Origin of the sequence: Arthrobacter sp. S2(2024) (assembly GCF_036662515.1) — a bacterium.
In the GTDB taxonomy this organism is placed as follows: Bacteria; Actinomycetota; Actinomycetes; order Actinomycetales; family Micrococcaceae; genus Arthrobacter.
In genome coordinates, this window is sequence record NZ_JAYKZI010000007.1 from 112,962 (window position 1) to 168,671 (window position 55,710).

Annotated in this window: 56 protein-coding genes (2 of these 56 running past the window's edge); 30 read left to right on the forward strand and 26 right to left on the reverse strand. The window is 63.6% G+C overall.

The window, feature by feature from the left end:
• From VLA65_RS15075 to VLA65_RS15120, 10 genes are all read right to left on the reverse strand, one after another.
• Positions 1–627, reverse strand: partial view of a glycoside hydrolase family 130 protein gene (locus VLA65_RS15075; protein WP_059389407.1) — the 5' portion only. 456 nt of this gene lie to the left of the window's left edge; only the first 627 of its 1,083 coding nucleotides appear in the window; it begins with the start codon at positions 625–627; its stop codon lies beyond the left edge, outside the window.
• Between the two features lie 5 nt (positions 628–632).
• Positions 633–1,388, reverse strand: coding sequence for a carbohydrate ABC transporter permease (locus VLA65_RS15080; RefSeq protein WP_332603017.1), 756 nt, complete (start codon positions 1,386–1,388; stop codon positions 633–635).
• Positions 1,389–1,617: 229 nt separating this feature from the next.
• Complete coding sequence (locus tag VLA65_RS15085; protein ID WP_059389408.1) at positions 1,618–2,580, reverse strand: carbohydrate ABC transporter permease; 963 nt, start codon at positions 2,578–2,580, stop codon at positions 1,618–1,620.
• Between the two features lie 13 nt (positions 2,581–2,593).
• Complete coding sequence (locus VLA65_RS15090; protein ID WP_059389409.1) at positions 2,594–3,904, reverse strand: extracellular solute-binding protein; 1,311 nt, start codon at positions 3,902–3,904, stop codon at positions 2,594–2,596.
• Between the two features lie 108 nt (positions 3,905–4,012).
• Positions 4,013–5,038: a LacI family DNA-binding transcriptional regulator gene (locus VLA65_RS15095; RefSeq protein ID WP_284989900.1), complete on the reverse strand. Its 1,026-nt coding sequence runs from the start codon at positions 5,036–5,038 to the stop codon at positions 4,013–4,015.
• 213 nt (positions 5,039–5,251) lie between these two features.
• The gene (locus tag VLA65_RS15100; RefSeq protein ID WP_332602978.1) at positions 5,252–6,031 is read right to left on the reverse strand and encodes a type 1 glutamine amidotransferase domain-containing protein; all 780 of its coding nucleotides are present in this window, start codon (positions 6,029–6,031) and stop codon (positions 5,252–5,254) included.
• 151 nt (positions 6,032–6,182) lie between these two features.
• A complete protein-coding gene (locus VLA65_RS15105; RefSeq protein ID WP_332602979.1) occupies positions 6,183–6,662 on the reverse strand; it encodes an RpiB/LacA/LacB family sugar-phosphate isomerase in 480 nt (159 codons plus the stop codon).
• Entirely contained in the window at positions 6,659–8,389 is a 1,731-nt protein-coding gene (locus tag VLA65_RS15110) for a dihydroxyacetone kinase family protein (RefSeq protein ID WP_332602980.1), read from the reverse strand. The genes VLA65_RS15105 and VLA65_RS15110 overlap by 4 nt, the downstream gene beginning before the upstream one ends.
• 33 nt (positions 8,390–8,422) lie before the next feature.
• On the reverse strand, positions 8,423–9,199 hold the full coding sequence (locus VLA65_RS15115; RefSeq protein WP_284989908.1) for an SDR family NAD(P)-dependent oxidoreductase: 777 nt from the start codon (positions 9,197–9,199) through the stop codon (positions 8,423–8,425).
• 29 nt (positions 9,200–9,228) lie between these two features.
• On the reverse strand, positions 9,229–10,053 hold the full coding sequence (locus VLA65_RS15120) for a sugar phosphate isomerase/epimerase family protein (protein ID WP_332602981.1): 825 nt from the start codon (positions 10,051–10,053) through the stop codon (positions 9,229–9,231).
• A 193-nt stretch (positions 10,054–10,246) separates the two neighbouring features.
• Between VLA65_RS15120 and VLA65_RS15125 the strand changes: the two genes are divergently transcribed.
• The 7 genes from VLA65_RS15125 (at position 10,247) to VLA65_RS15155 (ending at position 16,390) form a co-directional block, all read left to right on the forward strand.
• The gene (locus VLA65_RS15125; RefSeq protein WP_059389415.1) at positions 10,247–11,584 is read left to right on the forward strand and encodes an MFS transporter; all 1,338 of its coding nucleotides are present in this window, start codon (positions 10,247–10,249) and stop codon (positions 11,582–11,584) included.
• Between the two features lie 50 nt (positions 11,585–11,634).
• Positions 11,635–12,498, forward strand: coding sequence for a transketolase (locus tag VLA65_RS15130; RefSeq protein WP_332602982.1), 864 nt, complete (start codon positions 11,635–11,637; stop codon positions 12,496–12,498).
• Positions 12,495–13,502 (forward strand): transketolase family protein, encoded by a 1,008-nt coding sequence (locus VLA65_RS15135; protein ID WP_332602983.1) that lies wholly within the window; start codon positions 12,495–12,497, stop codon positions 13,500–13,502. The genes VLA65_RS15130 and VLA65_RS15135 overlap by 4 nt, the downstream gene beginning before the upstream one ends.
• Positions 13,503–13,626: 124 nt before the next feature.
• Positions 13,627–14,286, forward strand: a complete 660-nt coding sequence (locus tag VLA65_RS15140; protein WP_284989965.1) for a GntR family transcriptional regulator — start codon at positions 13,627–13,629, stop codon at positions 14,284–14,286.
• Positions 14,287–14,362: 76 nt separating this feature from the next.
• Positions 14,363–14,569 (forward strand): antitoxin MazE family protein, encoded by a 207-nt coding sequence (locus VLA65_RS15145; RefSeq protein ID WP_059389418.1) that lies wholly within the window; start codon positions 14,363–14,365, stop codon positions 14,567–14,569.
• Positions 14,566–14,892 (forward strand): type II toxin-antitoxin system PemK/MazF family toxin, encoded by a 327-nt coding sequence (locus tag VLA65_RS15150; protein WP_284989914.1) that lies wholly within the window; start codon positions 14,566–14,568, stop codon positions 14,890–14,892. The genes VLA65_RS15145 and VLA65_RS15150 overlap by 4 nt, the downstream gene beginning before the upstream one ends.
• A 97-nt stretch (positions 14,893–14,989) precedes the next feature.
• The gene (locus tag VLA65_RS15155; RefSeq protein ID WP_284989916.1) at positions 14,990–16,390 is read left to right on the forward strand and encodes an MFS transporter; all 1,401 of its coding nucleotides are present in this window, start codon (positions 14,990–14,992) and stop codon (positions 16,388–16,390) included.
• 19 nt (positions 16,391–16,409) lie between these two features.
• Here VLA65_RS15155 and VLA65_RS15160 read toward each other — a convergent pair whose 3' ends face one another.
• Together VLA65_RS15160 and VLA65_RS15165 are read right to left on the reverse strand one after the other, a co-directional pair.
• A complete protein-coding gene (locus tag VLA65_RS15160; protein ID WP_332602984.1) occupies positions 16,410–18,800 on the reverse strand; it encodes an excinuclease ABC subunit UvrA in 2,391 nt (796 codons plus the stop codon).
• A gap of 55 nt (positions 18,801–18,855) precedes the next feature.
• Positions 18,856–19,215 (reverse strand): VOC family protein, encoded by a 360-nt coding sequence (locus VLA65_RS15165; RefSeq protein WP_059389423.1) that lies wholly within the window; start codon positions 19,213–19,215, stop codon positions 18,856–18,858.
• Positions 19,216–19,429: 214 nt separating this feature from the next.
• Here VLA65_RS15165 and VLA65_RS15170 point away from each other — a divergent pair, with 214 nt between their 5' ends.
• Positions 19,430–19,861, forward strand: a complete 432-nt coding sequence (locus tag VLA65_RS15170; RefSeq protein ID WP_059389424.1) for a YybH family protein — start codon at positions 19,430–19,432, stop codon at positions 19,859–19,861.
• Here VLA65_RS15170 and VLA65_RS15175 read toward each other — a convergent pair.
• Positions 19,858–20,328: an NUDIX domain-containing protein gene (locus VLA65_RS15175; protein WP_059389425.1), complete on the reverse strand. Its 471-nt coding sequence runs from the start codon at positions 20,326–20,328 to the stop codon at positions 19,858–19,860. The genes VLA65_RS15170 and VLA65_RS15175 overlap by 4 nt on opposite strands.
• A 19-nt stretch (positions 20,329–20,347) precedes the next feature.
• The gene (locus VLA65_RS15180; protein ID WP_307053911.1) at positions 20,348–20,980 is read right to left on the reverse strand and encodes a TetR family transcriptional regulator; all 633 of its coding nucleotides are present in this window, start codon (positions 20,978–20,980) and stop codon (positions 20,348–20,350) included.
• An 82-nt stretch (positions 20,981–21,062) separates the two neighbouring features.
• On the opposite strand from VLA65_RS15180, the gene VLA65_RS15185 reads away from it, so the two are divergent.
• A complete protein-coding gene (locus VLA65_RS15185; RefSeq protein ID WP_306961905.1) occupies positions 21,063–21,842 on the forward strand; it encodes an SDR family NAD(P)-dependent oxidoreductase in 780 nt (259 codons plus the stop codon).
• Between the two features lie 69 nt (positions 21,843–21,911).
• Here VLA65_RS15185 and VLA65_RS15190 read toward each other — a convergent pair whose 3' ends face one another.
• Positions 21,912–22,163 (reverse strand): DUF2630 family protein, encoded by a 252-nt coding sequence (locus VLA65_RS15190; RefSeq protein WP_059389430.1) that lies wholly within the window; start codon positions 22,161–22,163, stop codon positions 21,912–21,914.
• A gap of 158 nt (positions 22,164–22,321) precedes the next feature.
• On the opposite strand from VLA65_RS15190, the gene VLA65_RS15195 reads away from it, so the two are divergent.
• Positions 22,322–22,933: a J-domain-containing protein gene (locus tag VLA65_RS15195; protein ID WP_284989927.1), complete on the forward strand. Its 612-nt coding sequence runs from the start codon at positions 22,322–22,324 to the stop codon at positions 22,931–22,933.
• Positions 22,934–22,942: 9 nt separating this feature from the next.
• Here VLA65_RS15195 and VLA65_RS15200 read toward each other — a convergent pair whose 3' ends face one another.
• Together VLA65_RS15200 and VLA65_RS15205 are read right to left on the reverse strand one after the other, a co-directional pair.
• Positions 22,943–23,749, reverse strand: a complete 807-nt coding sequence (locus VLA65_RS15200) for an SDR family NAD(P)-dependent oxidoreductase (protein WP_332602985.1) — start codon at positions 23,747–23,749, stop codon at positions 22,943–22,945.
• Complete coding sequence (locus VLA65_RS15205) at positions 23,746–24,492, reverse strand: hypothetical protein (protein ID WP_332602986.1); 747 nt, start codon at positions 24,490–24,492, stop codon at positions 23,746–23,748. The genes VLA65_RS15200 and VLA65_RS15205 overlap by 4 nt, the downstream gene beginning before the upstream one ends.
• A gap of 79 nt (positions 24,493–24,571) precedes the next feature.
• Between VLA65_RS15205 and VLA65_RS15210 the strand changes: the two genes are divergently transcribed.
• The gene (locus VLA65_RS15210; protein ID WP_059389432.1) at positions 24,572–25,081 is read left to right on the forward strand and encodes a MarR family winged helix-turn-helix transcriptional regulator; all 510 of its coding nucleotides are present in this window, start codon (positions 24,572–24,574) and stop codon (positions 25,079–25,081) included.
• A 141-nt stretch (positions 25,082–25,222) separates the two neighbouring features.
• Positions 25,223–25,525 carry a DUF4193 domain-containing protein gene (locus tag VLA65_RS15215; RefSeq protein WP_059389433.1) on the forward strand — a complete coding sequence of 101 codons (303 nt, stop codon included), beginning with the start codon at positions 25,223–25,225 and terminating at the stop codon, positions 25,523–25,525.
• Positions 25,526–25,579: 54 nt separating this feature from the next.
• On the opposite strand, the gene VLA65_RS15220 is transcribed toward VLA65_RS15215, so the two are convergent.
• Entirely contained in the window at positions 25,580–27,082 is a 1,503-nt protein-coding gene (locus VLA65_RS15220) for a CYTH and CHAD domain-containing protein (RefSeq protein ID WP_307053904.1), read from the reverse strand.
• Between the two features lie 190 nt (positions 27,083–27,272).
• Between VLA65_RS15220 and VLA65_RS15225 the strand changes: the two genes are divergently transcribed.
• The 3 genes from VLA65_RS15225 (at position 27,273) to VLA65_RS15235 (ending at position 28,950) form a co-directional block, all read left to right on the forward strand.
• The gene (locus VLA65_RS15225; RefSeq protein ID WP_332602987.1) at positions 27,273–27,941 is read left to right on the forward strand and encodes an alpha/beta fold hydrolase; all 669 of its coding nucleotides are present in this window, start codon (positions 27,273–27,275) and stop codon (positions 27,939–27,941) included.
• Between the two features lie 205 nt (positions 27,942–28,146).
• Positions 28,147–28,416, forward strand: a complete 270-nt coding sequence (locus VLA65_RS15230; protein ID WP_332602988.1) for a nuclear transport factor 2 family protein — start codon at positions 28,147–28,149, stop codon at positions 28,414–28,416.
• A 234-nt stretch (positions 28,417–28,650) separates the two neighbouring features.
• On the forward strand, positions 28,651–28,950 hold the full coding sequence (locus VLA65_RS15235) for a hypothetical protein (protein ID WP_172465630.1): 300 nt from the start codon (positions 28,651–28,653) through the stop codon (positions 28,948–28,950).
• Between the two features lie 147 nt (positions 28,951–29,097).
• On the opposite strand, the gene VLA65_RS15240 is transcribed toward VLA65_RS15235, so the two are convergent.
• A complete protein-coding gene (locus VLA65_RS15240) occupies positions 29,098–29,439 on the reverse strand; it encodes a hypothetical protein (protein ID WP_059389438.1) in 342 nt (113 codons plus the stop codon).
• 173 nt (positions 29,440–29,612) lie between these two features.
• Entirely contained in the window at positions 29,613–31,322 is a 1,710-nt protein-coding gene (locus VLA65_RS15245) for an alkaline phosphatase family protein (protein ID WP_332602989.1), read from the reverse strand.
• Positions 31,323–31,954: 632 nt separating this feature from the next.
• Between VLA65_RS15245 and VLA65_RS15250 the strand changes: the two genes are divergently transcribed.
• From VLA65_RS15250 to VLA65_RS15290, 9 genes are all read left to right on the forward strand, one after another.
• The gene (locus tag VLA65_RS15250) at positions 31,955–32,572 is read left to right on the forward strand and encodes a hypothetical protein (RefSeq protein ID WP_332602990.1); all 618 of its coding nucleotides are present in this window, start codon (positions 31,955–31,957) and stop codon (positions 32,570–32,572) included.
• Between the two features lie 96 nt (positions 32,573–32,668).
• Positions 32,669–33,286, forward strand: a complete 618-nt coding sequence (locus tag VLA65_RS15255; RefSeq protein WP_148667643.1) for a hypothetical protein — start codon at positions 32,669–32,671, stop codon at positions 33,284–33,286.
• Positions 33,283–33,882, forward strand: a complete 600-nt coding sequence (locus VLA65_RS15260) for a hypothetical protein (RefSeq protein ID WP_332602991.1) — start codon at positions 33,283–33,285, stop codon at positions 33,880–33,882. The genes VLA65_RS15255 and VLA65_RS15260 overlap by 4 nt, the downstream gene beginning before the upstream one ends.
• A gap of 164 nt (positions 33,883–34,046) precedes the next feature.
• Positions 34,047–34,502, forward strand: coding sequence for a hypothetical protein (locus VLA65_RS15265; RefSeq protein WP_332602992.1), 456 nt, complete (start codon positions 34,047–34,049; stop codon positions 34,500–34,502).
• Entirely contained in the window at positions 34,495–35,787 is a 1,293-nt protein-coding gene (locus tag VLA65_RS15270) for a hypothetical protein (RefSeq protein ID WP_332602993.1), read from the forward strand. The genes VLA65_RS15265 and VLA65_RS15270 overlap by 8 nt, the downstream gene beginning before the upstream one ends.
• 11 nt (positions 35,788–35,798) lie before the next feature.
• Entirely contained in the window at positions 35,799–36,458 is a 660-nt protein-coding gene (locus VLA65_RS15275; protein WP_307053897.1) for a hypothetical protein, read from the forward strand.
• The gene (locus VLA65_RS15280; protein WP_332602994.1) at positions 36,455–37,198 is read left to right on the forward strand and encodes a signal peptidase I; all 744 of its coding nucleotides are present in this window, start codon (positions 36,455–36,457) and stop codon (positions 37,196–37,198) included. Before VLA65_RS15275 ends, VLA65_RS15280 begins: the two co-directional genes overlap by 4 nt.
• Before the next feature lie 116 nt (positions 37,199–37,314).
• Positions 37,315–37,734, forward strand: coding sequence for a hypothetical protein (locus VLA65_RS15285; RefSeq protein ID WP_059389446.1), 420 nt, complete (start codon positions 37,315–37,317; stop codon positions 37,732–37,734).
• Between the two features lie 225 nt (positions 37,735–37,959).
• Entirely contained in the window at positions 37,960–40,473 is a 2,514-nt protein-coding gene (locus tag VLA65_RS15290; RefSeq protein WP_332602995.1) for a LuxR C-terminal-related transcriptional regulator, read from the forward strand.
• Here the strand turns inward: VLA65_RS15290 and VLA65_RS15295 are convergent.
• Complete coding sequence (locus tag VLA65_RS15295; protein WP_332602996.1) at positions 40,367–42,712, reverse strand: transglycosylase domain-containing protein; 2,346 nt, start codon at positions 42,710–42,712, stop codon at positions 40,367–40,369. The two genes, VLA65_RS15290 and VLA65_RS15295, sit on opposite strands and share 107 nt — an antisense overlap.
• A 205-nt stretch (positions 42,713–42,917) precedes the next feature.
• On the opposite strand from VLA65_RS15295, the gene VLA65_RS15300 reads away from it, so the two are divergent.
• From VLA65_RS15300 to VLA65_RS15315, 4 genes are all read left to right on the forward strand, one after another.
• Entirely contained in the window at positions 42,918–43,190 is a 273-nt protein-coding gene (locus tag VLA65_RS15300; RefSeq protein ID WP_253257435.1) for a hypothetical protein, read from the forward strand.
• Between the two features lie 73 nt (positions 43,191–43,263).
• Positions 43,264–44,196: a threonine/serine dehydratase gene (locus VLA65_RS15305; RefSeq protein WP_284989942.1), complete on the forward strand. Its 933-nt coding sequence runs from the start codon at positions 43,264–43,266 to the stop codon at positions 44,194–44,196.
• A gap of 97 nt (positions 44,197–44,293) precedes the next feature.
• Complete coding sequence (locus VLA65_RS15310) at positions 44,294–44,878, forward strand: adenylate kinase (protein ID WP_332602997.1); 585 nt, start codon at positions 44,294–44,296, stop codon at positions 44,876–44,878.
• Between the two features lie 41 nt (positions 44,879–44,919).
• Positions 44,920–46,752, forward strand: a complete 1,833-nt coding sequence (locus tag VLA65_RS15315) for a glycoside hydrolase family 15 protein (RefSeq protein WP_332603018.1) — start codon at positions 44,920–44,922, stop codon at positions 46,750–46,752.
• On the opposite strand, the gene VLA65_RS15320 is transcribed toward VLA65_RS15315, so the two are convergent.
• Positions 46,732–49,341, reverse strand: coding sequence for a bifunctional lysylphosphatidylglycerol flippase/synthetase MprF (locus VLA65_RS15320; RefSeq protein WP_332602998.1), 2,610 nt, complete (start codon positions 49,339–49,341; stop codon positions 46,732–46,734). The two genes, VLA65_RS15315 and VLA65_RS15320, sit on opposite strands and share 21 nt — an antisense overlap.
• A 439-nt stretch (positions 49,342–49,780) precedes the next feature.
• On the opposite strand from VLA65_RS15320, the gene VLA65_RS15325 reads away from it, so the two are divergent.
• Positions 49,781–50,419: an SGNH/GDSL hydrolase family protein gene (locus VLA65_RS15325; RefSeq protein ID WP_332602999.1), complete on the forward strand. Its 639-nt coding sequence runs from the start codon at positions 49,781–49,783 to the stop codon at positions 50,417–50,419.
• A gap of 99 nt (positions 50,420–50,518) precedes the next feature.
• Positions 50,519–50,764, forward strand: a complete 246-nt coding sequence (locus tag VLA65_RS15330) for a hypothetical protein (protein ID WP_059389455.1) — start codon at positions 50,519–50,521, stop codon at positions 50,762–50,764.
• 61 nt (positions 50,765–50,825) lie between these two features.
• Here VLA65_RS15330 and VLA65_RS15335 read toward each other — a convergent pair whose 3' ends face one another.
• From VLA65_RS15335 to VLA65_RS15350, 4 genes are all read right to left on the reverse strand, one after another.
• Complete coding sequence (locus tag VLA65_RS15335) at positions 50,826–52,211, reverse strand: ATP-binding protein (RefSeq protein ID WP_332603000.1); 1,386 nt, start codon at positions 52,209–52,211, stop codon at positions 50,826–50,828.
• A gap of 29 nt (positions 52,212–52,240) precedes the next feature.
• A complete protein-coding gene (locus VLA65_RS15340; protein WP_332603001.1) occupies positions 52,241–53,395 on the reverse strand; it encodes a serine hydrolase domain-containing protein in 1,155 nt (384 codons plus the stop codon).
• Positions 53,396–53,649: 254 nt separating this feature from the next.
• A complete protein-coding gene (locus VLA65_RS15345) occupies positions 53,650–54,462 on the reverse strand; it encodes a bifunctional allantoicase/(S)-ureidoglycine aminohydrolase (RefSeq protein ID WP_332603002.1) in 813 nt (270 codons plus the stop codon).
• A 10-nt stretch (positions 54,463–54,472) separates the two neighbouring features.
• Positions 54,473–55,710: the 3' portion of a DUF6986 family protein gene (locus tag VLA65_RS15350; protein WP_332603003.1), read on the reverse strand. 31 nt of this gene lie beyond the right edge of the window; only the last 1,238 of its 1,269 coding nucleotides appear in the window; its start codon lies beyond the right edge, outside the window — the gene reads right to left on this strand; the stop codon is at positions 54,473–54,475.

Sequence of the window (55,710 nt, forward strand, 5' to 3'; positions counted from 1 at the left end):
GTCATCGAGGCCCGCGGGCAGGTGCTCGCCTTCGCCCTCGCGGATCCAGCCGAGGTCCCACATGGGGCGGTGCAGCAAAGCGTAGGAGGGAACGCCGTCCGGATCGTTGACCGGTTCCGGGAAGAACACGGCGTCCTTGTTCGCGAACAGGTTCAAGTCCATGGACAAGTCCGCCTGGTACTCGAAATGGCAGGGACCCAGGCGGTCCCAGGTGCGCAGGTCCTCGGAATGGGCGAAGGCCAGGCGGGGACCAAGCGGTCCGTAGGCAACATAGGTCATGAGGTGGCGGCCGAGGGACGGTACCCAGGTGATGCGGGGATCTTCCGTTCCCGCATTGTTGAGGCCCCGTTCCCACCCTTCGTCCGGTGCCAGGACAACGCCCTGGCGCTCGACGCCGGATGGCACGCCGTCGTCGCCGATGATCACTTTGGCGAGCCCGACGCGGGAGACGTTGCCCTTCGCCACGAGGCGCGGCAGGAGGTACAGCTCACCGTCGGGTCCGCGGCCGCTGGCCGGGTTGAGGACGCCTTCGGCTTCGAACTCGTTCCCGTCCTCCGGGGTCATGATGACGCCGGCGCGGGTGAGGGTGAACGGGACGGTGGGGAGTGCTGAAGTTGAGGAAGTCATAGAGCTTAGCCCTTTACGCTTGAACCGATATTGGTGGAAATGAATTGGCGCTGGAAGAAGATGAACAACGCGACGGCGGGCGCCGCGAGGACGCAGGCACCGGCAAGGATGGCGCCGAACGGGTTGGATGCCGTGGCGGCGATGTTCGAGATGTAGTTCGCCAGGGAGACGGCGAGGGGCTGGATGGCCTGGTCCTTGGTGACGAGGAACGGCCACAGGAACTCATTCCACGGACCGATGAAGGTCAGCAGGATTGCGGTGACAATGGCGGGCCGGACCATGGGGATCGCGATCTGCCAAAGGATCCTCAGCTCGCTGGCTCCATCGATGCGGGCGGCCTCGAACAAGGTGGAGGGGAGTTGCATGAAGTACTGACGGAACACGAACACTGCGGTGGAATTGATCGCGAACGGCAGGATCATGCCCAGGTACGTGTCGGCGAGTCCGTAGTCCCGCACGATCATGACGTACAGCGGAATGAGCAGGAGCTGGAACGGGATCATCTGCACCAGCAGCATCATTCCGAAGACAACCCCCTTGCCGCGGAATTGCATCTGGGCGAGTGCGTAGCCCACAAGGAGCCCGAAGACCACCGTGAAGAAGATGACGCCACCGGTGAAGATACCCGAGTTGACCAGGCCTTTCAGCAGGTCGATTGAGTTGTTGATGTTGCTGTAGTTCTCGCCGGTGATGTTCGCCGGGCTAGGGAAAGCTCCGCCCACCGAAGTGTCCGGGGAAGTCTGCAGCGAGCCGATGAACATGTAGTAGAACGGGAACAGGAAGACGAAAGCTCCCAGGGCCAGCAGCAAGAAGCTGCCCACGCCGAGGTTCTTGCGCTTCGCCACGGAACTGCCTTTGCGGGAGGCCGTGGATACAGGTGCCTCAGCACTGGAATCGGCTTCGGACGTCGCTCCTTCGGAGGCGCCGGCACGTGGCCTGCGGGCGTCGTCGTCGTCGTTCCTGAGAGGCGCTTTATTGAAAATCGACACGTCAGTCCTCCTTCCCGCCAACGAGGCGTTTCTGGATCAAGGCGATCAGCAGCACGCCGATCACGAGCACCACACCGAGGGCTGCGGCCACATCGGGATTCCCCTGCAGGATTCCCTTCTGGTACATCAGGAACACGGGCGAGGTCGAGGCTCCGTCCGGTCCGCCTCCGCCGGTGAGCAGATAGGGCTCGGTGAACAGGTTGGCTCCGGTAATGGTGGCGAGCAGGGTCACCAGCACGCTGGCCGAGCGCACTCCCGGAACGGTGATGTTCCAGAACTGGACCCATTTGTTCCCGCCGTCCACCGAGGCGGATTCGTAGAGCTCGTCCGGGATGTTCTGTAGGGCCGCCAGGTACAGCAGGATGAAGAATCCCAATTGCTTCCACGTCACGTACAGGGCCACTGTTGGCATTGCCAGCCAGGAGTTCGTCAACCACGAGGGGTTCGGGGCCAGCGGGCCCAGAATGGCGTTGACCAGCCCGTCCTGCTGGAACAGGAACAGCCAGACTCCGACGACGGCGACGCTCGCCGTGACGTACGGGACGTAGTAGCTGACGCGGAAGAAGGTCTTGAGCCGCGTCACGCGGTTCAAGGCGTTGGCCAGGACCAAGGATAGCCCCACGGTCAGCGGCACGTTGATGATCAGGAAGATGCCGATGTTGGCGAAGGAACGTTGCACTTCGGGGTCGGACAGGACAGTGATGTAGTTGTCCAACCCCACGAAGGGACGGTCAACCTGGACGCCCGGAGCGGTGAAGAAGAACTGGTGGAAGGAGATGTAGACGGCATACCCGAGCGGGTAGGCCAGCACCGCAAGGACGAAGATGACGTAGGGGGCGCTGAACAGCAGTCCCAGTGGCTGGCGGCCCAGGAAGTTCTTGCGTTTCCTGGGCGCCGGCCGCTGGTCCACAGCCCGCCCCGCAGAGTCTCCCGTAGCGGGAACCCCAGCTGAGCGAAGTGACATGGGGATTCGCCTGCTACTTCTGGGCTGCCAGTTGGTTGATCTTGTCGGATGCACCCTTGAAGGCGTCATCGATGCTCTGGTTGCCGAAGATCACGGACTTGCTCCAGGCATCCCGGAAGGTCTGCCAGATCTGCACCGAGTTGGTCACGTTGGGAACTTCCACCGTGCGTGCGGCTTCGTCGGCGAAGGTCTTGTAGGCCGGGTTCTGGCTGAAGTAGTCCGCGTACGTGGTGGCCAAGTCCTTGCGCATCGGCATCTGGCCCGTTCCGGAGAGGAGCTTGCCGTCCTGTTCCTTGCTGGTGGCGAACTTCATGACCTCCCAGGCGGTTCCTTGGTTTTTGCACGAGGAGTACATGGCGATGTTCTTGGCGTCGGAGAAGGTGGAGCCGTCGGTCTGGGCTTGCGCACCCGGGACCGGGACCGTGCCCCAGTTCACCTTGCCCTTGTAAGCGGCGACGGCCCAGGGGCCTGCGAGGGACATGCCGGCCTTGCCGTCGGCGAAGGAGTCACCCTTGTACGCTTCCTTGGATGCCAGGTTCTCCTTATAGAGGGTCTGGAACATGGTGGCGACCTGCTTGCCTTGATCGCTGTTGAAGGTGGACTTGCCATCCTTGAGCAGGGTCGTCCCACCCGAATTGGCTGCATAGAACGGGTAGAAATCGAACCAGGGCTGGTAGAAGTCGCTCGTGGGCGAAGGCCACACGGCATTGGCGACGGCGCCGGACTTCACGAGGGTGCGGGCAGTGTCCAGGAACTCGGACTGCGTGGCAAGCTTGGGCTTTTCCGGGTCCAGGCCGGCCTTCGCGAAGACGTCCTTGTTGTAGAAGAGGACCACCGGGTTGGACTTCCACGGAAGCTGGTACGTCTTGCCGTCGGAGGACTTGTACTGGTTGGCGAGATCGCCGGTGCGGTCCTTGATGTACTGTGCGCCGTCCGGGAAGGAATCCAGCGGGACCAAGCCACCCTGCTTCTGGAACTGCGGAACAGCTACCGGGGCCGTGTTGAAGACCAGGCAGGGGGCGTTGCCGGCGGTAATTGCCGCCCCGATGACCTCTTCGGAGCTCTTGCCTGCCGGGATTTCCTGGGCATCGACTTGCTGGTCGGGGTGGGCGGCGTTCCAGGAGGCCACCATGTCCTTGCCCCACTTCACCTCGAACTCGTTGTTGGAGTACCAGATCTTGATGGGACCCTTGGCCGTGGTGGCGGAGTTCGCTCCAGAAGCCGTGCTGCTGGAGGCGCCTCCACCGCATGCGGCCAGGCCGGCTCCGATAACGGCAATAGCGGTAAGGGAGAGGACTCTCGAACTAATTTTTCCGTGCTTCATTGCAACTCCTTTTGCGGGTAAAAACTGAAAATGCGGTGGCGACATTGCCGTCAAACGGGAATGGCAAATAACCCCACCCAATTGCGGGTAGATCGGTATTAGTAAGGACTATTTATTCGGCATGCTGGGGACCGGCCCAGTGGATGCGCGGACTACCAGTTTTGGAGATGGCAGATAGACGTCTTCCGCAGGGGCTCCGCCGAGGAGGCTAAGCAGCTGCTGGGCGGCAACCCGCCCCCAGAGCAGCGGATCGGCGGGGACAGTCGTCAACGGAGGATTGAGGTACCTGGCGAGCTCGGTGTCGTCGTAGCCGGTGATGGATAGATCATCGGGAACCGCCAGTCCGAGGGACTGGGCGTAGGACTGTCCGGCAGTGGCCATCAGGTCGTTCGCGTAGATGATCGCAGTTGGCCGTTGGGCCGAGCGAAGCAATTCCGCGGTAGCCGCCAATCCGCCCGCTGCGGTGAAGTCCGCCTCGATGAAGGAACCGGCCCCGAGCCCGGCTTTCGCCATGGCGTTTTGCCACGCCAAGCGCCGGCTTCGGCCGTGGATGTAACTCTGCGGTCCGCCCACGTGGCCGATTTTGGTGTGTCCCAGGGAAACGAGGTGCTCGACGGCGGCCGCAATGCCTTCGGTATCGTCCATGCAGACAGCAGGGAACGGCGAGGGGGTTTCGGGCCGGTTAAGGGTGACGGCCGGAATCTTGAGGCTCGTCAACAAAGCGATCCGGGAGTCGTCAACCCTCATGTCCGTGAGGATGACGCCGTCCACGCGGCTGTCGGCAGCCAGCTTCCGATAGCCCAGCTCCTCGGCGTCGGCGCTTGCGGCCACCGTCAGGACCAGGACGTATTCGTGCTCGACCAAGGTGGTCTCGATCCCGGCGATGAATGCGGGGAAGAAGGGATCAGTTCCCAGAAGCCGGGGGTCCCTTGCCACCACGAGTCCGACGGCGAAGGCTTTGGCAGAAGACAGGCTCTTGGCTCGAAGATTCGGCTTCCACCCTAGTTCCCGGGCTACCCTGAGAATGCGCTCCCGGGTGTCATCACTGACGCCGGGCTGCCCATTCAACGCGTACGAGACGGCACCCTTGCTCACGCCGGCTGCCTGCGCAACGTCGTTGATGGTCACTGTCATGTTTGCCTCATTGCCACTTGGTGATTGGGGTCACTGAACCGGTTTTGTTATCTCTACTGAACCGGTTCAGGGAACTCTTGTCAAGGGCAAACGGGAAATTGATCGGTATGTGCGGGTCGTTTCCAGGCCGTCGACGACACTGGGGATCGCTCCGACGACCCTGGCGGCCGCCCCGTCGTCGGAGCGGCCGCCAGTGTCAAAACGCTGCCGGTGTTAGTGCTCTGTGCCTGCTGCGGCAGCTTTCTTGGCTTCTTTCTTGGCGTCCTTTTCTGCGCGCAAGGCTTCCGATTCCTGCTGTTCTTCGGCCTTTTCCTGATGGATGACCTCCGCGAGGAGTTTCTCCATCTCTTTCGCTACGCCCGCGGCGGAGGCAGGGTTCTGCCCGGTCACCAAGCGGTCGGAGACTACAACCTTCTCTGCAAAGACGTCGGCGAAGACGTGGATCGCACCCTGTTCCTTGAGCCGATCGGCCAAGAAGAACGGGATGACCTTGTCCATTCCTGCGGCAACTTCTTCGTCGTTGGTGAAGGCGGCCACCTCCCGGCCCCCGACGAGCCTGAAGCCGTCGGCCAGGTCCACGTTCACCAGGCCCGCGGGTCCGTGGCAGACCGCGCCCACCACACCGCCGGCGTCGTAGACGCTCGCCACAAGTTTCTGGAGTCCTTCGCTGTCCGGGAAGTCCCACATGGTGCCGTGGCCTCCCACGAGGAAGACTGCGTCGTACTGGCCCGGATCAACAACGTCCACGCGGGCAGTGTTGTAGAGGCCGGCCCGTGTGGCCTCGTCTTCCGTGAAGGCAACCTGGATGGGATCTTTCGAGTCCACCTCGTCGCGCGGGGGCTGACCGCCCTGGATGGATGCGAAGTCGACGAAGTGTCCGGAATCCTTGAAGACCTTCCAAGGATGTGCAGCCTCGGCCACGTTGTAGCCGGTCTTCTTTCCCGTCTCGCCAAGCTCGGAAACGCTGGTTAGTACCATGAGGATTTTCTTCATGAAATGCTCCTATCGTCCACATTCCACCCTACGCCTAGCCCAAATTCAGGCCCACCCCGGCGCTGCAGGACCCAACTAGCTCGCAGTTGTTGTCGTTATGAGGGCTCAAAGCGACAACAACTGTCAGTTAGTTGGGAGGGGGCAGGACGACTCAGCAGCTTTCGAAATCGGTGAGCACCTTGACCTTGTCCGCCGACGCCGACGTTGGGTCGAAGGCGTAGCCGAGCCATTCCCGTGCGAGCCTGCTGGCCAGTTCCACCCCGACGACGCGCTGGCCCATGGTGAGCACCTGGCAATCGTTGGACAGGATGGACCGCTCCACGGAGAAGGAATCGTGGGCCGTGGTGGCGCGGATGCCGTCCACTTTGTTCGCGGCGATGGCCACGCCGATTCCGGTACCACAGAACAGGATGGCACGGTCTGCATGGCCGTCTCGAATGAGTTCGCCGGCCTTGATCCCTACGTAGGGGTAGGGCGTGGTGAATTCTTCGGTGGAGTCGCTGCGGTTGACGCCGATGTCGATGATTTCGCTGACCCGCGGATCGTCCCGCAAGTCCGCCATAATCCGGTCTTTGTAGTCCACGCCTGCTTCGTCGGCGCCCAGGATGAGTCGGAAACGTTTCGTGGTCATGCCGTGACCTTCCCGGCACTCACAACATGCGGGCCCAGGACGGTGAAGATCATCGCCAGTGACGTGGCTCCGGGGTCTGCTGTGCCCAGGCTTTTCTCGGCGAGCGGCCGGGCCCGTCCTTTGAGGGGACGGAGCGCGGCCGTAGCTTGCGCAGCCGAGGTGGCCGCCGAGGCAGCTTCAGCCCAGGCACGCTCCGGAAGGACACCCTCGGAGACGCGCTCGCTGAAGGTTTCGGCGAAGGGGAGCAGGGCATCCACCATGGTCTTGTCGCCTATCTCGGCCTTGCCCAGTTCGGTGATCCGAGCGGCGAACGCTGTCACGGCTGCGGCGAGTCCAGCCGGTTCCGGCGCCTCGTCGTTGCCAAGGGATTCGCCGAAGGCGCGGAGTCCTGCGCCCCACAGAACGCCCGAGGTTCCCCCCGCTTTGTCCGCCCAGGCATCGCCTGCGGCACCCAACATATCGCCGGCTCCCGCGCCACCGGCCAATGCAGCAACCGCTGCCGCGGTTGCGGCGTCAATTCCGCGTACCATTCCGCGGCCGTGGTCGCCGTCGCCCGCTACCGCGTCCATGTCGCCGAGGCGCGATTCGGCGTCGTGCAGTGCTTTCCGCGCCGCCTCGAGCGCGTCCGCGCAGCTCGCGGCGTAGTTGCGCGAGTCCAGGGTGGCCGCGAAAGCGATAGCCTCAGCGCCGCCGTCGTACGCCTCCTCCGAAAGCAAACCGCCAGCAAGGGTGGCGTTGCCGCGCCGGTAAGCCGGTGTTTCAGCGGGTGCCGTCCACAGCGGTTCGAGTTCTTCGTCGAGCCACGTGATGGTGAGGGAGACGCCGGACATGTCCAGGCTCGTGACCAGTTCGCCGACCTCCGGCATGACCAAGGTGTAGCCGGCTGAGCGCAGCAACGGGGCCACGGTCAGCCACAGGACGAAGAGTTCTTCGTGCTTGGTGGAGCCAAGTCCGTTGAGGATGACGGCGAGGCGGTTGCCCGCTCCGTGCGGGGTTTCCGCCAGCAGCCGAGCGACGAGTTCCTGGCCGAGTTCCTTGGCCGGCGGGAGCTCGGTGTCGAACAATCCGGGCTCGCCGTGGATGCCCAGGCCAAGTCCCATCTGCTTGTCGTTCAGCGTGAACAGGGGCGCTTCGGCGCCGGGGAAGGTGCAGCCATGGAAGGCGCTGCCGATGGTGCGGGTCAGGTCATTGGCTTTGCGGCCCAAGCGCACGACGTCGGCCAGTCCGGCTCCCGCTTCGGCGGCGGCGCCCATGATCTTGAAGACCGTGAAGTCGCCCGCGATGCCGCGGCGTTTCGCGGATTCCGACGGCGGTGCGCTCGCGATGTCGTCCGTCACCAGCACGTTTTCCACGGCAATGCCTTCTGCAGCCAAGCGCTCGCTGGCCATGCCGAAGTTCAGGACGTCCCCGGCATAGTTGCCGTACGTGAACACCACGCCGGCCCCGGAATCCGCAGCCTTGGCCACGGAGTAGGCCTGCTGGGCGGAAGGCGAGGTGAAGATGTTGCCCACGACGGCGCCGTCGGCCAGTCCCGCGCCGATGAGTCCGGCGAATGCCGGGTAGTGCCCGGACCCGCCGCCGGCCAGGACGGCCACCTTGGGCTGCTCAGGACGACGGCGGCGCACTGCGCCGCCGGGAACCTGGCGCACCAGGCCGGAGTGGAGGTCGCAGAAGCCGGCGAGGGCTTCGTCTGCGAAATCGGCGGGATCATTGAAGATTTTGGTCATCGTGGGCTCTTTCGGCTACGGATGTGGGGACCGCTAGTGGATGTGGCTTCCACCGTTGATGTCGATGGTGGTGCCTGTGAGGTAGGCGGATTCCTCGGAAGAGAGGAACGTGATGACGGCCGCGATTTCCTCGGTGGTGGCGTTGCGGCCCAGGGGAATCCCGGCGTTGATGGCGGCTTCCTGCTCGTCGGTGCTGCCGACGCGGATGTTCGTGTCCACGGCGCCCGGAGTAATGGCGTTCACGGTGACGCCGGTGGCGCCGATTTCGCGTGCCAAGGCCTTGGTGAAGCCGAGGATGGCGGCCTTTGCGGCGGAGTACGGGACCTTGCCGAACACGCCGCCCCCGCGCTGGGCGGAGACGGAGGACATGTTCACGATGCGGCCCCAGCCGTTGGCGATCATGTCCGGCAGGAAGGCCTTGGTCACCAGGTAGGTGCCGGTGGCGTTGACGTCCATGATCTTGTGCCACAGTTCCAGCGTGGTTTCGAGGAACGGTACAGGCGAGGTGATGCCCGCGATGTTCGCGAGGGCGCCGACGGCGGGGAGGTTGCCTGCGCTGATCTCGGCGGCGACTGCGTTGTACGCCGCGGTGACGGAAGCCTCGTTGGCGACGTCGATCTCGTAACCGAACGCGGGGACGTTGAACTGGTTGCCGATTTCCGCCGCGACCTTGGCGGACTTCTCGCCGTCGAGGTCCAGGATCACGACGGCCCAGCCATCATTGGCGTAGCGGCGTGCGGTGGTGATGCCGATTCCCCGGTCCGAGGTTGCCCCGGTGAGGACTGCGGTGCGCTGGATGGTGGTGGTCATGATGCTCCTTGAATTTGTTGGTGTGAAAGTCAGATGAGGTCTGTGATGAAGCTGGCGGCTTTGGCGGACGCTGCCGGACGCTCGTCGTGGGTGACGTCGCGGGTTTCGAGCTCGAGCGAGAAATGGCCGCTGTAACCGGTGGCTGCGAGCGAGCTGAGTCCGGCGGCGAAGTCCGCCTGGCCGTTTCCGACGCTCAGGTTGATGTTGCCCGGAACGGCGTCCCGCAAGTGGACATGGGCTATCCGGCCCCGATGGCGTTCGATGTACTCCAGCGGATCTTCGCCCGCGGCGACAATGTGGCTGAAGTCCATGACAATCCCGACGCCGGAGCCCGCCAGCCGCGTGGCGAGCTGTTCTGCGCGTTCCAGGTTCCAGCAGAACCGGAGGAAGTGCAGCGATTCTGTCCAGAGTTCGACGCCGAACTCCGCCGCGCGCTGTCCGGCACCGACGAGTTGGGCTGCGATGGTGTCCAGGTCCTCGTCGAGGCCGCGGACGGGATCGTGTGACAACGCTCCGCACGGGAGGACCAAGGCCTTCGCCCCGGTGTTGGCGGTGAGGGTGAGGAGTGCGTCGAGGTGACTTTCGCGGGCAGCGCGCTGGCCGGCGTCGAGCACTGCGTTGAGGTCTCCTATATCGCCGTTGACCGAACGGACCCGCAACCCTGAGGCGACGACCTCCGCGGTCACGGCCGAGACGGCGTCGGAATCAAGCTCATAGGGAAGGTGATCGCAGACGCCCGGCAGCGCGCCGAGGTCGATTTCCTCAAAGCCCAAACCGCCGATGGTGCGCAGGGCGGCGGGCAGATCCTGGTGCCGGAAGCTGATGGACGAGCAACCGAGTCGGGAGTTGAACATCTTCGTTTCCTCCAGTCGTGCCCGAAGGCAGTAGTGATGGGAACCACAGTAGCTAAGTTAACTGTTAACAGTCAACCCTTGAAGTTGACTGTTGACAGAAATGGATGATGCAGGTCACACTGGCGTATCATGTGTTAACAGTCGACAGTGCTGAAGCGCCTAGCCTCAGTCGCTCGTCGAAAGGGATTCACCAATGAGCAAAGAAGCTCTGACCATGCGCGGTCCGGTCCACGGCACCAAGGACGCCAGGCGCGTCGCCATCGGCTCCGGAGTGGGCGCGGTTATCGAAACCTATGACTTCATCGGATTCGGCACCGCGGCTGCCCTGTACTTCGGAACGGCGTTCTTCCCCACGGGCGATCCCGTGACCGGCACCCTCGCCGCTTTCGCGACCCTCGGCGTCGGCTTCGCGGCCCGTCCCATCGGTGGCATCATCGGCGGCCACCTGGGCGACAAGCTGGGTCGCAAGCCGGTCCTCGTGGCTTCCCTTATCCTGATGGGCGTGGCCACCTTCCTGATCGGCCTGCTTCCCACCTACACCCAAGTGGGCCTGTTGGCTCCGGCACTGCTGGTGTTCGTCCGCATCGTCCAAGGCCTGGCCTTCGGAGCCGAATGGGGCGGAGCCATTCTGATGAGCTATGAGCACGCGCCCTGGAAGAAGAAGGGAAAGTACACCGGCATCGTCCAGGCCGGATTCCCGGTGGGCCTGCTGCTGGCAAACCTGGTCTTCCTTGTCAGCGTCCAGCTCGGCGGCGAACTCGCCTGGCGCATCCCGTTCCTCGCCAGCATCGTCTTGGTTGTCGTTGGCTTGATCATCCGCTCCAAGGTCCCGGAATCTCCCGTCTTCGACGAGGTCAAGGACAGCGGCGCAATCGTGAAGTCGCCTATCGTGGAGGTCCTGAAGACCGACTGGCGCAACATTGTCAAGGGCATCGGCCTCCGGATCGCCGAGACCGCAGGCTACGCCGTCTCCATCACGTACATGATTTCCTACCTGAACAGCCAGCATTTGGCCGATAAGACCCAGACCCTGGTGGCTCTCTGCATCGCTTCGGCCATCGGCATCTTCGCAACCCAGGCCTGGGCGCGGCTCACGGACAGGATCGGACGGCGCCCCGTCTACATCTGGTCCTGCGCCTTCGCCGTGCTGTTTGCCATCCCGATGTTCCTGCTGGTCAACACCGGTTTGTTCATCTTCATCATTGCCACGATCGCCGTCTCCTACGGCGTCTGCCAGAACTCCCTCGCCGGCGCCCAGGGCGCCTGGTTCCCCGAGTTGTTCCAAGCGAAGACCCGTGCCTCCGGCGCTTCACTGGCCTACCAGATCTCGGCCACGATCTCCGGCTTCACCCCCTTCATCACCACCCTGCTCTTCGTCGCCATGGGCTGGATGGGCCCGGCCGTGCTCTTCGGCCTGTACGCCGCGATCGGCCTCTGGGCTGCATTGGCTACCCGCGAAACCTGGGGCAAGAAGGAACGCCAGTTGGCCGATGAGGCCACCAAAAGCACTCCCCAGTCGGTGAATGTCTAATGACGGTGGCGCAGGAACAAAACACGGCCGGACGAATCGGAGAAACCGCGATGGAACGCATCGAACGGGTGGCGGCAGCTGCCAACCGGATCCGGCTCCACGCCCTCAACATGGGCGAAGTCCAGGGGCAGGGCTACGTCGGACAGGCACTCGGAGCGGCGGACATGCTCGCCGCAGTCTACGCGGACCAGCTCCGCTACCGCGCCGATGATCCCGAGTGGGAGGGCAGGGACCGTTTCCTCCTTTCCACCGGCCATTACGCAATCGGCCACTATGCAGCCCTGGCCGAGGCCGGGATCATTCCTGTGGAGGAACTCGAAAGCTACGGCTCGGACGATTCCCGCCTCCCCATGTCCGGGATGTCGACATACACGCCGGGCATGGAAATCTCCGGCGGATCGCTTGGCCACGGGCTTTCCATCGCTGTCGGAATTGCCCTTGGCCTCCGGCACCGCGCTCCATCGGGAGAGGGCTCCAGCGCGAGGGTGTACAACTTCCTCTCCGACGGTGAGCTTGACGAAGGGTCCACGTGGGAAGCCGCCATGGGCGCGCACCACCACCAGCTGGGGAACCTCACCGCCATGGTGGACATCAACGCCCTCCAGGCGGATGGCAAGACGGACACCGTCCTCCGGACCGAACCCGTGACGGAGAAGTGGGAAGCCTTCGGTTGGTACACGCAGCGGGTGGACGGGAACGACGTCGGTGCGTTGCTGGCCGCGTTCGACAACGCGGCTAGCCAGGCCGCCGCCGTCGGGCGTCCTTCCGTCATCCTGTGCGACACGAAGGTGGGCCGCGGCGTGCCGCTGCTCGAAGAACGCGAAAAGGCGCACTTCATGCGCATCGAAGAACACGAATGGCAGCTCTGCCGCAAGCAATTGACCGCAGGATCCAACGGGAAGGCCGGCCGATGAGCACCGTCACCGCTTCGAAAGGCGCAGCACCCAAGCTGAAAACGTCGGCCATGATCGCGTCCTTCGCCGACCCGGGCCAGAAGACTTCGTCGGCGCCTTTCGGCCACGCGTTGGTGAAGGCCGCCGAGGCCGACCCGCGAATCGTCGGACTCACCGCCGACCTCGGCAAATACACGGACATGCATGTCTTTGCGAAGGCGTTCCCGGAGCGGTTTTTCCAGATGGGCATGGCTGAGCAGTTGCTCTTCGGTGCGGCGGCAGGCTTGGCCGAGACAGGTTTGATTCCGTTTGCCTCAACCTATTCTGTGTTCGCCGCGCGCCGGGCCTACGATTTCCTCTGCCTCGACATCGCCGAGCCGAACCTGAACGTGAACATCGTGGGCGGGCTCCCGGGCCTGACCACGGGCTACGGCCCCAGTCACCAGGCCACCGAGGACATGGCGATCTTCCGAGGAATGCCGAATCTGACCATCGTCGATCCGTGCGATTCCGTGGACATCGAACAGGCCGTGCCGCAGCTGGCAGCCAGCGACGGGCCTACGTACCTGCGCCTCCTTCGCGGCAACGTCCCCACCGTGCTGGACGAGTACGACTACACGTTCGAACTCGGCAAGGCGAAGGTGCTGCGCGGCGGAAACGACGTCGTGTTCGTCTCGAGCGGGCTCATGACCATGCGTGCGCTGCAGGCAGCGGAGGCGCTCGCCGCACACAAGGTGGATGTCGCCGTCGTGCACGCGCCAACCATCAAGCCGTTCGACGCCACCACCGTCCTGGCGGAACTGAACACCGATCGCCTGGCGGTCACGCTGGAGAACCACAGCGTGGTGGGCGGCTTGTTCGAAACCGTGGCCTCGGCCGTGGTCACTGCCGGGCTGGGCAAGCGCGTGGTTCCCGTTGCACTTCCCGACGAGTTCCTCGACGCTGGCGCGCTGCCCACCCTGCACGAGCGCTACGGATTGTCCGTGCAACGGATCGTGGCAAAGGTCCTCGCGGAACTGGGCTGACCCGGTTCATCAAAGGACGCAGGAGCGCGGAGCAGGCGTGGGCCGGTTCCGCGCTCCTGACGTAAGATCAACAGTTAACACACCGACTGTAAACAGTCGACCACTGACATTGAGGACGGACATGATGGCCGGAGCAACAGCACCCCTCCTGGGACTGGAAAAGAAGAGCCTCCGCGAGCAGGCGCTCTCTGCCCTGCGCACCGCCATCACGAGCGGCGAGCTGGCGCCCGGCCGGCACTTGGTGGAGACCGAGCTGTCGGACATGCTCCAGATCAGCCGCGGAACGCTCCGGGAAGCCCTGCGTCAACTCGAGCAGGAGGGGCTGCTGTCTGCAGGACCCCGCGGCCGGCTTTCCGTCCGGCACCTCGATGCCAAGGAAATCCGCGATATCTACTCCGTGCGGGCGGCCCTCGAGTCCCTTGCGGCGCGCACGCTCTGCGAGCTGCCGGACCGCCAACAAGTGATCACTTCGCTGCGTACCGCCATCGATGCCATGGCGGCCGCCGCCAAGGGAAGCCTCGAGGAACGGATCGAGTCCGATCTGGAATTCCACCGCACCATGTGCCGCCTCACGGGCAACGAGACCCTGCTCCATTCCTGGGAATCGCTGGAGGGATCCATCCGGATGTCCATCATGTTCGCCGGCCTGGAAAAGGGCGTCAAGAACATGAGCGTCGAGCGTCACCACGACATTGTGGCCGCCATCGAGACCGGCGACGTATCCCTGGCCCGCAAAACCATCCTTGAGCACATGGACAGCGCTGCCGCGGAGCTGGTGGCTTAGCGCCCGACGACGGCACATCGAGTGAGGGCATCTCTGAACCTGTCGCCACAGCGGTGTTACATGTAACATGGATTCCATGGCAGTTCGAGATCGGGTCAGCGAGTACCGTAAGCGGATGCGCGAACACGGCTTCCGCCCAATCCAGGTGTGGGTACCGGACGTTCGGGCCGACGGTTTCGACGCCGAAGCACACCGGCAGGCCGCTGCCGCAGCAGCTGCTGATCGCCAGTCCGATGACCAGGAGTTCATCGAGGCTGTGTCAGCGCCTTGGGACGAAGAGTGAACCGTGGCGAACTCTGGACCGTGGCTGGCGGTGTCTACGCCTCCAAGCCGCGGCCAGCGCTTGTGATCCAGGATGACCGATTCGACGTCACCGATTCCGTCACGGTTCTTCCTCTGACAACAAACCTCATCGACGCACCCCTCCTTCGGGTCAGTGTCTCAGCCTCAGAGCTGTCCGGCTTGCGGCAGGAAAGCCACGTGATGATCGACAAGTTGACGACGGTCCGGCGTTCCAACGTGCAAAGCCGCGTCGGCCGTTTGACATCCGCACAGCTCGTAGAGATTGAAAGAGCTTTGCTGGTGTTCCTTGGACTTGCCGGTTAGCGCATCGCCGGGTGGCGGCACCTCCGTTGGGGGTCACTGCCAGTACCCCTCAAGACAGAGACTCCCTGATGTTCTCAACACGCTGTTTCCTTAAATCATGACTCGTCCCGAAACCACGTTGCCGGCTCCGGTTCCTCCCTCGTCCATGGCCGATGCGCCCCGCGCACGGCTCACGCTCATGATTGCGTCGCTGGGATTTTTCCTGATCACCCTCGACATCCTGATCGTCAACGTCGCGCTCACCAGCATCGGCAAGGAACTCGGGGGCGGAACAGCCAGCCTGCAATGGGTCATCGACGGCTACACGCTGATGTTCGCTTCGCTACTGCTGTTCGCGGGTAACCTGTCGGACCGGATCGGCGCGAAAAGAGCGCTGGGATGGGGCATCGCACTGTTCCTGGTGGCGTCGGTCGCGTGCGCCCTCGCGCCGACGTCGGGGATCCTCATCGCTGCCCGCTTCCTCCAAGGAGGTGCGGCATCGATCATGCTGCCGGCGTCGATGGCGCTGATTCGGCAGGCCTTTCCCGATCCCCGCCGTCGCGCACATGCGCTGGGGATCTGGGCAGTCGGCGGGGCCGTGGCTGGAGCAGTGGGACCCCTTGTCGGCGGGCTCCTCACCACCCTGGACTGGCGGCTCGTATTCGGCATCAACCTTCCCGTGTGCATCGCGATGCTGGTGCTCCTGGCTTCCGTTGCCACGTCGCCCCGACGGCCGACTCCGTTCGACTGGGCCGGGCAGGCTGCGGCGATCGTTGCCCTGACCACGTTGATGTATGGCCTCATCACGGGAGGGACCGAGGGGTTCGGCACGGTGCCCGTCATCGGGAGCCTGGTACTGGCAGCCGTAAGCCTCACGGCCTTCCTCTTGATTCAGGCGCGCGGCCGGCACCCGATGATGCCGCTTGAACTGTTTCGCTCCACCGGCATGAGAATCTCGCTCTCGGTGGGCTTCGCGTTCATGGTGGGCCACTTCGGCACGGTGTTTGTCGTCAGCCTTTTCCTCCAGCAGCACCTCGGGCTGACGCCGCTTCAGGCCGGTTTCACGTTCCTTCCGTCCGCTGCGTTCAGCATCGTCGGCAACATCGTCAGCGGAACCCTCTCGAACCGGTTCGGGACGCGGGTGCCGGTGGTTGTCGGATTGACGTCCATGGTGGTGGGACTCACCGCGATGCTTCTCACCGCACCGTTGGGATCTCCGCTACTCGTCGGTGCCTTCCTGATTTTCACGGGTTCCGGCGGATCGATCGCGATGCCGCAGGTCACCGCCGTCGTGCTCGCGAGCGTGCCGAGCGAAAAGGCGGGCACGGCCAGCGCAGTCTTCAATACTTTCCGCCAAGTGGGCGGCGCCGTCGCCATCGCAGTCTTCGGCGCCCTCATCGCCGATCGCAGCAACTTCGTCCACGGGATGCAGACCAGCTTCATCATCGCGGCGTCGCTGCTCCTCCTTACCGCGTTCGCCAGCCTCTTCCTCCATTCACCGGGCGCCGCCAAAAGCTAGGGAGCGCCCTCCCGCGAGCTCACCGGCCGATGTAGGCCGCCAAATGCTCGCCGGTAAGGGTGGATCGCCCTGCGATGAGGTCGGCGGGGGTGCCCTCGAAAACGATCTGTCCGCCGTCGTGACCGGCGCCGGGGCCAAGGTCGATAATCCAGTCGGCATGCGCCATGACCGCCTGGTGGTGCTCGATGACGATGACCGACTTCCCGGAGTCGACAAGCCGGTCCAGCAAGCCGAGCAGCTGTTCGACGTCGGCCAGGTGCAGGCCCGAGGTGGGCTCGTCGAGAACCAGCACGCCGCCCTTTTCGCCCATGTGGGTGGCCAGCTTGATCCGCTGCCGCTCGCCGCCGGAAAGGGTGGTGAGCGGCTGGCCGAGGCTGAGGTATCCGAGTCCGACGTCGGCCAGCCGCTGCAGGATTGCGTGCGCTGCGGGGATCCTGGATTCGCCCGCGGAGAAGAACTCCTCGGCCTCTTTCACTGACATCGCCAACACCTCGGCGATGTTGCGGCCGCCGAGGCGGAATTCGAGCACCGACGCCTGGAACCTCTTGCCTTCGCATTCCTCGCACGGAGTGGAGACCGTGTCCATGAACCCGAGATCCGTGTAGATGACGCCCGCGCCGTTGCAGGTGGGGCATGCGCCCTCGGAGTTGGCACTGAACAGCGCAGGCTTCACGCCATTGGCCTTCGCGAACGCCTTCCGGATGGGCTCGAGCAGACCGGTGTACGTCGCGGGGTTGCTCCGCCGCGAACCCTTGATCGCCCCCTGGTCAATCGAAACGACGCCGTCCCGCTTGGACAACGAGCCGTGGATCAGCGAGCTCTTGCCGGATCCGGCGACGCCCGTGACGACAACCAGGACCCCGAGCGGAATGTCGATGTCGACGTCGCGCAGGTTGTTCTCGCTCGCGCCACGGATCTCCAGTGCGCCGGCGGACGCCCGCACCGTCTTCTTGAGGGTTGAGCGGTCCTCGAGGTGGCGCCCGGTCAGGGTGCCGCTGGCACGCAGCCCTTCGAGGGTGCCTTCAAAGACCACTTCGCCACCGGCGGTGCCCGCGCCGGGACCGAGGTCGACGACGTGGTCGGCGATCGCGATCGCCTCCGGTTTGTGTTCCACGACGAGTACGGTGTTGCCCTTGTCCCGCAGTTGCAGCAGCAGTTTGTTCATGCGCTGGATGTCGTGCGGGTGCAAGCCGATGGTGGGCTCGTCGAAGACGTAGGTGACATCGGTGAGTGAGGAGCCCAGGTGCCGGATCATCTTGGTGCGCTGTGCCTCACCGCCGGACAGCGTTCCGGCCGGCCGGTCGAGCGAGAGATAGCCGAGCCCGATCTCCGCGAAGGAGTCGAGGAGGTGCCGCAGTCCCTTGAGGAGTGGTGCCACGGAGGGTTCGTCGAGGCCGCGCACCCATTCGGCAAGGTCGCTGATCTGCATCGAGCAGGCGTCCGCGATGCTGATTCCCTTGATCTTGGACGAACGGGCCGCCTCGGTGAGCCGGGTTCCGTTGCAATCGGGACAGATCGTGAAGGTGATGGCCCGCTCCACGAAGGCGCGGATGTGTGGCTGCATTCCCTCCGGATCCTTGGAGAGCATGGACTTCTGGATCTTGGGAATCAGGCCCTCGTAGGTCAGGTTGATTCCCTCGACCTTGATCTTGGTGGGCTCCTTGTGGAGCAGGTCGTGGAGTTCCTTCTTGGTGTACTTGCTGATCGGCTTGTCCATGTCGAAAAAACCGGAGCCGCTGAAGATGCGCCCGAACCAGCCATCCATGCTGTAGCCGGGGATGGTGAGCGCGCCCCCGCTAAGTGACTTGCCGGCGTCGTACAGTGCGGTGAGGTCGAAGTCGGTGACCGAGCCCCGTCCTTCGCAACGCGGGCACATGCCGCCGGTGATGCTGAAACTCCGCCGCTCCTTCGTGGTGGTACCGCCGCGCTCGACAGTGACCGCGCCCGCGCCCGAGATCGAAGCGACGTTGAACGAGAACGCCTGGGGCGATCCGATGTGCGGCTGGCCGAGCCGGCTGAAGAGCATGCGCAGCATGGTGTTCGCATCCGTGGCGGTACCCACGGTGGAGCGGGGGTTCGCGCCCATCCGCTCCTGGTCGACGATGATCGCCGTCGTGAGCCCTTCGAGCAGGTCCACATCCGGCCGCGCCATGGTCGGCATGAACCCTTGCACGAAGGTGCTGTACGTCTCGTTGATCATGCGCTGCGACTCCGCGGCGATCGTGGCGAACACGAGGGAGCTCTTGCCCGAACCGGAGACGCCCGTGAACACCGTCAACCGACGCTTCGGCAGCTCGATGCTGATGTCCTTGAGGTTGTTTTCCCGCGCGCCCTGTACGCGAATCAGATCGTGGGTGTCGGCAGTATGAAGCTCAGGCGACTGGGTGTCCGTGCTCGTGGCCGTGCTCATCGTGTCTCCATCTTTTACGCGGGGTCGTCTTCGGTCTTCGTCGGCTATTGCTTGGCTAGTGAGGATCCTGAAGTAGCCCGAGGACATTGCCGTCCGGGTCGGTGACGGTGGCCACCAAACGGCCGCCCCCGACGTCGCGGGCTGCTTCCTTCAGCGTAGCGCCGGCGGCAGTCACCTCTGCCAGCTTTGCCTCGATGTCCGAAACGTGCCAGTAGGCGACGGGCGAGGTCATGGCTTGCGGTCCGCCTCCAGGGACGAGCCCGATGTGCTGGCCCGCGACGTCGAAGCCGACGTAATACGGTCCGTCGGCCTGCGGCGGCGTCCCGAGCAAAGCGGTGTACACCGCCTTCGCGGCGGCGAGGTCGGAAACGGGATGCAGCACGGTCTTGATTCCCTCGTTGGAAGAGTCGCTCATGATCACTCCTGAAGTCATTAGGGGACGAAGCTGGCCTGGACGGTGTTGTCCATGACCGCCATTCTAGGCGCGGCCCGGGAGCGGCGCTTCTCCATTCCTGACCGGTCTTGTTGCGGGATATTCGTTGTATGGACATCCCCGGTGAGTGGTGCCACCATGGCCGAATACGGGGCCTTGGCGCCGCGCCAGGGCAAGAGCGTGGCTGGAGGAAGCAATGCCGGAATCCGATCTCGACCTGATGGTGGAGAAGTACCACCGAGCGCTCGATGCATTCATCAAGGGAGACCCGGAACACCAGAAGAAACTGTTCTCGAAGCGCGACGACGTCACGCTCGCTAATCCTCTCGGCCCGCCTGCGCGGGGCCCGAGTGCAGTCGAGGCGACCATGGATCGGGCGTCTTCCGGGCTCAGGGAGGGCGAGCCGATCAGGTTCGAGCGAATCTCCGGCGATGCCGGGACGGAGCTTGCGTACATCGTCGAAATTGAATGGGCGCGGGCCAAAGTTGGCGGATCTGATGAGGTGTCCCCGATTCCCCTTCGGGTGACGACGATTTTCCGCCGGGAAGACGGTGAGTGGAAGGTCGTCCACCGGCACGCGGATCCCATTCTTTCCCCGCGGCCAATCGAGTCGCTCGTCCAGAGCTAGTGTGGCCCAAGGTGCCGGATCAACGCGTCGAGGATCGGCACCTGCCCGCTCACCAATTTGGTGCGGGCGACGGCTTCCGTGGCCCACATGGCGTCGTCAATCTCCGGATAGCTCCGGATGACACCTGATCCGCGCGGCCACTCAAGCTCGAACGTGTTGCTCACGATGTTCTCCGGTTCAAAATCCGACTCCGCCGTGAAAGCCGCCACGAGTTTGCCCGACGGTTGCCGGAAGATGCCTAGCTGGTGATACTCGACGGCCGGCGGGGGTGTGCCTATCTCCTCGGCGAATTCGCGCTTCGCGGCCATCAGGGGGTCCTCATCCTCGAGGTATTCGCCTTTGGGAATTGACCAGGCGCGTGCATCCTTGTGGGCCCAGAAGGGTCCGCCCATGTGGGCTATCCATACTTCCAATTCCGTAGTGGAGCTCCGGCGGAACAACAGAATGCCCGCGCTTCGAACTGTCATTTGCCCTCCCAGGCACAGGTTATCCGCCGGGCCGGGAAGCCGGAACCCGCAGTACGCCAACGGCCTCCGCCAGGTAAGGCCCCGGATCCGGATCCGTGCCGGCGGCCCATTGCATCCAGGCCTCGAACGTCGCCCCGAGATAGGCGGCGCACAGATAGCGTGCCGCGCTTTCGCGGACGCCCTGCGCAACGAGGTAAAGCCGTGCCCCGTCCCGTTGTGGAGCCAGGGCATCGTAGCTCCTGCTCGCCAGCTCCGGGTGCTCTGCGATCAGGCGCAGGCGCCCTCGCGTTACGGAAAGGTCGGGGATCGCCGAAATCCCGGCGATGGCGGCCGCCCGCAGTCCTGCGAGGATACCGCCGTCGGACGCTCCGCCGTCGGACGGCTCCGCTGTGCGGGCGGCCTCCAGCACACGGCCCGAAGCTTCCACTACCGGTTCCATGCCGCCCCAGACGAGGTCAGCCTTGCTGGGGAAGTAGCGGTACAGGCTCTTCCGCCCGATTCCCGCCTCGCGCGCGATGTCCTCCATTGACGTCCGCTCGTAGCCGTTCTCGGCAAAAAGCCGGAGCGCGACGCCGGCCACGGCGTCGGGATCAATCGTCGCCGGGCGTCCGGTGGAGCGCCCGATGACGGGCTTTGTATGGTCTGAGGGCATCTCTCCAGTATCCACTCTTACATAATGACACGGAGTGTCATAAAGTGGATGGAACGCCACCAGCACCTTCAGGAGGAACAACATGGGCAACGAAACTCCATGGCAGGAAGCCGCCATCAATGGCCGTTTTGCCGGGAAGACAGTCATCGTCACCGGAGCTGGCTCGGGCATCGGCCAAGCTACGGCCCTGCGCATCGCGAAGGAAGGCGGCAGGGTCATCGCCGCCGACATCAGCAAGGAGCGCCTTGACGCCTTGGTGGAGGAAAACAGCGGCCTGGACCTGCTGCCCGTGGCCGGCGACATCTCAACCGAGGAGACCGTTGCCGCCGTCGTCGTCGCTGCCGGCGGCCGTGTGGATGCCCTCGCCAACATCGCCGGGATCATGGATAACTTCACCCCGATCCACGAAGTGGACGACGCCATGTGGGAGCGCGTTTTCCGGATCAACGTCACAGCCCTCATGCGCCTGACCCGCGCCGTGGTGCCCTTGATGTTGGAGGCCGGCACCGGCTCCGTGGTCAACGTCGCCTCCGAGGCCGGGCTGCGCGGCTCCGCCGCCGGCGCGAGCTACACGGCCTCGAAGCACGCCGTCGTCGGACTGACCAAGAACTCGGCCGTGATGTACGGGCCGAAGGGGCTTCGCTTCAACGCCGTTGCCCCCGGGCCAACCATCACCAACATCGAGGCAACGTGGGGCTCCCAATTGGCCGCCGAACGCCTCGGTCCGCTCATGCAGGCCACCGTCCCCACGCCGGCGACGGCCGCCCAGTTGGCGGCATCCATCACCTTCCTGCTCAGCGACGACGGCACCAACGTCAACGGCGCCATCCTCGCGTCCGACGGCGGCTGGTCGGCGCTGTAGAGCGCATCTTCAAGCAGGACGACGACGGCGGGAGCGTCCCGCCGTCGTCGTCCTTCGTTTCCTGCGGCTTCAGCCCGTGTAGCCCTCCACCTGCTTTGGGGGCCGTGGCTTGGCCTCGTTCGGGTTCTCGCCGTATTGCCTCTTGGCCCGCCGCTGGCGCAGCAGGTCCCAGCTCTGATCCAGGTCCTGTTCGATGCGCTCGAGCCTTGCCCGGTCGGGGGCATGCGCAGGACCCGGCGGGGCCGCCTCTGCCTTCTCCCGGAGTTCCCGCTCCTCCTCCACAAGTGACTGGATGTGGTGCAGAATGCCCTGTTCGTCCATGGTTACCTCTTCCTGAACTAGCCGTTACCAGTCAGGTTAGTGAGCTGCGCTAGGCGTGAACAGAGGCGGTGTTTGCAAGTGCCATCCCGCCAATGTCCCATTTGCGGGATACTTGGACGCAGATCCAGGATTTCCGCAAGCGAAGGCGGTGATTAGCCGTGAACGGCGAAAACGGTGCGTTCAAGCGCCGGCTGGAGCGAGCCATGGAGCTGCGGAATGTCCGCGCCACCGGTATGACGGCCGGGGAAGAAGCGGAACTCGAGGCCGCCGACGACGAAGAGCGGCGGAAGCGCAAGAAGGTGGACGACGCCGCTCGGGTGGAATACCTGATCCGCGACGCCATGGCGCAAGGGAAGTTCGACAATCTGAAGTACGCAGGCAAGCCGATCCCAGGGCTGGGGGAGCGCTACGATCCCGATTGGTGGGTCAAAGGCCTCATCCAGCGCGAACATCTCAGCGGCCTCGGCCCAAAAGCCATTCTGCTCCGCACCGAGGATGCCGAATTGGATGCGAAGCTTGACGCCCTGTATTCGGAAAAGCAGGTGCGCGATCTGGTGGAGGACTTCAACGCCCGGGTCATTGACGCGCGGCGCCAGCTCCAGGGCGGTCCTCCAGTGATCACGAAAACCCGCGATATCGGCGTCGAGCTGGAACGCTGGCGCGAGCGCCGTGCTGCGGCTGCCGAGGCAACCGCGGCCCAGGAAGCCGTGAACCAGGAGCTTGTGGACACGCGGCCGTGGTGGCGCCGCATTTGGAGCGGATCCGGTTAGGCCGGGACCTTATGCGGCAGGAGGTTTGGTGTTGAACGCAGGCGTTCCGGCCAGCCGGCCGCCGTCGACTGCGAGCACGGTTCCGGTGACGAACGAGGACTGCTCCGAGCAGAGCCAGACGGCGGCAGCGGCAACCTCGGCCGTGGAGCCGATCCGCCCGAGCGGCACGGCGGCGGCCACCCGATCCTGGGCGGATTGGCCGGCCCCGGCCAGCCGCTCGGTGAGGATAGGGCCGGGAGCGATCGCGTTGACCCGGATCCCGTGCGAAGCGTAGTCGAGCGCGGCCACCCGGGTCAGGCCGCCGACGCCGAACTTGCTCGCCACGTAGCCGCTCATGCCGGCGACTCCTTGTTCGCCGGCCGTGGAGGACATGTTGACGATCGCTCCGCCGTTCCCGCTCGCCAGCATGAGCTCGATTTCGTATTTCAGGCAGAGGAACACTCCGCGCAAGTTGACTGAGATGGCGCTGTCGAACTCCGCGCTCGCCCATTCGGCCAGGGGCGCCGGCGTCCGCCCGCCGCCTGCGGCATTATTGACGGCGACGTCGAGCCGGCCGAAGCGGTCCAGGATCTGGGCCAGCAGGGCTTTCACCGAGTCCTCATCGCCCACATCCACGGACATCGCTACCGCTCTCCCGCCACCCGAGCTAATGGCGGCGAGCTGCCGAGACAGTCGAACACTGTCACGGGAGGCAAGGACGACGTCGGCACCGGCACCGGCCAGCGCAGCCGCGATCTCCGCACCGATTCCCCGGCTCGCTCCGGTCACAAGCGCGACCTTGCCTGACATCGACCGGGTGGAATCCGCCGTCGTCATGGCGCTGTCCGGCTTGTCCGCGGCGTATGCGGCCGGGGCTCTTGGTTCGCGGCCGCCCGGTTGCGGGGGAGCAGGAAGCCTGCGGCAACCAGCCAGAGCAGCCCGCCGAAGCGTCCGAGCGGCAGAAGGAACTGAAGAGGATCGATCGCCATCGACAGGAAGCTCAACTCTGACAGTGCGGCGACGACCAGGCCGGTCCAAGCCAACCAACGGGGCATGAAGCCAAGGATCAGGGCCGGGACGGCGATTCCCGCCATGAGGAGGCCGGTTCCGACGACGAAGCCGACCCCGCCGGTTACGAATGCGAGGAACGCGAGTGCGTGGGTGAGCGTCCCATCCGTGGTGATTTCCGGCCGGCTCAGCAACCAGGTCAGGGAGCCCGACACCATGAGGAAGATGGCCGCGCTGACTCCGCCAAAGAAGCTGATGGCCGGTCCGGGAACGCGTACGCCGAGCCGGAGCTGCCGGGCGTAGACGGTGGCCGCGTAGATCCCCAAGGGCACGGCAGAACCGAATTGGAGCATGCCGCCGACCCGCACCGCGGCGACGTTTTGCTGGAAGAAAGCGGCCACCTGTCCGGTTGAAGCAAAGGGCGAGACGAACGTTTGGCCGCCTGTCAGGATTGCGGACGTGATGAGGCTGGCGAGGAAGATGCCCAAGCTGACCAGGGCGAGAATGCCGGGGTGCGGGCCGCCTGACCTGGCTGGACGGCCGCCCTCGTCGGGAATCGAACGACTACTCATGGCTGAACCTTTCCTAATTGCATCACTACTGAAATAGTTCACCTCTAGAATTATTCTGTCAAGCCTGTATTCTGAATCCATGGACTTAGCCACACCGGGCCGGCCGAACCGGACCGCTTTTCTCTTGTCGCAGTTAGGCGCGGTCGCGTCGTCGCGCTTTGCCGACCGCACACGGGAGATCGGCCTCACGCCAAGCGACGCCGGCGTCATCCGCCTGCTCGGACGCGCCCCCGGGTTGAGCCAGCGCTCCCTCGCGGACAGGCTCGGCGCCGTCCCCAGCCGGGTGGTTTCACTCATCGACTCGCTGCAGGAGCGCGGCCTTGTTGAGAGGATCCGCAGCAGTACGGACCGGCGGAACTATGAACTGCACCTCACGGACGCCGGCAAACGCGTGTTGCGTGAACTGCGAGGTATCGCGGAACAGCATGAAGCGGAGCTTCTGGCCCCCCTGACAACGGAGCAGATTGGCCAGCTTGACGTGCTTCTCGCCCAACTCGCCAGCGGCCACGGGCTGGACAAGGACCTCCACCGCGATGTCGGTCGCCAGGCCGGAAGCGATGCCGGATCTGACGGCGTACGCAAGGCCTGATCGGGCGCCCGGGTCCCGTGCCGCCGTCGGGAGCTCTCATGACGATCGGGCCACGATTTTTGCCACTATGTGGGGAATAGCAGCTGCATGGTGTATGTTGCACATTCGCCAGCAAATATACAAGAGAAGAGATAACCCCAGGTGGCAACCGATTACGACGAACTCCGCTCCGACGTCGCGGAATCCCAAAGCACGTCACTCCAGGCCCTGCAGTCTGCCAATGCTCCGGACGCCCGCAGCGTTGTTCGGGAGCTGGACGAGGCCGATGCTTTTGAAGGCAATGAGGTACCAGGCGGCGAATTCGTAGCCGAGGAACTCATCATTGCAGTCGTTCCCCAGAAGGAAGACGAGTTCACCTGCTACTCGTGTTTCCTCGTCCGTCACCGCTCCCAGATTGCCCGTGAAAAGAACGGCCACGCGTACTGCGTGGAGTGCGAAGGCTGAGCCTCTGAGGTCCAGCCCCGTGCCGCTTAGCCGCCTTTCCCGCAGTTGCGTTCATCACAGGGAATTCAGGCGCTTCTTGGCGAGCTTTTCATAGCGGGCCCCGGAGTCCGCTGCTCGCTGCTCTTCGGCAGCGAGCAAGGGAGCGAATGGTGAGTTGTCCTCCACCGATCCGTCGGTATCGCTTGCGAGCCGGAGCAGTATTGAGCGGCTGACAACGCTGTCCTGGTGCTCTCCCAGGACCTTCTGGATCTTCTGGGCATTCCGTGCCAGCTTCACGGCGGGTTTCTTGTGGACGTCCGCCAGTGCTTCGGCCGCATGGCGCAGCCGTTTCGCGTCTTTGCGGACCTGATGCAATGCCCTGTCGCCTTCGACGCCGGTTTGCCCTGCGGCTGCCTTCTGGGACCGGCGCAGCCGCTTGATCGCCCTACCGGCCAGCTTGGCCGTGACGGGACGGGCCTTCTTCCCGGCGCGAGGCTTCGTGGGAGGCTCGTCGCGGAATTCCTCAAGTGACTCCAGGAGCCGGAAATAGCGTTTCGTTCCTAGAGAGCGGAGCATGTTGCGATACCCGGAGTTGAAGGCTGTCTCAAGTTCGTCATTGATCCTGCTGGCAGCTGAAGCGGGCACTAGGCCGTCGGGTTGCTCATTCATCAGTTCCCCGATCCGGTCGCGCAGGACCTCGGCATCCCGGGCCTTGCCCAGGACCTTGCCCAGCCATTTCAGTTCGGTCTTGAGCTGATCCGCGGCGTCGGCGTCGAAGAGCTTGCCGTAGGCGGACAAAGTTGAGCGGAGCCTCCGCGTAGCCGAGCGCATGCCGTGAACGGCGTCGTCGGCGCCTTGCCGGACTCCGGAGTCCAGTTGGGTGATTTCAGCTATCTGCGCGGCGATGTAGGCAACTATTGCATCCCCGGCAGAGCCCTTCGGACGGGCTTTGGGCGGCGCCGGTACCGCAGCTGGCCAGGACGTTCCGAATGCGCGGGCCAGCTTGGACGCGTGCCCCGATGGGGTTGCGCCGGCCCCGGACAAGACGCGGTCCGCGCTCTCAAACAGGGCTTCATCGCCGTGCACCAGCTCGATTTCCCATTCCCGCCATTGCCTCTCCAATTGAGTTGGGTGCAAGGTCTCGGCGGTCACGTGGTCATCCACGAAATCGGCCAGGGTGACGTCCTCGCTTCCGTGTAGCCGGTGAAGAGTGCGGCGGGTGTGGATCCGGGCCACAGGCCTGAGCTCATCGCCGCGGGTGAACACAAGGAGCCTCTCCGCGAGTTCCTCGGGGACGATCTCGGGCTGACCCAGCGGCGCATGGATCTCCACGCGATTGTCCCTCTCTGCCGGCAGTTTCAGGTGCCAGCCTGAATCGGTGCCGCCGGTGCGGCGCCGCAAGGTGATGCGGTGCTTGGCAAGGATGAGGCCTTCGGTGTCGAAGTAGACGGCTTCGAGCTGATGATCTGCAGGGTCTGCGACCTGTTCGACGCCGGCAATGTCCTCGAACGCGGGAAGAGGCGTTTCCAGGTCAGCGTCGTACTTGCGTTCTGTTTCCACGGATTCCTGGGTCGACATTCCGTTTCCCGTCCTTCTCGTAGTTGCCCGCGCCTATAGGCATCCTCCCACCAGGCCTTCTGCAGGGAAAGACCGGGCGAAGGGATCTCATCGGGTCCCTTGCGGGCGCGTCGATCTGGGGAAGAATGTGGGGCATGACTTCGACGCCGAGCCTTGGTCCGTTCGTCCATGATTTCTTCGGGGACGCCTCGTGAGCGCGTTCGTGCTGGTACCCGGAGCAGGCGGCTCAGCCTGGTATTGGAGCCGCGTCGTCCCCCTCTTGCAAGAAGCAGGCCACGATGCTGTTGCGGTTGATCTGCCGGGAGACGTCGAAAATGCGGGTTTGCCTGAGTACGCGCGCTTGGTTGAGGCGGCAATCGGTGGCCGGCCCGACGTCGTGCTCGTTGCGCAATCGCTTGGCGGTTTCACCGCGCCCATGGTGGGTGCCCGGACCGGCGTCGCAGAGATCGTCTTAGTGAACGCAATGATTCCCAACCCGGGTGAGACCCCTGGAACATGGTGGGACTACACCGGCTGGGAAGACGCACGCAAGCGTGCCGCCGCGGCCGGCGGTTACGGCAAGGAGTTCGATGTGAACGAGTACTTCCTCCATGACGTTTCACCGGAGGTCGCGGCCGAGGGAGAACCGCACCAGCGGCCCGAGGCAAACGCAGTCTTCGCGTCGAGCTGCGACTTCGTGGAGTGGCCGGCCGTGCCCATCAGGGTGCTCAGCGGCGCGGGGGACCGGTTCTTCCCGCTCGAGTTCCAGCAGAGGGTCGCGCGGGATCGCCTCGGGCTCGAGCCGGATGTGCTGCCCGGCGGGCATCTCCTTGGGCTGTCGAATCCGGTTGGGGTGGCCGACTACCTCTTGCACCGCTGAGCTTTTATCACTCCGGGCGTCCGATTCCCTAGACCGGAATCGACGCAAGCCCTAAGATCACTCTGACGGCACCAGCCCTGGCTGATCGATGTCCGTCGCGGTCTCACCCTTTAGCGTGAGCGCCGGGTCCGTTCCGCGACTCCTGGGTCTTCGAACGGGCCCGGTCGACCTCCGCTGGGACCATCTATCCAGAGGAGGCCTTCCTATGAGTGAAGCCAACAAGGAACTGGTACGGCGCCACTTCCAGGAAATCTGGAACCAGAGACAACTGGACGTTTGTGAGCAAATCATGGCCGATTCATACGTCGAGCACGCCCAGGCTCCTTTCGGGACTACCGAGCCGGGCGCCGTCGTCGGACCCCAAGCGATGCGCGCGACCGTACAGTGGCTACTTGCCCAGTTTCCCGACATGACCATGACGCATGTCCGCGCGTCAGTCGCACTGGTTCAGGATCGAGGACGGCAAGCTGGCTGAGCATTGGGCCACTCGCGATGACCTCACCGCAATGCTCCAACTTGGCGTCGTCAGGCAGCCTGGTCCGCCTAAAATCGTGACGATCATCCAGCGAATAGCAGGGCGCAGAAGCGGGACATGACCCAACGCCCTCGCTGCGTTCGACGCAACCTCGCGATAGTTAGAGAGTAATTACTCGTAGAGGGTGACTGCGGCCTTCCAACGGAGGATGCTTGATTGTTGGGAGGGAAAATCATGACACGAGATGTGACTCATTTCGAGCGACTTTCGGCGTGGACCGAAAACGACATGAAGCCAGCCGTCGGCAAGTTGTTGCGCGGTGAGGGTTTGCCTGCCGAAGCCCGGGAAAGCAACCATCCCTCGCCCCTGGATTTCCAGATCCCTGAGGAACTGGACCGTGCCTTGGAGTCGGCTTCGCAAACGCTCAGCCTCACGCCCAGCGAGATCCTGCGCGAGGCCCTGTCCGAATGGCTGGGGAGCCACGGACAGCCAGCCACGGGCCACCATCCGTTCGGGAAGCACACCGCGCTTTAACGTGCGCTGGGCTGCGGGTTCCGGAGCTGCAGCTGTTACTGGTGGCTGCCCTGAACGGAGTCTCCGTGCCGCGCAGAGCGGAAGGGCGAGGCCGCCCGAGGACTGGGCGGCCATGGCCAGTCCTCGGGGAGGTAATGCAAACTGTCTTTAGCCCCCGCAATACTTGCTGTAATTGGTCCCCGCGTTCTGGTAATCGTTCTTCATGGCATTGAGCTTCGCGGTATCCGGGTTGTCCTTCGAGGACTCGTCCAGGTAGTCCACAAGCGTCTTCAGGGTGGGCTTCAGCTCATCCGAGGACACGGCTTCGATCGGGCGGAGCTGGTTGGCTACCCGGATGGTTCCCGTTTTGTCCGTGGTGTTCGTGGGGTTCGAGATGACGGTCTTGACCCTGCTGCAGGTGTCCGCGGTGCTCAGCTGCTGCGATGCCGAGCAGGCTGAAGCGGAGAGGAGGAGCCCGGCCGCGAGCAGGGTTGTGGTGATTTTCTTCATGGTTCCCTCAGTAGTTGCTGACGTTTGATTGTAAGCAGACGGGGCGTCGCGCCCAATGCAGGCTTAGCCAGCGGACCGGTCCATTTCGTCGAGCCCAGGGTCGGATGAGTACAAGGGAGGGGCCCCTCGGCCTTCCGGCCGTGGAACCCCTCCAATGATTTGAGCGCGCTGGATCAGCGCTGGGGGAGGGTTTTGGTCCCCTCGATCTGCACTGCCTGCAGCTTGTTCGGGTCCAAGCCAAGCGTCTTCAGGATGGTCGGCGCAATCTGTGTCGTCTCGACCGCGGTGGTCACGGTCCGGGCGTGTTCGTCGTTGGCGCCAGAGACCACGAGCGGCACATCGCGGTCGTCCGCACTGGCTCCGCCGTGTTCGGCGATCTTGGCCCTGCCGCCGGTGTAAACCACCCCGGTCTGCGCGATGCCGAGGATGTCCGGGTAGCGTGCATCGCTGGTTTGGGTGCCGAAGTAGTTTGCAACTTCGCTGCCCGCATAGACCTTGCTCAAGCCTGAGGTTGTCACGGTCTTGGCGGCGCCGTTGATGTCGTTACCGGCGGCAGGGTGCGCTGCCAGGTAGTCCTTGGCGAACTGCGCTGCGGCCTGCGAGTGGTCCGAAAGCCAGAGCTGCATGATGTCGTCGTCGGTGGAGAACGCCACGAGGTCTGCGGAGCCGGGGTGGGCCGACTTCCACGTTGCGTTCAGGCCGTCGATGATTGCGCTGTCAGGCACCCTCGTCAGCGTCGAAGCGTCCATCGGCGACTGCCCGTGCTTGGCAGAAAGGATCACCGTGGTGTCCTTTGCGTGGCCGGAGGCGGCAAGCGCGGACTCGAATTTACCGACAGAAGCGTTGACGAAGTCAAGGGCTTTGCTCAAGAGCGGCCCGGGAACGGTGCCGCCCTGGAGGTAACCGCCGGTGAGGCCGTCCGACGTCGGGAGCTTCTGGGCCGTCGACACGGCCTGGAAGTTCATCCCGAAGATTCCAGGTACTGCGGCCGTCTTGGTGCCGGAGTGGTCCTTGCCGTCGATTTCGTTCAGCACGGCCTGGACCTTGTAGCCGTCGTACTGCTGGGTTGCGGCGTTGTCCTTGGTCCAGTCGCCATTGAAGGGAGCGGGGGCGATGCTGTTGATCTCAGGGGTGAACAGGTCATCCAGGCCCTTGCCTGAAGGGCCGTTCAGGATCTCGTAGGCCGGGTGCTTGTCCGACCACGCCGTGGTGAGGCCGGCGCTCTTCGCCACCTCGAAGACCGTGTTCACCTTCAAGTACTGGTGCGGATAGACCGGCTTGCACGTCGCCGGGTCAACCGGGAGGGTGGCCGGGTCGAGGAGTGCGCCGGGCTGCCCCGTCATGTTAAGGATGCTGGCCGGAAGCCCGGCCAGGCCTTGGCCGGCGTCGAGGGCGTTCTGGTTCCTGTCCGCGGCTTCGGTGAAGGCCACTTCGGCGCCGGGCGCCGTGTTCTTGCAGTCCGTCGTGCCGGCCGGCAGGAGCGCCCTGTTGAACGTGTCGTCATAGTAGACGCCGGTGGTCCCGGGATTTCCGCCGGTCAGCTGGCCCACCATACCGGGGAAGGAGTCCGAAGGCACGGGTGTCTGGGCGTGCGTGTAGCTTGTGCCGTGGTTGACCAGCGACGCCAGTGCCGACGTCGGGTGGTTCTGCACGTACAAATCCAGGTCCTTCTGGTGGAGGCCGTCCACCGAAAGCAGCAGGACGTGCTTCGATGTTTCGCCCTGGCCGCCCTGGCCCTTGCTGTCGGATCCTTGCTGGCCCTGGACATCCTGGCCGCCGCGTGAAGCGTCGTCGGCCATCGCCGGCGCCACCGCGGATCCGGCCATCAGTATGGCGCCCAGGACCGCTGCTGTGGCAAGCCCGTTTTTCTTGGCTGTCTTCATCAAAATAAGACCCTTCGCTATTGCGTTCTTATCGATCGAGAATGCGTCCCCGGATGATTCTTGTTGCGGGGAAGGGATCCGTCCCGCCGATTGGGCCTCACTGTGGAAACGTTCATGACAGGTTCAATTGCGGGTAGCCGAACTCTTCCGAAACTCACAGGAAATCTGCGTACCCCGGGGGTGCGGACGGGGGTACGCCGGCTTCTGTCATCGGTACGGCCCCGAGAAAGACGTCGTTAGCGGCGGCCACCCAGCCAGTGGGCGGCAAAGTACCTCTGGACCCCGTTACCGTGGCGATCGCCGTGCATCAGTGGGCCTGGCTTCGTCCGCAGAGAGCAATTCTGCCAGCGCGAAGGCGAGAACTTCGGCGCTGAACCGGCTCCGCTCTTCGGAGGAGTTTTCAACGGAGTTTGAGACCGTCGACACTCAATGATCCCTCTCGGCACCACCTAATTTGCCCCTTTTTGCCACTCAATTGCGGGGAAACACCACTCAGTGGCCCAATTGCGACCTTAGTTTCTTGTTGGTTGCACACCGCGCGCCGGTGTTCAAGGGAATGTACCTGTCCCTTGCCGATGCAGTCACTCGCACTGTCGGCGAACCCGCCGACAACCTCGTGAAAGGAACTCCTCTTGACTACCAAACTTCGCTCCGGTCGTAAGCGTGCCCTGCTAACCGGCGGTTCGCTGCTGGGCGTCACCGCGCTGCTGACGGCTGCTGCGTTCACCGACTTCGCCAACCTGAACATTGGCAACGGAACCGCTGATTCCGGCGTTGGCGGCAACAACCGCTTCAACATCCAGGTGGTTGGAACGGACACCGCCGGCCTGCCTGTTCCGGGCACATGGCAGGAAGCAAACACTGCCGCAGGTGTGAACGTCAAGGTTCCCGGCGCGGACCTGATCACCCCGGGCGACACCGTGTCCGTGTCGATCCCCTTCCGCAATGAGAGCCCCGCCCTCGGCGCAGCCATCACCTTCGGGTTGCAGGACCGCGCGGGCTACACCTCCAGCCCCGCATTGGTTAGCGCCCTCCGCTACAGCGTCACCTTGGACGGCAAGGCAATCGCTACCAACGTCAAGCAGGCCGACGTGACCGCCCTCGACCTGGGCACCTACACCGCCGGGAAGGAAGGCGTCCTCGGCGTCAGCATCAACCTCCCCGACCAGGGTAGTGCAGCTGCCAACAACGCACTGCAGGGCCAGGTCTCCTACGTCCAGGCCCACTTCGACGCCTCCTCCGTCAAGTAGTCGGAAAGACAACAGGTGGGGGCCTTCGGGTCCCCACCTGCACTTGGCCTACGGGGCCTCAATGAACGGAGCGCTCGGACCCATGAAGGACACAGTATGAGGACTCAACGCCGCGGGCGGTTGCGGCTGTTACTCGCAACCGGATCCCTGGTTGCGGCGGGTACGCTGATCACCGCCGCCTCATTTACCGACAGCGCTGACGTTGACGTCGCACTGGACGGATCCCGCAATACTTTTGACATTGTGGCCGCAGGGAAAGCTGATCCCTCATGGCTGCCGACCCCCGCAGATTGGGACCAAGCCAACCCGCGAGGACTGCGCATCATCCTGACCGGAGATAACAGCGGGTACACCATGGCCCCAGGCAGTGTCCTGGATTTGAGGATCGCGGCGAAGAACAACAGCCCTCGCCTGTCCAGCCTCATTGGCCTGCGCATCCTCGACCCGCTTCCACGCGGCGCTGAGAAAAATCCGCAGACCGGCACCTACCTGGAACTCTTCGACCAGCTGGTTTTCACAGTTTCGGATGGTGGCAAGGTTCTCCTTGACCACGTCCCTGCAGGGCAGCTGACGGCAATCACCTGGCCTGATCCATTGCGTGCCGGCGAATACAAGCTTCTCGATGTTCGGGTCGAACTTCCCGACACGGTGGACAACCGATGGCAGATGGCCGCAACAGATATCCAGTTCAACTTTGAGGCGGTGAACCCATGACTAGGAGGACGGTGAAGCGTGACGGATGGAAGCGGCTGACCCTTGGGCTCGCGGCAGGCGTGCTGGTTCTCGGCGCCGGCACCACTGCGGCCGCCTTTACGGACTTCGCCCGCGTGAACCTGGGGACGGGCATCGCTGGTTCAGGCCTCGGCAATCCGAATCGCTTCGACATTGCGGTACGGGACAGCACGGGAGTGCTTCGCGATGCTGATACGCCGGAGACGGCCGTTGTCCTGCCGCTGTCAGCGGGAACGGTCTTCTCTGAAAGCAAACCTGTTGAGTTCGATGTATCGGTAACGAACCGAAAACCAGGGGTGAACGGCAATTTGACGGTTTCCCTATACGATCCAGACCCACAAAGCGGTGATCTGTTCGGCACGCTGCTTTTCACGGTCTACCTCGACGGCGCAGCAACGCCCGCGATCGCAAACGCCACCGCACAGCAGGTCAATCAGGCTGGCCTCACGTTCCAGGACGTCGCTCCGGGTGAACAGCGTGCTGTCCGCGTATCAGCGGTCCTGGCGCCCAACAGTGGGGCACAGGCGAGCGGAAAATCCACCCAACTTGGCGTACTGACCAACGGAGAAAGCAAATGATCGCGCCCCGTAGCATCCGCGCGCTGATCGCGGTGATTGCCGCGGTCTTCCTTGGACTTGTGCAGTCTGCCGGCGCCTCGGCTGTGGCCTCGGATCTCATCGATACGGCACCGACGTCGCTAGTTATTGACGCTCCGGCTCCTGGGGAATCTCAGAAATGGGACATGTCCGTCAAGAATCTAGTCGACTCACCGGTGCCGCTTGCATTGGAGATTTCGGGACGTTCCGATGTCCTCTTCTCCGGAGCCGCGCCGATGGAACTGACGATGAATACTCCAGATGGCACTGCGGTCGTCGAGCGGATCCGTGTTGGAGAAGTGCTCGGGCGCACGATCAGACTGCCCGAACTTCAAGCCGGCGCCTCATACAACTTGGTGGGGACTGTGACGCTCCCACGCGACGCTGACAATTCCTACCAAGGCGCTGGCGGGAACCTGAAATTCCACTTCGTCACAAGCATTGATCGACCCAATGTCACGCCAGAAAAACCCGCGTCTGGATCCGATCTTGCGCATACAGGCCTCAGGAACTTGATTCCAGTCGGTGTCGCGGCCGCGCTCCTGCTGGCCGTCGGCTTTGGCCTCATCCTCGTACGTCGAAAGAAGCCCGCTCATGAGTAAGCCTTCAAACATTTCTCGTCGGCAATGCCTCGCGGCGACGGGCCTTTTTGGGCTCGCCACGTTTGTCGGTGCTGCTCAAATTCCCGTAGCCACAAGTGCCGCGTACAAGGATAAGACGCACGCCCGTTCGGAGGCTATCCCAGCGAATGCCGGGCCTCCGTTTGCCGTCGGCGTCTCCAAGAACTCCCGCATGGTAGATACAGGGATGGGAGTCGGAAACGACGGAAACGTCTACGTGTGGGGCCTTACGTTCTACGAGATCAACGGCGATATTCCCACCTCCGGGTGGCAGAAGCCGCCGCAGAAGGTCGCCGGCATTCCCGACGGAATTGTTCGGCAAGCGACCGGCCAGATATACAACGCCAACGCACTGGACAAGGACGGCACGGTCTGGGGATGGGGCTCTTACAACTTCCGTGACGGCACAGACGCGCCGAAGCCCAATGGCAACGCGAAGCAAGTCCGGATAAACACGGCGTGGAATGGTTCCGGGGCAATCCTGGACAAAATCATCGCGATCTCCTCCACTGAATATGCCGGTGCCGGAATCCGAAGTGATGGCACCATCTGGCATTGGGGGTATCCCCTTGGCTACGGCGGAAACGCTGCCCCCGGTGCAAGCCAGCTTGCCGGACTGCCGGACCCCTCGGTCGCCGGTAACCGGCCTATTTACCTCAAAGGCGCCTACACCAACTTCTTCCTCATTCTGGAGCGCGGCGACGTCTACTATTGGGGAGGCATAGGCGGAAACAGCCTGCCCTCGGGCCTACTCGACACAGGTGCGACGCCCAGGCTCGTAAGTCCGCTTGCGCCTTGGTTCAAGCGAAACGTGGCGCCTGGCGCTCCATATATTGTTGCGGTCGACGGCGGCATCAACATGGGTGGTGCCCTGCTCTCCAACGGACAGGTACTGAGCTGGGGAACTGACGCTAGCCGTACCGGGCGAGGTCCAACCACCACACCGACGGTGCCCACTGTGGTTCCCTCGCTGTCCCAGATTAAATCCATGCAGTTCGGGTTCACCGGTGTTGCATTGCTCAACGGCGACGGAGAGCTCTGGGGCTATGGCGCCAGCGACGATTACGGTCAATTCCCGCAAAACCCGACCCGAATCGATACTGGCGTTGTGCAGTACGGATCGGGCCAAGGGTTCTACCTCTGGCAAAAATCTGATGGTTCCTTCTGGGGCAGGGGATACAACCCCCAAGGAGCGATTGGGCTCCCCATCGGAACTCAAATCGCCAACCGCAAGGTCTCGTGGGATCTCGGAATGGTGACGAAATGAGGAAGCTGACTATGAAACGACCGGTATGGCAAGGGGTGGGGCAACGGAGCGGGAAACTCCGGCTCGCAGTCACGGCAGGCGCACTTGTCGCGGCGACCGTTACGGCCACGAGCGCTGCGGCATACGACTTTGCCAATCTAAACATCGTCGGCGAGGCCCTCATCGAGACTCCGCGCTTTGATATTGGCGTTGTGCGGGACAACGGAACCGTGGAACAAGCCGATACGGAAGCCGGATTTGATTGGGCCGTCGCGGGAGCGGCTGACCTGATACCTGGCAGGTCGGTCGTCACCATGATCCCGGTGTTCAACAACACTTCTGTCTTCAAGGCGGATACGAGTTTCAAAATCATCCTTCGAAACGGCGATGGGACGGTTGCTGCAGGGGTACCGAATATTCTTCCGTTCCTGACGTTTACCGCAGCGGACGAAACGGGCAAGGTGCTGTTCACCAATGTCAGGTGGGACCAAGCAAAGGGATCGCTGGGTGTCCTTGAACCTCGCTGGGGTGCGGTGTTGAACCAGGGAGATGCTTACACTCCTGCCGCGGACGGTTCTTCGAAGAAATTGAAACTCACTATCACCTATGTAGACGGCCCGGACGTGGAGAAGTACAACGGTGGACAGACGGCGCTCGCCGTGCACTTCGACGCGGTTTCAGTTGCCCCGTGAACACTCGTAGTGGAAATCCGGAAACGCACCGGTTGAAGGGAAGCCAAGAGGACCAGGTAGGCGCCCGGATGGGCAGCCCGGCGGACCTTGAGGAACAGCACGGCGGGATTGATGAACTGCGGAGCGAGGCAGGGGGTGAGCCGGCAAAGGGAGAATTCCGGCAGGAGGAGGTCCCTGAGGAGACGTCGGAGCAAGTGCGCCAGCATCCTGCGTTCCGGGCTTACGGTGCTTTCCGCTCGATCCTCTTGTCGCTCGGTGCGCTCCTGGGTGCCGCTTGTATTCTTGTGTTCGCTGTCTCGCTTCTCTTCGGAATTCGGCCCCTTGTTGTGGTTTCGGGATCAATGGAACCGACAATACCGGTGGGGTCGGTCGTCTTGTCGCAACAAGTACCTGCCGGCGAAATCGAGGACGGCAGCATTGTCACGGTGGAGCGTCCACGCGGCTTGGGTTTGGTTACGCACCGGCTAGTCAAGTCCGTTCAACCAACACCAGACGTCTACGAGTACACGCTCAAGGGGGATGCAAACACCCAGAACGACCCCGAGCCCTACAAGGTGACTACTGCCGGAAAATACATCTGGCACATCGTTGGGCTTGGTTATCTGGCAGCCGTCCTGCAGTCCTCATACGGCATCTTCATCGCCGGTGCGGCCGGGCTTGCGTTGCTGGCCCTGTTCATTCTGGACCCGGCGCGATTGGCACAAGGTTCTGCTGCCAGAGCACGCAGGCGGAAGTGCTGATTAAATTGCAGGATCAGCTACTCCCCGGGGCCCGAATGAGTCATGTTCATGACTGGCTTGTCCGCTCCCGTCTTTCGGGACGGAGCGGACGCCACAGGTCCCCCACGGCTTCTGGTTTGCCAGCCCTTTCCTTGCTGCATTTCGCTGACAAGTACTCTGCCCGGGCTGGCGAAACCGTATCCTTCACTGCATTGATCCATAACGCTTCACAGGGGCCTGTCGCAGCAGTGGAGCTTATTTCGCGTTCATTGACCAACGCCAACGTTGAACAGTTGGCGTTCGATTCCCAGCCCGGCCCTGAGCGAATGACCATTCCATATCTCGGATCTGGCGAAAGCGTGAGCTTGGACTTTGGCTATATCGTCCGCCAATCCGATGTTCTCCATGGCGGCGAGATCGTCAGCGCCATGGAAATACGATTCGCAACGGATTGCGGATGGGCCTGGGACACATGCGAGGCCGTGGTCAACATGCGCGGTTCCCATCGCGGTAGTTGGCTGCAAGGCCCGGAGCAGACAGCCTCCAGTGATCTTTGAGTGATCGTCATAATTTTGTCCTGGTTGCCTGATTCCGCATGGAAGCGCCGCAATCTTCAGTCCGCGCCTCCTTAGCGTGTTTGAATGTTCGGGCCGGACTCGTCTCGATATCCGTGGTGAAGTACTTGCCGCGGGTTCAAATGGTAGTGGGCGGAGAGTTAGGAGTCTTCAGTGTTCCAGGAAGAAATACGCCGGGCACTAGGCTTTGCTAAACGTGGGGTTAGCGTGCGAATTGTTGGTCGCGCTGGAAGCGGGCGGTCGACTGCAATCCGCGAAATCATCACGGAGCTGGAAAAGACCGGCGCCGAGGTTTACAGCCTGTTTGGAGCCCGCCTTCTCCAACAGACGCCGCTCGCCGGAATCGCTTCCCTTGGCCTGGATATGCGAGGGCGCCATACGGGCCCTTTGGGCATGGCTGACGTTCTCGCCGAACAACTTTCGCAACGCGGATCAAGGATCATTGTGGTCGACGATATCGACCTGCTTGATAATGAGTCCCTCGCTGTCCTGGACATCGCGCAAAGACGGTCCCAGAGGCCGCTGATCATGTCGATGGACGATTCGCCCATTTATCCGAGGACCTCCGTGCTCGTCCCGGAACGATGGCCGGAAGCACAAGTCCGGCTCCCATCACTCCGCTACGACCAAGTCAATCAGCTTATCGCCGAAACACTTTCTGCCCCCGCGGACGTCGATGTCACCGCCCACATCCTGATGAAGTCCGCGGGCAACCCCAGGTTGGTGGTAAGGATCGCCCAAAGCGGCGTCCTCAACAAGCTGCTAACGCTCTGCGAGGGAGAGTGGCGAATGACCGGCCATACCCTTTGGAACGAGGATCTCCGCGGAACGGCCGAAGCACTCCTCCAAGGCCTCGAACCCGACGAGCTTCTCGCGCTGGACGCATTGTCGATGCTAGGCACCCGGTCGGTGGCTTCCTTACATTCGATCGTTGCCACAACAATGCTCGACAGGCTCGAAGGGCGTGGTCTGGTCGCTGTGTCCGAAAACATCGACGGAGAGCTCTGCGTGGCCTCAAATCCGCCCCTCCTGGTTGATTACTTTCGTGATAATCACGTTTTGTACTCTCGTCGGGTACTGGTCAAACGGATCGAAAACGTTGCCGAGGCGCTCGCGCCCGCCCCCGGGAATGGGCGATTCATGACGCCCTCCGTTGCTGCCGCCGTCGGGCAGCTGAGGGAAGAATCAGGAGCGGGGGGCACGCTGGCTGCCCGTCACTTCCAAGAACAGCTGCGCGTGCGGGAGGAAGCCCATTACGAACAGTGGGAGGCGGACCCAAGCATGGCCAACTCGGCCGCGTTCCTCAAGTTCTACTGGGGCGGACCCATAGACCCGGAGCGGATCGAACACGTCTTTGCCCACACCGTCATGGTCAACGGCAAAGCGGAGGACTCCCTTTTCTTCACTATGACGCGGGCGCTCTGGGCAATCACTCGCGGTGATGACGTAGCAGCAGCTCAAGGTATGCTCTCCGAACTTGCTGCACTCAGTCCCCAGCAGGAGGCCGAGGCCGAGGGTTTCGGCCTGTTCCTCGCCGCCTCGTATGACCGAATGCCGGCAAACCTGGGCGAGATCCTGGACAGCTACGGAAACGCGCATCCGCAGAGTGGGGTCCTGACCGTGGTGCGGGCCATATTGGAGGTCTACCGCTTCGATGGACTGGCAGCACTCAAGGCACTGGAGTCAACTGATGATTTCGGTTTGGCGTCGGGCATCGAGCCATTCGTCCGGGGACTGGCCCTGCTTGTCGCGGGGCGCTTAGACGAGGCTTTGGTGTTCTCCCTGAACAGACGCATCGAGGCCCGCCGCGGCCTTGACCGGTTCGGCTTCGTCGCGAACAGCTACGTGGCCGCGCTGGCGCTTACACAATCGGGGTTCGGCCAGCATGCCGATCTGATGATGAGCAGCGTGTTCGCGCTCGGCCGCCCAGGATTCCTCGCAAGTGCCCTGCATGACGCCATGCTTCGACTTGTGGGACTCCGGGCTTTGATGGACGAAGAGAAAGAGCCCGCCTCGGTGGGTGCCCAAGCCAGGACGCATGTAGCCGATATCGGCCCTCTTCCGGGGACTGGCAAGGGCGTTTTTGACCTCTTTGCCCAGCGGTACGACGATCCGCAGTCGTTTGACGCGAGTGCCATTACCCTCATCGACGCCCAATTGGATCGCGGCTTCCTCACGGAAGCCGCCTACACTTCGGTTTTCATCATGTGCCTGCTTCCGAGCCGTGAGGTCCTTGAGAGGGCGGAACACGTCTTTCGGAACTCGAAGGTCACATCCCACAACCAGTTTTTGGCCATAGCCGAAGCAGTGGTAGACGATGACCACGGGCTGCTCAAGGTCCTCTTGGACAAATACCGGCCGGATGCTGATCTGCACGCTGTCCGGTTGCTGCTCAAAGGCGCATCCAAGCGTCGTCTTTTGGAACGGGTCAGGACGGCGGCTGCTGCTATGCAGCAGGCAGAACGGCATTTCGACGGCAGGTTTCCGATGGCAGGCGAACACCTCAGCCTCAATATTGGTCATGAACTGTCGCCGACCTTGTCGGTCCGGGAGACCGAAGTCGCAATACTTGCCGGCAGTCAAACAAACATCGAGATTTCTGCCCGGCTCGCGATTAGCCTGCGCACGGTCGAGAACCACATCTCGAGGGCGCTGAAGAAGACAGGCATGACCACCCGTCAAGCCTTGTACCGCTACGTGCAAGGCTCGATTCGTGAGTGACCAGCCACCCGGCGTCGACGTCTCCGAAGTGACGATCCGTGCTACTGGACAGGAATTCTGAAACTCGGGGTGAAGGACTCGGCGTGGGCGTCCCGACCATGGACGCAGGTGGCACCGGGAAGGCTGTTGCCGGATACAGCCCGGCGACCTGCGTCATGTAGTTGGCCCATTGCGGCCCTGCCAGCATGTAACCGTCGATGGCGGTGTAGAACTTGCCGTTGATGGTGACGTTCTGTCCGGCCCGGCTCTGTCCTGCCATCGTGTCGCCGAAGAAGGACGCCGTCGCGAGCCCGGTGGTGTATCCGACCACCCAAGTAGAGCCATTGCTGTTGTTCGTTCCCGTTTTTGCCGCGGTAGGGAACAAGGCCTGGACTTTCGGTTGAATGTAGATACCGGATCCCCGTTTCAGGACGTCTTGGAGAACCGAGTTGACGCCGCGGGCAACGTCGGGCTTGATGGCCGGGCGGCATGAACTGGCTTGGGCCGGCAGCTTCCCGCCGGATGGATCCGTGATGCCCACAATCGCGATCGGCCCGCAGTACGTGCCGTCATTGGCGAAAGTGGCAAAGGCATCGGCCATCACGAGTGGGGACACCTCGGTGCCGCCGAGGAGATTGCCCAATTGGTGCATGTTCACGGGTGCAGTGTCCACGCCACTGTGGAGACCCACCGCATCCACCACTTTCTGGATGCCGCAGAAGTCCAGTTGGCTCGCCTCGGCAAAAGTTGCGGTGTTGATGGAGTTGTAGAGCCCGTAGTTGACGGGCATCGGGCGGTAGTAGCCCTCGTCGTTGTTGCGGAGATCGTCAGCCGTGCCAAGGCCCGCGATTTTCTGGGCCGTGCTGTAGCCGCCGAGTACCTTCCCGCAGCTGTCCCTCCAAGGGAATCCGAGCGGATAGACCCTCCGCGACGCGTCCACCACCGTGGTCAAGGACTTGCCCTCGTTGAGCCACTCCGTGAAAGTGAATGGCTTCATTGCGGAACCTGGCTGGAAGCCCCCGGCTCCGTTGAGGTCATTGCCGTTGGCGTCAACGGAATCAACGTTGAAGTTGAGTTGGGTATCGAATTTGCCGGGCTCGGCCAGGAACACCGTGTTCTGTGCCATGGCCAGGATCTTTCCCGTGCCGGGCTGCACCGAGACCAGGGAGGCGCCCCATTTGTCCGGGTTCGCTCCTGCCGTGGCATCGACCTGCTGCTGGGCCACCGCCTGCAAGCGGCTGTCCAAGGTGGTGCTGATCGTCAGGCCGCCGCGATACAGGAGCTCTTCCCGGTCAGCCACGGTGGCACCGTATGCAGGGTCGTTGAGGATCAGGTGGGAGATATAGTCGCAGAAGTACACTGCCATGTCCGCAGCCGCGCAGCCCTGCTTCCCCGGCGTGATGTTGAGCTTGAGGGGAGTGGCCACCGCGGCCGCGTAGGCTGCCTGCTGGATCTTGTGCTGGGCGAGCATATCGGCCAGCACCAGGTTGCGCCGTTTGATGGAGTTGTCCGGATGGACGGACGGGTCGTAGTAGCTGGGGCTGTTGACCAGGCCGGCGAGCAGGGCCGCCTGCGGAAGGCTCAGGTCCTTCGCGGAAACGCTGAAGAAATGCTCCGCCGCGGCTTCGATGCCGTACGCGTCCCGGTTGAAGAACACGATATTGAGGTAGCCCTCCAGGATCTGGTCCTTCGTGAACTTCTTCTCGAGTTCGACGGCGAGTTTCATCTCCCGCACCTTGTCACCCAGGGTTTTCTGGCCGCTCAGCACCACTTGCCCGGTCTGGCCTGCCGCCAAACGGGACTCGTTGAGTACGTTGGTCACGTACTGCTGGGTCAGGGTCGACGCACCCTCGTTGGTGCCCTTGGTGAAATTCGAGGCCAATGCCCTGAGGATCCCCTGGGGATCGATGCCGCCGTGCTCGTAGAAGCGGTTGTCCTCGACGGCTACAATCGCTTCCTTGATGTACGGCGACATCTGGTCCAGGCTGACCCGGACACGGTTCTCCGCATAAAAGGTGGCGATCGTCTTTCCGTCTGCGCTGAGCACTTTGGTGGACTGCGACGGCGAATTGACCACCAGATCACCCGGGAGGTTGTCGAAGTACTGGATCGAACCACTGACAGCCATCCCGGCCGACGCCACGCCGGGGACTACTAGCCCGGCGGCCAAGACGCCACAAACAGCACTCACCAGGAAGAATCCGAAGATCCTTCGCAGGACCCTGGCCAAACCATTTTTCGGGTTGTTTTTCCGAGCCATTTTTCCAGCTATCAACCGTGCGTCTTTTCAGATTACGCCGCCATTCCACCCGTCACATAGGCTCCCGAATCCGTGGCGACACGCCCCCCTTGGTTATGTTCGTCACTTCGCCCGCGCGCTGGCCGTGTCCGGCGTTTTTCCGGATGCATACTGAAGTTATTCGGGCGCGGTGATGGAAGGCAGGTGGCAGCCGGTGGAGACGCTGATGGCTGTTGTGAGGAGCGAGTATTTTCCGGCGGGAGCAGTGCTCGTGGGAGTGGTTTTGTTCTGGACAATCGGCTTGCTCGGCGGCCTCTCCTGGTTGAGCGGAGCGCAGCAGCCCTTGGCCATCCTGACGTGGATGATCTTCATCTACGGCGTGGTCGTGCTGTCTCCCCTCGCCGGAATCTGGGCCGCAGTGGACCTTGCCCGCCGTTGGCTGCGGAACCGCCAGGCCCGCCGGCAACAGCTCGGAACGGCCGACGTCGAGTCCCTCTAAGCGTGGGCCCGGTAAGCGATAGCCTGAGGCTAGCGCCTGCCCAGGATCTGACTGCACGGAACGAGGACCTACCATGATCACACGCGTCGACGTCGATGAAGCTGCCGCCCGGATTGCGGGGAGGGTCCGCCGCACGCCCGTTTTCGAGGCGGATGCCGGGACGGTGCCAGGGCAATTGTGGTTCAAATGCGAGTTCATGCAGCACACCGGGACGTTCAAGGCGAGGGGTGCCTTCAACCGCGTGCTTGCCGCCCGGGAGCGCGGCGAGCTGAAGGACAATGTTGGAATCGTCGTCGCCTCGGGAGGCAACGCAGGGCTTGCGAATGCCTACGCCGCGGCGCAACTCGGAGTGCCCGCAACCGTTTTTGTCCCCGAAACCGCACCTGCCGTGAAGGTCAAGAAGCTCAAGGCCAGCGGAGCCTCGGTGGTCCAGCGCGGCAGCGAATACGCCGAAGCGTTTGAGGCCGCCCTGGACTACGCCGCGGAAACCGGCGCCGTCTACTGCCATGCCTACGACCAAGCAGAAATCGCCGCCGGCGCCGGCACTGTCGGCTCGGAGCTGCTGGAACAGCTGGGAGAGGTGGACACCGTTGTAGTGGCCGTTGGAGGCGGCGGGCTCATGGCAGGAATCGCGGCCGCCGTCGAAGGTCACGCCAGGGTTGTCGGAGTCGAGCCGGACAACGCTCCCACCCTCTATTCGGCCCTCGCTGCAGGGGAACCTGTTGATGTGGCCGTCTCCGGGATCGCCGCGGATTCCCTGGGTGCCCGGCAGATCGGCAGGATCGGTTTCGAGGTGGCCGTCCGCACAGGCGTCCGGACGGTCCTGGTGTCCGACGACGACATCGCCGCGGCGCGCTCACTGCTCTGGGAGCAGTACCGGATTGTCGTGGAACATGGCGCAGCCGCCGCTTTCGCGGCCGTGAACTCCGGAGCGTATGTTCCGGCAGCAGGGGAACGGGTGGCCGTGATCCTGTGCGGTGCCAACACCGACCCCGCGACGGTCTGAAGCAGGCTGCCTTGGCCCTGCCGCGAGCGCTCCACAGTTGCTAAGCTCGAGCCACAATGCCGGGGCACGCAAACCGCTTCACGAACGGGACAGTATCATGACGCGATTGATCATCATGGGCCCTCCTGGCTCGGGCAAAGGTACCCAGGCTGAGCACATCGCCGGTCATTTCGGCATACCTGCCATTTCCACGGGAGACATCTTCCGCGCGCACGTCGGCGGCAAGACGGAACTCGGAGCCGAGGCCAGCAAGTACATGGACAGCGGCGAATTCGTGCCGGATCACGTCACCAACGCCATGATCCGCCAGAGGCTTGGCAACACCGACGTCTTGGCAGGATTTCTCCTTGACGGATATCCCCGCACCACGGCGCAGATCGAGGCTTTGGACGGCATTCTGGCCGGCAACCGGCAGCAGCTGGATGCCGTCGTCGAACTGGCGGTCGACGACGACGAGCTCGTCGCGCGGATGCTCCGCAGGGCACAGGTGCAGGGCCGAAGCGATGACACAGCACCGGTGATCCGGCGTCGCCTGGAGCTCTACCGCAACGAGACACAGGCGGTGGTCGAGCGGTACTCCGAGCGTGGGATAGTCCTCGCCGTCGATGGCTCCGGCCGGCGGGAAGAGATCACGGCCAAGGCCATAGCCGCCATTGAATCAGCACTAGGAAAGGGACAGTGAACGGTCAACCGCCTACCGGCCAAAGAATCGAAGACTATGCGATGATCGGGGACCTGCACACCGCAGCCCTGGTCAGCACGGCGGGCTCCATGGACTGGCTGTGCCTCCCGCGCTTCGATTCGCCGGCGTGCTTCGCCGCGCTCCTGGATTCCCCCCAAGCGGGGCGTTGGCTCCTGGCACCTGAAGCCGGGGGAATTTGCACGCGCCGCCAGTACCGGGACGGGACCCTCATCCTGGAAACAGAGTGGGAAACCAAAGAAGGGCACGTCCGGGTCATCGACTTCATGCCGCCGCGCGACGCCGTCGCGGACATCGTGCGCGTGGTGGAAGGGATCCGCGGGACGGTCAAGATGCGCGGGGAACTGATCCTGAGGTTCGACTATGGGCACGTGGTGCCCTGGGTCCGCCGCGACAGGCACGGCCTCCGCGCGGTTGCCGGTCCGGACTCCGTCTACCTCAAGACCCCTGCGCCGTTGGTAGGCAAGGACTTCACCACGGTCAGCGAGTTCACCGTGAACGCGGGTGACCACGTGCCCTTCGTCCTGACGTGGGCGCCCAGCCACGAACGGCGGCCCCGCACCGTCGAGGCGGATATCGCCCTCGAAGACACCTCGGCATTCTGGACGGATTGGTCCAAGCGTTGCAACGTCCGGGGGCCTTACCGGAAAGCCGTCCAGCGTTCCTTGATCACGCTGAAGGCCCTCACCTATGCGCCAACCGGGGGCATCGTTGCCGCCGCCACTACTTCGCTCCCCGAACAGATCGGCGGACCGCGGAACTGGGACTACCGCTATTGCTGGCTGCGTGATGCCACGTTGACCCTTCAAGCCTTCCTGGCCGCGGGCTACACCGAGGAGGCCAGCGCGTGGCGGGATTGGCTACTCCGCGCAGTGGCAGGCGACCCGGCCGACCTCCAGATCATGTACAGCCTGCACGGTCGCCGGCGGTTGCCCGAGTCGGAGCTGACGTGGCTTTCCGGATACCAGGGTTCGAAACCGGTGCGCATCGGGAATGCGGCAGCGGAGCAGCTCCAGCTGGACGTCTGGGGAGAAGTCCTGGACTGCCTGTCCCTGACCCGGGCATCGCTGATGACCGTCGGCGATGAGTCCTGGGCCATCCAGACCGCCCTCATGCGCCACCTTGAGAGCACGTGGGACAAGCCGGACAACGGGCTCTGGGAAGTACGCGGCCCGCGGCGCCACTTCGTGCATTCAAAGGTGATGGCCTGGGTTGCGGCGGACCGCATGGTCCGCGGAATCCGTGAAGCCGGGATGCCCGGTCCGCTGGATCGCTGGGAGGCTTTGCGGGACACCATCCACGACGAAGTCATGACCCACGGATTCGACGCGGAGCGCAACACGTTCGTCCAGTCCTACGGGAGCAAGGAGCTGGACGCGAGCCTTCTCCTCATCCCCAAGGTGGGCTTCCTGCCGCACGACGATCCGCGCGTGATCGGCACCATTGACGCCATCCAGCGTGAGCTGACCGAAGACGGCTTTGTGCTGCGCTACCGCCCGCAAGACAGTAACGACGGACTGCCGGGCGGGGAGGGCGTCTTCCTTGCGTGTTCCTTCTGGATGGTGGACGCACTCTTGGGCGCCGGGCGCCGGGCAGAGGCGACAGCCCTCTTCGAGAGGCTCCTGGCCCTGCGCAATGACGTGGGCCTGTTGAGCGAAGAATGGGACGCACACGCGGGCCGGCAACTTGGCAATACGCCCCAGGCCTTCAGCCATTTCGGTTTGGTGCTCAGCGCCTTGCAACTTCACCACGGCAAAGCGCACCACAGCAATGTCCCGATCGGCGGGGTCCCGGCGTCGGGCTCTCCTGCAGAGGCACCAGAACCGTCGTCGGCCTCAGGAGCGGTTTCGCCCTGACGTTCCGGAGCGCTTGGGCCATCGGAAGATCCGGCCTGCCAAGGCCAGGCCCGCTCCGAGATTGAGCGTTGGCAGGTAGGCCCGTGCCACTGCGGTCCCAACGGCGGGCAGGGAAGCGGCGTCGGGGTAGAGCATGTAGAGCGGCTCGTATCGGGGCCGGAATTTTGCTTTGAATGCCAAGAGGGACCGGAATCCGTAGACCGGTTCCAAAGTCGCCCCCAACCAGTCGAGCAGGCGGTCGAGGTTGCCGGGAGGGCGGGATCGCGGCTTCGGGCGTGGCATCTCGGAAGGGTCCTCTTCGGCCCGAGCCAGGGGCGCACCGGAGAGGCTCACGAATTCGCATCCTTCATCCTTGAGGCTGAGGGCCGCGGACGCGATGAGGAATTCGATGCTGGCCCGGAAGCCGCCGCTACGGCGACGCATGAAATCGAGGGTCCAGCCGACGATGTGACCGTTGCGGTATACGGGCAGCCAAGAGGTGACTGCGTGGACCGTGTGGCGTTTGTCGATTGCAAGGAGGCAGCGCACCTCCGGATCGTCGAGTTCGTCGAGGCTGCCCAAGGTAAAGCCCATTTCGGGCATGTTCCTGTCTGCCACCCATTCTTCGGAGATTTCCTCGATCTGGACCTGGACCGAGAAGGGAGCCGAGGCATAGCTCGTCCATTCGTAGCGGATGCCCGCCTTCGATGCGTTGTTCAACGCCGTACGGATGTCCTGGAACTTCTTTCCCTTGAAGGAGACCGAATGCAATGGCAGGACCGTTTCCTGGGCTACCTGCGCAGAGCTCCATCCGGCGGAATCCGCATGGTCGCGCAACTCTTGGGGCACCGAGTAGAAACACGGCGTCCACCCATTGCCCCTGCAATAACGGGCAAACTCTTCGAAGACGGCGGTTTTCTCGGATGTGGGTCCCACCGGGCCGCCGAGCGTGAGGGCGACCCCCGTGCTCACACGGTAGGCAACAAACGACTGCCCGGAAGGGGAGAACCAGTACATGTTTCCCGGCCACGTGGTCATCCAGGACAGTGAGCTTCCCTCCCACGTCTTGATGACTTTCCGGGCACGCTCCGTACTGGCGTCGTGCCGGGTGTGGGCCTGGTGGAGGAAGGTCCTGAAGATCAGGACACCGGCGACCGCCCAAAAGACGACGCCGACGCCCTCGTACACGAGAACGGCGGCCGTGCCTTGGGGGAAGATCGCCGGGGGAACATCCAGGACGAAGCCCAGCGGAAGGAAGCGGTCCGGGACATCCGCCAGTAGTTCCGGTAGTCCCGGAACGGGGGAGAAGTCCTGGGCGAGCAAGAGGCCGGCGCCGACATAGACGGCACTGAGCACGGCAGCCATCGCAAGTACACGCACCGCGAGGCGCCGGTAGGTCCCCTTCGGGGCCTGGACATGAAACAAGCGCCGGGTCGCGAGCAGAATGATGGTCAGCGCAAGGGGCAGGAGCAGCGGCAGGGCAAAAGTGAACGGCTGCGAGGAAGCCGATCCTTCGATTGCGACAATCCCCTCGCTGGCGCCGGTGTCTGAAGTAGTCTGCTGCAAGACTCCGGCGAGTGCGATTCCGGCGAGAACGGAAAGCCCCACCTGGATCAAAAGGGTCCCCACCCAGGCAAAGCGCCGTCCGCGGCGCAGGCCCTCCGCAAGCAGCAGCAAGAGGAAGGACGGAAGGATGGCCATGAAGATCCCACCGGCCCCGGCACGTAATTGCAACTGCGCGACCGCACAGTCCTTCGCTTGCGCCGGATCGGAGCAGACGTTCTGGAGTGCTTGGGGATCGACAGGCTGGATGTTGGTGAACAGGAAACGCAGGATGGACAACGGCCCCACTGCATGCGGGATGAGGCCGGCGACTACCGGACCGATCGCCGATGCGGCAAGGAGAAGCGAAAGGAGCACCCGGCCTTCGTGCCGGGAACTGACCGGGCGTGCAAACCTCGGCCGGCGGCCCATGAGCAGGGGCCCGAGAACCGTGCCCGCGGTTGCGGCGCCGAGCCTGACCAAGTCCGCAAACCCTCCGCTGTAGAGGGCCAGGAGGAGCAACAAGGCGAAGACGACAAGCCGGATCCGGCGCCTCCACAGGGTTGCCATGGACGCAGTACCCGCCATGGCGGTACCGATGATGAACGCACTCGGACCCACGAAGAGGTGGCTGCCTATCTCGGCTGTCCAGTTACCGAGCAAGCCCTGGGCCAAGGCAAGGAATCCCAGGGCAATGCCAACGCCCAGAATCTGGCTGGAGACCGCAGCGATTGCGTACGCCCGCTGTCCCATCCGGCGTTCCAGCGGGAGGCCCAGCAACAGCACCAAAGCAGTTTCCAGCACATAGCCCGTCAGGTCCCTGGCCCAGAAGGCGGACGTCGCCGCGGCCCACCAGTGATCAGGTACGGAGCGAGGCGTCAGTGCGAAATTGAGCCGCAATTGAGCGTCCGGCCCCGTGGCGAGGCTGGAGGTCAGCGCTCCCAATCCCCAGAAAACGATGACAAAACCCAAGGTGAGCTGCGCTGAGCGCAGTCTTTCCGTCCATGATCGCCGCGAACGGACATCGGGGACGGAGCGGGTTTCCGGCTCGGGCGCCGGTGCGTGCACGTGGTTCCTATCTGTGCGTCGGAATGATGGGGGTGCGAAATGAAATTCTTCCACACCGGCCATCCGGCGAGGATAATTCCCACCTCGCCGTGACCTTCCCCGTCCCGATCCAATAGACTCCGACGTAGGCAGGCTGTCGGCTCGTTCCGCCACCGGTCTATGAGCAATGGAAAGTTGCTTTTACAGCGCTAAAACGAACAGAAAGCAAGCCCGGGACAGGCCGATGCACAAATCTCGCATATTCCGCTCCGCCGCAGCCGTGATCGCCGCCGGAGCACTTTTGGCAGGCTGTTCGCAGGCGCCTGCTGAACCGGGCGACTCATCCAGCGGCAGGCAGACAGCGGCACCCGTTGCACCCTCGGGTAGTCCAGCCGCAGCGGGCCAAAGTCCCAAGAAACCTGAGTCCGGACAAGATCCGTCAAAGCTTCCCGTGGGGTCCTTGTACAAGAACCCCAGCAACAACCGGAACGAAATCATCCTCGCGGACGTCCGGCACACCGCCGTCCTCATCGGGGACTCCCAGTCTGAGCCCCTGGGCTCATGGCCGCGGGGGGCTTTGGGCTCGCTTGGTTACAAGGTGTACTCCGTGGCCCGGGGCGGTACAGGATACGTCGCCGCGACGAGCAGCAGCGGAAACTATATCGACGCGCTGCAGCGCGGAGACTGGGTCCTGCCCTACGGGACGCCGCCGCTGATCGTTGTCGAAGGTGGAGGCAACGATGCCTCCCACAACGCCAGCGACGAGCAGATCACGGCCAACGCCAACAGGCTCCTCGCCGCCCTCAAAAAGAGGTACCCGCAGGCGAAGCTCGTGATGATCGGAACCCTTGCCAGGGGTGCCAACGCGGGCGGGGGGCGCCGCACCGAGGTTGACGCGTTGCTGGGCAATATTGCGGCCAAGGCCGGTGCTCCGTTCTTTAGCGTCGGGGACTGGATCAGCAAATACCAGGTTGCCGGGGACTTGGTGGACGGCGTCCACCTGAACGCTGCCGGGCACGCCAAACTCACCGGTGTACTCGCGGCGGACATGGCCGCAGCGGGACTTAGCCTGCAGCCGGGCCCGAGGAGTGCATCATAAGAGTTGCGGCCACCGGAGGAAGCCGGAAACTGCTTCCGGCTGGTGTCCGGACCGGACCGAGGTCTGGCAGAACGTCGCGAGCCGGAGAACAATTGATCTATGGTCAGCTATTCAGCCCTTGAAGACGCGTCCAGCAAGAATCCGCATGACTGGGGCCGGGCGATGGCAACGGCGATGACAAAGCTCCTGGATGCGGCGCGCATTGACGGACGGCATTTTGAACACGAGTTCCTCTATGGCGAGGAACTGCGCTTGAGGATCGACGAGAACAACGACGGAGCCACGGTCAAGCTCACGTGGACGCCCGCCGACCAGGAACCCGAACAGGAGAAGTCTCCGGCCTGAGTGATTCCTGTCGCCGGATTGGCCCTGGCGCCAAGGACAGTGCTCACGATCGACAACGTGGTTACTCCGCGCTCCCGTTGCTTCCGAGCAGGCTACGGGTCAGGGCCTCGCCGTCGGCCATGAGCTGTCCCACCGCGGTGCCCAGGTGCGGGTCTCCGGGAGTCTCGTCTGCCAGCGCGGCGGCGACCACCGAGCGTCGGATCAGCTCCTTCGCGAACGACGCCGTGGTGCCATCGGTCCGGCCTGCCGCGGCTTCGATCGCCGAGGGGGAGAACGCGATTCCGTTGGAATACAGCCGCAGAAGTTCCACCCGCTCGTGCTTGGACGGAAGTGGGATTTCCACTGCCAGGTCCACGCGTCCTGGCCGCTGGGCGAGGGCCCGTTCCAAAAGTTCCACCCGGTTGGTGGTCAGAACGAACGCGACGTCGGCGTCGTTGTCCAGCCCGTCCATGGCGTCGAGTACCTCGAAGAGCAACGGTTTGGGCCCGTGGCCGAAGCTGCGGTCCTCGGCGATCAGATCGCAATCCTCCAACACCACGATGGACGGCGCCAAGGCCCGCGCGATCTTGGCCGCCTCGGAAATTCTGGCGAGTGAGCCGCCCGAGAGGAGCACCGCCGTCGTACCTTCGCTTTGGCTCAGCAGGTACCGGACCGTGTGCGTCTTGCCCGTCCCGGGCGCTCCATAGAGTAGGAGGCCGCGTTTGAGATGCTGACCGTGTGCCGCAAGGATGTCCGCTTGCCGTGCGATGCCAAGGGTGTGGCTCTCCACCTTGCTGAGGAGCCCGTCCGGAAGGACCACGTCACTGTTGGCGAGCTGCGGCCGCCGGATGAAGGTCACTCCGCTGATGCCCGGCCCGTAGTCGCTGACGGAGAGCGAGATGACTTGGCCTTTGAAAACGCTCTTGTGCTCCATTTCGCGCCGCACCTCGGCCAGGAACCTCGACGCGACGGCAGGGTGGGTGGCCAGGACTTCGAGCGACGCAGTCTGCCGGCCACGCTCGATCTTGGCACCACGTTGGAGGACCGCTATGGGTGATCCGGCGTAGCTGAAGAGCCAGAGCCCCAGCGCAACGGCCTGGCGCTGTTGGTCCGGACCGGTGGCCAGGTTGCTGTAGTCCGGCTGGCTGAGGGGAAACCTCGGGTAGCTGCGGGATTGCTGCAACATGTCGCTGAAAGACATGTGGTGGCGCTGATCGCCGCCGCCGATTCCTACCAGCCGCCGGTCGGGGTCGCGGCCGGCCAGCCCTTCCATCACGATGTCCACATCCACCAGACGGTGCTGCGGGATCTCCTCCGTCACGACGGACAGTTCATGGGCGGGAACCGCGAGGTGCCCGGTCAGTGCCTGTAGAAGTTGTTCGCCGTCGTCGCCATGGTCAAAGCCAAGCTGGGAGAGCCTTGTCAGTGTTCCGAAGTCCTCGATGAATTTCCCCAATTTTTCATCCATGCACAGACCCTAGCAGGATGCGTCGTGACTCAGCACAGCCCGTTCATGGTGGCGATGGCCACCTGCCGGAGCTGCTCGAACTCCGCTTGGCCGCTGCCATCCGTCGATTCAATGTGTTTGTCCGTGTCGGATGGATAGGCGAAGCTCATGGCTATCTGGCGGCTCCCGTCGCTCGTGGACAACGCGATGCTCGCAAACCAGGTGCTCCCGCCGTAGCCGTAGTAGAAGCCGTTCGTGCATTCGTCATTCCACCGCTGCAGCCCGAGTCCGTGGTTCTCCTGCCATAGGGTTTGCATGTCGCGGAGGGTGCTCGCCGTGAGTAGCCTGCCCTGCATGAGCGCTGCGTAGAACGTGTTGATATCGCCCACCGTGGAGATGACGCCCTCTGCGGGGGAACCGACGAGATACTCCGGCTGCGAGGCGTTGACGCGCTCGCCGTCGATGAATTCATAGCTCTGGATCATGTCGCGCGCATCCCGGTCAGGTTCGGATGCCAGCGAGGTGTGGCTCATTCCCAGCGGCACGAAGATATCTGACTTCAGGACATCGCCGATCGGCCGGCCGCGGAGCTTCTGCACTATCGCCGCCAAGGCGAAGTAGTTCGCATCCGAGTAGCGGAACAGCTGGAAGTTCGCGTGCGTCCACGGCACGGTCCCGGCCATGCGGAGGTAGTCCTCGATGCTGAACCTCGTGTCGATGGCCCGCTTGGTCGGCATGGCCTTCAGGATGGCAACAGGCGCGTCGGGCAGGCCGGAGCTGTGGTTCAACAGGGAGCGGACTGTGACGGGGCCCGGTGGATGGACGAGCTGCCCGAATTCCGGGAAGTACTGAGTGACAGGGTCCTCGAGGCCCAGCTTTCCTTCCTGGACCAGCTTGAGCACCGAGACCGCCACCATGGACTGGGTGATGCCGCCGGCCTGGATCCGGTCGGTCACGGCCACCGGTTCGCCGGTCTCGACGTCTTGGCTGCCGTAGGCCTGGGACCATTCCCGGCCCCGGACTTTGATCTGGACGACGACGGCCGGCGCACCCCGGTTGAGCATTTCATGCGCGAAGAAATCCGCAACGGGGGATTCGGGTACTGCCCCTTGGGAATCGGACGACGAGCTACTCGCCGGGGGTTCAGCCGTCAGAGGGTAGGTGCATGAACCGGACGCCAGGATCAGAGCCAGGACGACGGCCATCCGCGCTCGCCGCGAAGTCCGGGATACGCGGGAAGTCCGAGAGGCCCGCGCCGCCTCCATGGCTGCCTCCTGAAGCTACGCTGCCGGGCAACGGCCAGGCGCCCTTGCCCCCGTAGTTTCGATCGTCCTCTTCGGAAGCGAGGGGGTCAACGCCGAAAACGCGGGCGCGGCCCCAAACCCAACTAACTCGCATTAGGTGTCGTCATGAGCGCTCATAACGACACTAACTGCGAGTCAGTTGGGAAAGGAGTGCCTTAGGTCAGCTTGACCTGACGGTTGACGTCCTTGTAAAGCAGGTAGCGGAACGGACCCGGGCCGCCGGCGTAGCAGGCCTGCGGGCAGAAGGCGCGCAGCCACATGAAGTCTCCCGCCTCCACTTCGACCCAGTCATTGTTGAGCAGGTACATGCCCTTGCCCTCCAGGACGTACAGGCCGTGTTCCATGACGTGGGTTTCCGGGAACGGGATGACCCCGCCGGGCTGGAACGTCACGATGTTCACGTGCATGTCGTGGGCCAGGTCGTTGGGGTCCGCGAAGCGTGTGGTTGCCCAGACGCCGTTGACGTCCGGCATTTCCCCGGCCTCAACTTCGTCGTCGCTCGTGACGAAGGACTTGGCTTCATAGCCCTCAAGGCGCTCGTAGGCTTTGCGGATCCAGTGGAAGGAGACGATGTCGTCCGAGACGTTCTCAAGGCCCCAGTTGGAACCGGCAGCGAGGTAGGCGTAGCCGCCCTCCTCGAGCTGGTGCAGTTCGCCGTCGAGGGTCAGGTTGACCTTGCCCTTGGTGACGAAGACGACGCCTTCGACGCCGGCCTCGAACTCGGCCTTGGGAGCGCCGCCACCCGGGCCGATCTCAACGATCAGCTGGGAAAACGTGGTGGCGAATCCGGAGATCGGGCGGGCAATGATCCAGGAACGCGTGTTTGAGAAGCCCGGCAGGTTGCTGGTTACGATGTCGGTCAGCACGCCCTTGGGGATGACCGTGTAGGCCTCCGTGACGATTGCGCGTTCGGTGGTGAGGTGGGTCTGGGGCGGCAGGCCGCCCTCGGGATAGTAGTACTTGCCCATCATTGGATCCTTACTTGGAGGTGGTGTGTGCGAGCCGGGGATGCGCCAGTGCAGTCAGCCGGGGGAGTTCGACGCCGGCAAGCGCCAGCACTTCTTCGGCACCCACCGCTCCACACTGGACGCCGCGCAGGACGAAAGCGGCCAGGGCCCGGGCGGTGGCGGGTTCGTCCATGACGCCGCCTTCGGTGCGCTCCACGTAGTTGCGGAGGCGGGCCGCGGCGGCGGGCAGGCCCTCCCGGTAGAAGGCATACGTTGCGGCGAAACGGCTCGGCAACTGGGCAGCATGCAGGTCCCAGCCCTGGTAATAGCCGCGTTCAAGGGAGCGGCGGACCAAACGGCCGTGCAGCTTCCACGCGTTTTCCACGTTGTCGCCCACCGGGATGATGTTGGTGGAGCCGTCGGAGAGCCGGATGCCCGTTCCCGCAACGGCCAGCTGCATGACTTCCTTCGCGAAATCCGCCACCGGGTGCTCCATGGACTGGTACTCCGCGGAGATCTGCAACGAAGCCGAGTAGTCGTAGGTGCCGTAATGCAATGCGCTGATGCGGCCCGGAACTGCGTGCGGAAGCCGGGCCACGGGGGAGGTCCCCTCCGGGCCGAGGATCAGTTGCGGCGTCTCCACCTGGACTTCGAAACGGAGCCGGCCCGCCGGGAGCGTGTGGATCTCCTCCAGTCGGGAGACCGCGAAGTCCATGGCCTGCACCTGCGCCACCGTGGTGACCTTCGGCAGGGTCAGGATGAGTCCCTCGGGCAGTTCTCCGGCCGAGGCCAAAGTGGAGACGAACAGGTCCAGGGTCTTCAGGCCACGTGCCCGGGTGGGGGCCTCGAAACACTTGAACCGGATGCCGATGAACGGCGGCGCGGACCCCGCGGCAACGGCTTCGCTGACAGCCTGGGCAGCCGCTACGGCCGCGACGTCTTCTGCTTCGTCGCCCCGGTCGCCGTAGCCGTCCTCGAAGTCGAGGCGCAAGTCCTCGATCGGTTCACTGCGCAACTTGGCAGCCACACGGGTGGCGACGGCGGCAGCCAGTTCGGGCTCTTGGCCCAGCAACGTACCGAGCCTTTCGAGACCGCCGTGGGCCTCCGCCGTCGTGATTGCCTGGGCGCCCCATTCAGCCGACAGCGACGGCGTGAAACGGTCCGCCGGGACGTACACCGTGTGCACGGGCTGGCGGGTGCCGTCGTCGCCGGGGTAATTGCGCTCCAGCAACTGGTCGGTGGCAGCCAGTTGGGAGTCGATCGCGGCGA

Coding starts and splice junctions, on each gene's coding strand:
- VLA65_RS15080 (WP_332603017.1), bottom strand. CDS start 1,388: ATGTTCATCGGCTCGCTGCAGACTTCCCCGGACACTTCGGTGGGCGGA.
- VLA65_RS15085 (WP_059389408.1), bottom strand. CDS start 2,580: ATGTCACTTCGCTCAGCTGGGGTTCCCGCTACGGGAGACTCTGCGGGG.
- VLA65_RS15090 (WP_059389409.1), bottom strand. CDS start 3,904: ATGAAGCACGGAAAAATTAGTTCGAGAGTCCTCTCCCTTACCGCTATT.
- VLA65_RS15095 (WP_284989900.1), bottom strand. CDS start 5,038: ATGACAGTGACCATCAACGACGTTGCGCAGGCAGCCGGCGTGAGCAAG.
- VLA65_RS15100 (WP_332602978.1), bottom strand. CDS start 6,031: ATGAAGAAAATCCTCATGGTACTAACCAGCGTTTCCGAGCTTGGCGAG.
- VLA65_RS15105 (WP_332602979.1), bottom strand. CDS start 6,662: ATGACCACGAAACGTTTCCGACTCATCCTGGGCGCCGACGAAGCAGGC.
- VLA65_RS15110 (WP_332602980.1), bottom strand. CDS start 8,389: ATGACCAAAATCTTCAATGATCCCGCCGATTTCGCAGACGAAGCCCTC.
- VLA65_RS15115 (WP_284989908.1), bottom strand. CDS start 9,199: ATGACCACCACCATCCAGCGCACCGCAGTCCTCACCGGGGCAACCTCG.
- VLA65_RS15120 (WP_332602981.1), bottom strand. CDS start 10,053: ATGTTCAACTCCCGACTCGGTTGCTCGTCCATCAGCTTCCGGCACCAG.
- VLA65_RS15125 (WP_059389415.1), top strand. CDS start 10,247: ATGAGCAAAGAAGCTCTGACCATGCGCGGTCCGGTCCACGGCACCAAG.
- VLA65_RS15130 (WP_332602982.1), top strand. CDS start 11,635: ATGGAACGCATCGAACGGGTGGCGGCAGCTGCCAACCGGATCCGGCTC.
- VLA65_RS15135 (WP_332602983.1), top strand. CDS start 12,495: ATGAGCACCGTCACCGCTTCGAAAGGCGCAGCACCCAAGCTGAAAACG.
- VLA65_RS15140 (WP_284989965.1), top strand. CDS start 13,627: ATGGCCGGAGCAACAGCACCCCTCCTGGGACTGGAAAAGAAGAGCCTC.
- VLA65_RS15145 (WP_059389418.1), top strand. CDS start 14,363: ATGGCAGTTCGAGATCGGGTCAGCGAGTACCGTAAGCGGATGCGCGAA.
- VLA65_RS15155 (WP_284989916.1), top strand. CDS start 14,990: ATGACTCGTCCCGAAACCACGTTGCCGGCTCCGGTTCCTCCCTCGTCC.
- VLA65_RS15160 (WP_332602984.1), bottom strand. CDS start 18,800: ATGAGCACGGCCACGAGCACGGACACCCAGTCGCCTGAGCTTCATACT.
- VLA65_RS15165 (WP_059389423.1), bottom strand. CDS start 19,215: ATGAGCGACTCTTCCAACGAGGGAATCAAGACCGTGCTGCATCCCGTT.
- VLA65_RS15170 (WP_059389424.1), top strand. CDS start 19,430: ATGCCGGAATCCGATCTCGACCTGATGGTGGAGAAGTACCACCGAGCG.
- VLA65_RS15175 (WP_059389425.1), bottom strand. CDS start 20,328: ATGACAGTTCGAAGCGCGGGCATTCTGTTGTTCCGCCGGAGCTCCACT.
- VLA65_RS15180 (WP_307053911.1), bottom strand. CDS start 20,980: ATGCCCTCAGACCATACAAAGCCCGTCATCGGGCGCTCCACCGGACGC.
- VLA65_RS15185 (WP_306961905.1), top strand. CDS start 21,063: ATGGGCAACGAAACTCCATGGCAGGAAGCCGCCATCAATGGCCGTTTT.
- VLA65_RS15190 (WP_059389430.1), bottom strand. CDS start 22,163: ATGGACGAACAGGGCATTCTGCACCACATCCAGTCACTTGTGGAGGAG.
- VLA65_RS15200 (WP_332602985.1), bottom strand. CDS start 23,749: ATGACGACGGCGGATTCCACCCGGTCGATGTCAGGCAAGGTCGCGCTT.
- VLA65_RS15205 (WP_332602986.1), bottom strand. CDS start 24,492: ATGAGTAGTCGTTCGATTCCCGACGAGGGCGGCCGTCCAGCCAGGTCA.
- VLA65_RS15210 (WP_059389432.1), top strand. CDS start 24,572: ATGGACTTAGCCACACCGGGCCGGCCGAACCGGACCGCTTTTCTCTTG.
- VLA65_RS15220 (WP_307053904.1), bottom strand. CDS start 27,082: ATGTCGACCCAGGAATCCGTGGAAACAGAACGCAAGTACGACGCTGAC.
- VLA65_RS15230 (WP_332602988.1), top strand. CDS start 28,147: ATGAGTGAAGCCAACAAGGAACTGGTACGGCGCCACTTCCAGGAAATC.
- VLA65_RS15235 (WP_172465630.1), top strand. CDS start 28,651: ATGACACGAGATGTGACTCATTTCGAGCGACTTTCGGCGTGGACCGAA.
- VLA65_RS15240 (WP_059389438.1), bottom strand. CDS start 29,439: ATGAAGAAAATCACCACAACCCTGCTCGCGGCCGGGCTCCTCCTCTCC.
- VLA65_RS15245 (WP_332602989.1), bottom strand. CDS start 31,322: ATGAAGACAGCCAAGAAAAACGGGCTTGCCACAGCAGCGGTCCTGGGC.
- VLA65_RS15255 (WP_148667643.1), top strand. CDS start 32,669: ATGAGGACTCAACGCCGCGGGCGGTTGCGGCTGTTACTCGCAACCGGA.
- VLA65_RS15260 (WP_332602991.1), top strand. CDS start 33,283: ATGACTAGGAGGACGGTGAAGCGTGACGGATGGAAGCGGCTGACCCTT.
- VLA65_RS15265 (WP_332602992.1), top strand. CDS start 34,047: ATGTCCGTCAAGAATCTAGTCGACTCACCGGTGCCGCTTGCATTGGAG.
- VLA65_RS15270 (WP_332602993.1), top strand. CDS start 34,495: ATGAGTAAGCCTTCAAACATTTCTCGTCGGCAATGCCTCGCGGCGACG.
- VLA65_RS15275 (WP_307053897.1), top strand. CDS start 35,799: ATGAAACGACCGGTATGGCAAGGGGTGGGGCAACGGAGCGGGAAACTC.
- VLA65_RS15295 (WP_332602996.1), bottom strand. CDS start 42,712: ATGGCTCGGAAAAACAACCCGAAAAATGGTTTGGCCAGGGTCCTGCGA.
- VLA65_RS15300 (WP_253257435.1), top strand. CDS start 42,918: ATGGCTGTTGTGAGGAGCGAGTATTTTCCGGCGGGAGCAGTGCTCGTG.
- VLA65_RS15305 (WP_284989942.1), top strand. CDS start 43,264: ATGATCACACGCGTCGACGTCGATGAAGCTGCCGCCCGGATTGCGGGG.
- VLA65_RS15310 (WP_332602997.1), top strand. CDS start 44,294: ATGACGCGATTGATCATCATGGGCCCTCCTGGCTCGGGCAAAGGTACC.
- VLA65_RS15315 (WP_332603018.1), top strand. CDS start 44,920: ATGATCGGGGACCTGCACACCGCAGCCCTGGTCAGCACGGCGGGCTCC.
- VLA65_RS15330 (WP_059389455.1), top strand. CDS start 50,519: ATGGTCAGCTATTCAGCCCTTGAAGACGCGTCCAGCAAGAATCCGCAT.
- VLA65_RS15335 (WP_332603000.1), bottom strand. CDS start 52,211: ATGGATGAAAAATTGGGGAAATTCATCGAGGACTTCGGAACACTGACA.
- VLA65_RS15340 (WP_332603001.1), bottom strand. CDS start 53,395: ATGGCCGTCGTCCTGGCTCTGATCCTGGCGTCCGGTTCATGCACCTAC.
- VLA65_RS15345 (WP_332603002.1), bottom strand. CDS start 54,462: ATGGGCAAGTACTACTATCCCGAGGGCGGCCTGCCGCCCCAGACCCAC.